We start from the raw sequence: 57009 nt of genomic DNA, 5'->3' as shown, positions 1-57009 counted from the left end.
TCCTGGCTCGCCGCGCATCGCTGCATGGCAAATTTGGAACGAGCCGAATTTTCACGAAACATGGAGTTCAATCAATAATAACGAAGCGTTGCGCCGCCGCCGCTATGGCGAAATTTTGGTCGCTTCGTATAACGCAATTAAGCAAGCCGACCCAACGGCGATTGTGGTGGCTGGCGGGGTCTATGTGTTCGATGGTTTTAGCGATGGGCTTGAGTTTCTGAATGGCAATAATGGCGCGTTTCGCCAAGTGCCTGCGGCCAAAAATAGCTTTGATGTGCTGGGGATTCACCCCTACATGCCAACCATCGCCCCCGATTCGATTGGCACGTTTGCAACCGTCACTCTAGAAGGCCGTTTGCTCAACTCGCGCAATTGGCTAAGTAACGACATTGGCCGTCCCAAAGCTCCAATTTGGATTACTGAGATTGGCTGGTGCACTAGCCCAGGCTCGGCAAGTTGTCCCGTGGTGAGTGCCGAAAATCAAGCCCGCTACTTGATTCGCAGCTTTGTGATTGCCCAACAAATGGGCGTGCAACATATTAATTGGTTGCAGCTTGAAGATGCTTTCAATGGCGGCCATCCCTTCAGCGGCTCAGAAATGCTTGGCAATTTAGCGAATAATGATTACACGCCAAAATCTGCCTATGCAGCCTTTCAAACGATGGCTGGCTTGTTGAATAACGCCACGCCACTGGGACCACGCGCTGGCGTGCATACTCACACCTATGTTGGCAATGGCAATAACACTGGCGGCGTATATGCCTATCGCTATAGCCGTGGCAGCACCGAGATTGATGTGCTGTGGACTCCTGGCGCGAATACCACAATTCAGTTTCCGCTGACTGCGGGCAAACAGTGGATTTTCCGCACCCGCAATAACCAAACATTTACGCCAACGATCAATGGCACAACTGCCAGCATTGTGCTTACCAACGATCCGATTTTTATTGTGCAAAAAACGCCTGCCAGTATCAACATTCAGACTTCGGTGAATTTATTGGCTGAAGTTGGTGGCGGCGAGGCAGCGGCCATTATTCCGCTCAGCAACGGTGATAGCGAAACCGCGCTCAATTGGACAATTAGCAACGTCTCTGCTGGCCTGAGCGTTACGCCAAGTAGCGGCAGTTTGGTTGGCACAACCAATTTGACGATCAGGGCACAAGTTGGTAGCCTAAGCAGCGGAACCTATACCTATCAGTTTCGGGTTAATGGCAATGGTTTGGCTCCCCGCACGGTTCAAGTAACGTTGCGGGTCGTGAATCAACTTGATCCAGTCTATTTGCCGCTCGTTAGAAAATAGCAGCTATGGCGATCGATTACCTTATTCAAACCACCACTTTTGGGCGTTTGCTGCTTGCAGCAGCGCCCGAAGGCTTGTTGTTGGCTAGTTTTGCCGACGACGATAGTGAGTTGTTGGCTGAATTAACCGAAACTCACCCCGATCGTTTGCTGATCTATCGCACAAATCCCATGCTTGAACAGGCCATTGAGCAATATCAAGCTTATTGTGCTGGCCAACGCAGCCAATTTAGCGTGCCGATTGCATGGCAAGGTTCGGCGCAACAGCACGCAATTTGGCACCAGTTAATCCAAATTCCCTATGGCCAACAATGGTCGTATCAACAATTGGCTGAGCTATTGCCACGGCCCTACCATGCTGCCTATGCGATCAATCAAGCGTTGCGCAGCAATCCTTTGGCCTTAATAATTCCCTGTCATCGGCTAAAAAGTTCACCGCATGGGCTTGGCTACTATCGCTGGGGCCGCAGCCGCCAACAACAACTGCTTGCGCGTGAAGCAATTCCGGTTACTGCCAAATATTCTATGGAGATGATGTCATGATTGTTGGACGCTTGCCTGATGTGCCGCTCGATGCCGATTTGCCAATAAGCGCGAGCCTAATCTCCCAAGGATTAGAACATTATCAAGCAGTTGCCCGCTGGATTGCGACCCTGCCCTTTGGCCGCAACACCAACCCGCTCGATTGGCGCTTGGTTGTCAGCGAAAAACGGGGCACGAGCAGCACCAAACATGCCTTCTTGGCCGAGTTGGCCCGCGAATTGGCGCTGCCAATTAATTTGTATTTTGGCATTTATTTGATGGATGGCAAGAATACGCCAGGGGTTGGCCACACCTTGGAATCAAATAGTTTAACTGCGATTCCCGAAGCTCATTGTTTTTTGCGCTATGGCCGCTGGAATATCGATGTAACCCGTTCTGCGAATGCCGAGCCAATTTTGCAATTTTTTGAAGAGCAACAAATTACACCCGATCAAATTGGCGATTACAAACGCACGGTGCATCGCAATTTCCTCTTGAAATGGGCCACTAGCCAAGGCCTGAGCCTCACCAAAGCATGGGCAATTCGCGAGGCATGTATGGCTGCATTAACCAATGAGCGTTGAATTGCCAACGTGGTGTTTACCGCCAGCGCTGGCTTGGCCCCAAACCAGCCAGCAATTTGGCTCGTTGCGTTTGCCAATCCTTGCGCCAAGCCCCGTCCACATGCTGCAACTTGCCGAGCGTTTGCGCGCTAGTGCCACAACCCTGCAGGGCCTGCCAATCGCCAAAATTGTCGCGGCGATTGATCGGGCGGCAGCGCAATGGCTTGCGCCAGATTATGCGCCACGGGTGCAATTACTCAATCAACTGCCCCAGATTAATGGCTACAACCAAGCCATGCTGAGCACTGTGCTTGACCGGATGCTGGCCGATTGGCGTGCGCCGCGGCTTTGGCAACGGCTCAATGAGCAATTCGGCGATCCGTTGCTGCTCGATGGCTGGCGGCCAAGCGTGGTCGGCGAAAGTCGCGTGCTTGGGCCACGCCTAACCTGGCATATTTGCGCTGGCAACGTGCCTGGAGTCGCGATTCAAAGCTTAATTGATGCGCTTTTGGTTAAGTCGCCAAGCTTGCTGAAAGTTGCGCGCGGCGAGCCATTATGGGCCGCGGCATTTGCCAGCAGCCTAATCGAACAACTCCCAGAGCTTGCTGAGAGTATCGCGGTGCTTTGGTGGAGCGGCGGCGATCAGGCGCTCGAAGATCCACTTTTGGCCACAACTGAGGCAATTATTGCCAACGCCAGCGATCAAGCGATTGCGGCAGTGCGGCAGCGTAGCCCAGCGCACATTCGTTGGCTTGATTATGGCTCGCGCTACTCATTTGGCTATCTTAGCCAAAGCATGTTTGCTGCGCCAAATTTGGCTGAAATTGCCGCTCATTTGGCTGCTGATTGTGTGATGCTTGAGCAACAAGGCTGTGTCTCGCCGCAAGCATTGTTTGTCGAAGCACCGAATGCTGCCCAATTAAGCCAGCTTGCAGCGCTATTGAACCAAAGTTTGGCTGCTGTGAGCCAGCGTTATCCGGCGAGTGATTCAATCATTGCTGCGACGCGTCGGAGTGCTGATGAGTATGAGTGGCAAGCGTTGAGCGGCCAACCAATTCAGCTTTTGAGCGCGCCCGATCAGCTGTGGCTGGTAGTGGTTGATCAAGGCGAAAGCGTGCCAACCACAACAGGGCGGCTGATTAAACTTGTGCCAGTGACCAATCTTGATGCGCTTGAGCAGCGATTAAGCCCATTGCGTCAGCATCTGCAAAGTGCTACGCTGGTATGTAGTTCTGAGCAGCGGGCCGAATTGGCTGACGCGCTGGCGACAATCGGCGTAGTGCGAATTTGCCATGCTGGGCAACAGGCGTTTCCGCAGGCAGCGTGGCATCACGATGGGCGCGACCCATTACGCAGTTTAGTCCGCTGGGTCGATGCAGAACGATCGAGCGATCTTCACCTATAATTAAGCAGTAATTCGACACATTTGGAGGAATCAACGTGGATTTCAAGCTCTCGGACGATCAGGAATTTATGCGCAAGGCAGCTCGCGAATTTGCCGAAGGTGAAATTCGGCCAACAGTTGCCGAGCGTGATGAGCATAAAATTTGGCCGACCGACATTGTGCAAAAAATGGGGAAATTGGGCTTTATGGGCGTTGCAATCGATGAAGCCTATGGTGGGGCTGGCCTCGATTACATCTCCTATGCAATTATGATCGAGGAGCTTTCGCGGGTCGATGCCTCAGTTGGGGTCATTGCCTCGGTCAACAATTCCTTGGTGTGTGCTGGGATTGAAAAATTTGGCACGGAAGAACAAAAACGCGACATTCTGACTCCATTGGCAAGCGGCCAGCAGCTTGGTGCGTTCTCGCTCTCGGAGCCTGGCGCTGGCTCGGATGCAGCAGCCCAGAAAACCCGCGCGGTTGAAGATGGCGATCATTATGTGATTACCGGCACCAAAAACTGGGTTACCAATGGTTCGAAAGCCAACACCATTTTGTTGATGGCCATGACTGCGCCAGAAAAAGGTGTAAAAGGCATCAGCGCCTTTTTAGTCGATACCAGCGAGCCTGGGGTTTCGGTGCTCAAGGTTGAAGATAAATTGGGCATTCGTTCGGCGCAATCGGCCCAAATGTCCTATGATGAGCTGCGAGTGCATAAAAGCCGCATGCTTGGTCAACCAGGCGAAGGCTTCAAAATCGCTATGACCATCTTGAATGGTGGGCGGATTGGGATTGCCTCGCAGGCTTTGGGAATTGCCCAAGGAGCCTATGAAGCAGCCTTGGATTATGCCAAAGTCCGCGAGCAATTTGGCCAATCGATTATCAACTTCCAAGCAGTGGGCTTTACCTTGGCCGATATGGCGACGCGAATCAAAGCAGCGCGCATGTTGACCTATCATGCTGCGTGGCTCAAAGATCAGGGTGAAAACTACATTGCGGCGGCGGCGATGGCCAAAGTCAATGCCTCGGAAACGGCCATGTGGACAGCCACCAAAGCCGTGCAAATCTTCGGCTCGAATGGCTACTCGAAAGAATATCCCGTTGAGCGCTACTTCCGCGATGCCAAGATTACCGAAATCTACGAAGGCACGAGCGAAATTCAGCGCTTGGTCATTTCGCGTGAGATTGCCAAATAAGCTTCTAATGATGAACCAGCATTGCCAATGCTGGTTCATTATTTAACCGATCTTTAACAAGTTGGCTAGGTGATCTGATTGCAAAGCTGTGATGAACAGTTGATCGATCGTGTATAATAGCCGCGAACCTCACCATAAAACGGGGGCACGCTTGCCTCACGAGCTCCCAATATTGTTTCGGAGGACGTATTTTTATGCGCCAAAACTCAGCTCTGGGCATGATTATTGCCGTCGTTGTTTTGATAGCAGTGCTTGCTGGTGGTTATGTGTATTTCAGCAAGGAGCGGGCCAACCAACCAAATGATCCTTCATTAATTGAGCCAACTGCTTTGCCAATTCCCAATGTTCGGGTCTTAGAAGCGGCGACGGATATTGACGCTAACAAGCTAATTGGCAGCGATCTTGAGCAATATTTTAATGTTGTTGAAGTTCAACCCACCGAAGTTACCCCCGATGATGTGCTTGAAGCAGAATTTTTCAGTGCAGTGCAAGGCAAGGTAACGACCAGCAGTATTCTTGGTGGCGAGCGGATCAAAAAATCGGCCTTCCGTAACGCTGGGATTGCCGAAAAATTGCCAACCCCAGAACCAGGTGCCGAATCGCCCAAAGCTTATAACTTATTTGTCAGCGATATTGGTGGGATTGTTGCTGAAGGCAACAGCATTGATATTGTTGGCAGCTATAGCCTTGAGCAACCCTACTTGCGCTTTGGGTCAGCCGCCGATGGGGTTGTCAGCCTCGTTGATGAAAAATACTTGGACATTAGCACTCATGTGCTTGCTCAAAACGTCCGGGTATTAAAAGTTGTTGCCCCGCCACTGGTTTCGCCTGATGGTCAACCAACTGGTGCGGCCCCAGCTGCGGCCCAACCAACGATTGAGGTTGTGGTTGATGGCGCTCCGGTTCAGCAACAACCAACCCCAGAACCAGTCTTCAACCAAGGCTCACAATGGCAAATTGTGGTTGCCTTAACGTCGCAACAAGTTGAGATTTTGGAATATACAAAAGCCAAAACTGGTAGTACACTAAATGTAGTCGTGCGGCGCGCTGATGATCAAGATGATCAAATTGTAACAACTGGAGTAACGATGGACTTGTTGATGCGCTTATATGGTGTAGCACAAGTCTATGCCCAACCAAACATGATTGTGAAACTGTTGGATGCTCCTGCACCACCACAGCCACCACAACAACCACCAGTTGTCATTCCATTCCCATTGCCCAACGCACCACAACAACAACCATTGCCAACAGCAGTGCCAACTCAAACGCCTTAATACAACCAAGGAGAATTGCATGGCTGAGTCCGATAAAATTCGCGTACTAATTGTTGACGATATTGCAGATACTCGTGATAACCTCGAAAAATTATTGTTTTTTGAGAAGGATATGCAAGTTGTTGGCAAAGCGGCAACAGGGCGCGAGGCCGTGACGCAGGCCAAGCAAATTCAACCCGATGTTGTCTTGATGGACATTAACATGCCCGATATGGATGGCATTGCAGCAACTGAGGCCATCATGGCGCAGGTGCCCAACACGCAAGTTATTATGATGAGCGTGCAAGGCGAAACCGATTACCTGCGCCGTGCAATGTTGGCTGGGGCACGTCAGTTTCTTACCAAGCCTGTTGGCGGCGATGAACTTGCCGGTAGCATCCGTGAAGTGTATCGTTTACAACAAACCCAACGTCGCTTTGTGGTTGCGGCGCAACAGGTCGAGGAATCTGATCAATCAACCGGCCAAATTATTGCTGTCTATAGCCCCAAAGGTGGCACCGGCAAGAGTGCAATCGCTGCCAACTTAGCAGTTGCGCTCAAGCTGTTGCCTGGTAACCGTAAAATTTGTTTGGTTGACGCAAGTTTGCTGTTTGGCGATATTGCGGTGATGTTCAACATCAATAGCAACAAAACGATCAACGATCTCACCTCACGGATTGATGATCTTGATAAAGATTTGATGAATGATGTTATGACCACTCACGCTTCGCAAATTAAGATTCTGCTGGCTCCTGCCAACCCACAAATGGGCGAGTTGGTGACCGCTGATCATGTGCGAACCGTGCTTGAGGCCTTGCGCCGCGAATACGATTATGTGGTCGTCGACACTCAATCCTCATTTCAAGACCAAACTATGGCGGTGCTTGATGCAGCCCATCGGATTGTCTTGCTGATGACGATGGAACTCTCGTCGATTAAGAATATTCGCCAGTTTCTAGAAGTTGCCGAGTTGCTTGGCTACAACGACGAAAAACTGGTTTTGGTCTTGAACAAAGCCGACGCTAAATTTGGCATTCGGGTTGATCAAGTCGAGGCCAATATTCAACATAAGGTTGCGGCCCAAATTGGCAACGCACCTTTTGAAATGGTTAACGCGATTAACCGCGGCGTACCATTAATTATCGATCAGCCACGCCATCAGATTTCAATTGATGTTGCTAACCTAGCCTATCTCATCTCAGGCACAACCCGCACAAGTCGCGAAGGTGCCCGTCCACAGCAACCGAAAAAAGAAGAACCCAAGGGTCTCTTCGCTCGATTAACCAAACGTTAGACGCATGGAGGGTGGCTTATGTCGCTCCTAAAGCGTATTGCAGGAAATACGTCCCCATCCTCGGCTTCCGAACCTACAGCAGCAGCACAACCAAGTGCTGCTGCCACACGCCCTGATGGAGCTATTCCGCGCTCTGCTGCAGTTTCTTCTCAAGATCGTCTGCTTGACGTTCGCCATCGGGTCCAGCGCCGCTTGACCGAAGAAGTTCGTGATGTCAACAGCACGAATGAAACCAAAATCCGCCAAACAGTCGAAGATCTCTTAAGTGCCGTTCTCGATAGTGAAAATATCGTGCTCAGTCGGGTTGAACGCCTCCAATTAGTCGAATCGCTGATGTCAGACATCGTTGGGTTGGGGCCGCTCGATTCACTGCTCAAAGACGATAGTATTTCGGAAATTATGGTCAACGGGCCAAATAAGATTTACATCGAACAACGGGGCAAGCTGACGCTTTCGGGCACAACCTTCATCGATGATGAACATGCGATGCGGGTGTTGTATCGGATTGTTGCGCCGCTTGGTCGGCGGGTCGACGAAAGCTCGCCCATGGTCGATGCTCGGCTCAAAGATGGCTCGCGGGTTAACGCAGTTATTCGGCCAATTTCCTTGATTGGGCCGGTTATTACCATTCGTAAATTCTCCAAAAAACCGCTTGGGCCTGACGACCTTGTGCGGTTTGGCGCGATTAGCCGCGAGATGATGGACTTTCTTTCGGCAAGTGTCCGCGCTCGGATTAACGTCGTAGTCTCTGGCGGTACTGGTTCGGGCAAAACAACCTTGTTAAATGTGCTTTCTTCGTTTATCCCTGAAGATGAGCGCTTGATTACGGTTGAAAACGCTGCCGAATTGCAACTACAACAAGATCACGTTATTTCGCTCGAATCGCGCACTGCCAATATTGAAGGCAAGGGCGAAATCTCAATCAACGATTTGATTATCAACTGCTTGCGGATGCGGCCTGAGCGGATTATCGTCGGCGAATGTCGCGGTGGTGAGACCTTGGCAATGTTGCAAGCCATGAACACTGGCCACGAAGGTTCCATGACCACCTTGCACGCCAATACGCCCCGTGACGCGATTGCGCGGATCGAAACCATGTGTTTGATGTCGGGGATGGACTTGCCGCTGAAAGCTATTCGCGAACAGGTTGCTTCGGCGATTGAGTTGATTGTGCAACAAGCGCGGCTTAAAGATGGCTCGCGGCGGGTTATGGCCATTTCGGAAGTAACCGGCATGGAAGGCGATCTGGTGGTGTTGCAAGATATTTTTGTCTTTGAGCAAACTGGTCTCGATGAACGTGGTAAGATTGTAGGGTCGTTGCGGCCAACTGGCGTTCGACCACGCTTCCTTGATCGCTTTGAAGCCTTGAATATTTACCTACCACCCAACGTCTTTGGCAATAGTTCAGAGCGCTTTTACTAACCGGCATTACTCGCTAGAAAGGAACTAGGGCCATGGAAAATTTACCACCATGGAGCATTCCCGCCCTAATTGCGATCGTCCTCTTTGTGGCTGGGGCCGTTATCTATCGCAAACTCAGGGAAACCAAAGCCAATTCAGTTGATGGTCGGCTCGCAACCTTTGCCGAGCGCAGCCGCAACCAAAACGATACGAACGAACGCGGCATGAGTGCCTTGGCAAGCAGGGTTGATTCGATGGTCAACCGCGGCCAAAAAGGCTCCGATTTGGCCCGCGATTTAGCTCAAGCCGACCTAAAACTAACCGTGACCGAATTCATTATGATGAAATTCGCCTCGGTAATTTTGTTTGCCTTGTTTGGGGTGTTCCTTGGCCGCGCCAACTTCTTGGCAGTTGTGGCCTGTGGGGTGGTTGGGGCAATTATCGGCTTTATCGTCCCCGATAAAGTTGTGAGCTTTAAACAAGATTCACGGCTCAAAGCCTTTAATAATCAATTAGGCGATACGGTTGGTTTGTTGGCCAACTCGCTGCGCTCTGGCTATAGTCTGCTCCAGTCAATGGATTTGGTCTCGCGCGAAGCACCACCACCAATCTCAGTTGAGTTTCGACGGGTGGTTCAAGAGGTCGGTTTAGGCCTTTCGCTTGAGGATGGCATGAATAACCTCTTGCGGCGGGTTCCCAGCGAAGACCTTGATTTGATGGTTTCGGCCATTAATATTCAAGCGGAAGTTGGGGGCAACTTGGCCGAGATCCTCGATACGATTGCTCACACCATTCGTGAACGGGTGCGGATCAAAGGCCAAATTCGGGTGCTTACCTCGCAGGCTCGCTATTCAGGCTATGTGGTTACGTTGTTGCCAATTTCGATTGCAATTATTATTACCATGCTCAACCCTGATTATATGGCCCCATTGATGACAATTGGGATGCCACCCGATGCATGGTGCTGTATGCCCGTCTGTAGTGCAATGATGATGATTGCAGGCTTCTTTGCAATCAAAAGCATTGTTAATATTGAAGTCTAAAGCGGGAGCTTGCTATGGCCTTACTTATTGGCTTAGTTATTCTGGTAATTATCTGTGCAGTTGGATTTATGGTGCTCAACCAGCGCCGCCAAACTGATACTGTCTCAAACCGCCTTGCTCAATTTACCGAGCGCTCCATGAATCTTGAAGATCTGGAGTTGCAGTTGCCCTTTATGCAACGGATTGTCACGCCAATGCTGAACAGTGTTTTTGTGAAGCTTGGCCAATCTGGCAAGGGTAACGATAAACTGCGGACGAACTTAATGCTCGCAGGCAACCCTGGCAATCTGACCCCAGCAATGTTTACCGGGATGCGGATTTTTCTGGCCCTGGCCTTGTTTGGGATTATCTTTTTGGTCTGTATGTTGGCCGATGCTGAAACGCTCAGCACGCTTCAATGGTCGGGTATCGGTGGCGCATTAGGCTTTTTGCTGCCAGCCATGTGGCTTGGTCGCCAAATTAAAAAGCGTCAAAAAACCATCCTTAAAGCGTTGCCCGATGCGCTCGATTTGCTTTCAATTAGCGTTACCGCTGGTTTGGGCTTCGATGCTGCACTCCAACGGGTGGCTGAAAAATGGGATAACGAGTTGTGCCGCGAGTTCCGCCGTGCACTTTCCGACATTCGCTTAGGCACCCAACGCCACGAAGCCTTCCGTGCTATGACGGTTCGGACTGGGGTTGATGACCTGACCTCGTTTGTTTCGGCGGTCATTCAAGCAGACCAACTTGGGGTCAGCATGGGTAAAATGCTCAAAATTCAATCTGACCAATTGCGTTTGCGCCGTCGCCAACGCGCCGAAGAAGAAGCCCAAAAAGCACCAATCAAAATGCTCTTTCCGTTGGTGTTCTTGATCTTCCCTTCAATGTTTGTGGTTATCTTGGGGCCAGCAATACCACGCTTGCTTGGTGGCGGTCTCTAGTGTCGCAACACGCCATTCGCAATCTAACCCGCAATAGCAACTTGGTGGAATACGCTGAGTTTGCGAATAGCTTTTTGAGCCGTGGCATGGGCTTGATGGGTCGCAAGAATTTGCCAGCTAACACTGGCTTAATTCTGTATCCCAACAACAATATTCATATGTTCTTTATGCGTTTTGCCATCGATGTGATTTTTGTCGATCGTCAACATCAGGTGGTTGGGCTGCGCGAGAACTTCAAGCCTTGGCGACCATTTGCTGGCGCTGCCAAAGCTCGCTATACCCTCGAATTGCCAGTTGGGGTTATTCAACAATCGCAGACCCAACTTGGCGATCAATTAGCAGTTATTCCTGCTATTTTCTAGCGCATAGCCCTAGCATGCTGTTGCTAGGGCTATTCAATTACGACCTCAACCCCATAGGCTTTGCGAAATAAATTGGTCTTGCGGTTTGCATCCCAAATTTCAATCGAGGCATCGCCAACCGCTTGTACGCTAATTCGCACCTGCTGCTTCTCGATTTTGCAAACCACGCCCTGCACGACCTGGCTCTTGGAGCGCTCAAGATATTCGGCAATTCGTAAGAGCGCACTTAATTTGCCCAGTCGCTCAAGATCGCCCTCAGCCAACACGCCAGCCAAGCCAGCATCGGTCACTCCACCTTTGCGATGGTGCCTAGTTAAGAGGCCAATCAGCGCCATTTCGCGATGGGTATAGCCATTCAACATCGAGTTCAAAATCAAATACAGGCCATGTTTATGATGATCGTAAAAATTGACTGCCACGCCAATATCATGAACCATGGTTGTTGCTTCGAGCAATTCGCGCTCCCACGCGCCATAGCCATGCAAACTTTGCAGCTGGTCGAACAACGATAGGCTTAATTCGCGCACTTTGGCCACATGTAGCACGTTATAGCCATAGATCCGGGCTAAATTTGCCACCGAAAATTGGCGCACATCGCTCAGCAGGGGTGGCTGTGAGCCACGCAAAAAATGCTCGTAGAAAATGCCATCACGCAGGCCATGGCCGCAAATCCAGAGGCTATCAGCGCCACAACGCTGCATCAAAGCCCGAATGAGCAGCACGCCAGCGGTAATTACATCGGCGCGATCATTATTTAAGCCTTCGAGTTGTTCGCGCTCGTTGCGATTGAGTTTGCTCAAACGGCTGGCCCATTCATCGACCCGTTGCAGCGACATTGTGTAGCCATGAACAATATCAAGTGGATAACGTTGCGCCCGTTGTTCAAGCTTGGCGAGGTTGCGCACCGTGCCGCCTACGCCGATTAATGGCAATTTGCTGCCTTGCGGGCGAAACCAATCCAGCCCTGCTAAGGCTTCGTCGACGTGGCGATCGAGGGCTTTGAGTTCTGCTTTGCTGGGAGTATCGCTGCGTAAAATTTGCTCGGTGAGGCGCACCGTGCCAAGTGGCAACGATGTGGTGTTGGCTAGCCCACGCCCGCGCACTAAGGCCAATTCGACGCTGCCACCGCCGATGTCAAACATAAAGCCATTGCTCACGCCAAGCGTATTGATCATGCCAAGGTAGCTGTAGTAGGCTTCTTCATCGCCGCTGAGCACGCGTAAATCAAGGCCGGTTTCTTCTTTAACTTGGGCTAAAAAGCTGGTTTGATTAGCGGCATCGCGGACGGCACTAGTTGCCACCGCCACAACGTCACTCACGCCCATGGCGCGGCAGAAATTGCCAAACATGCGCAAAGTTTCAAGCGCCTTGGCAATTGGTTGGGCTTGCAATTGATTATCGGGGCCAACATTATGCGCCAACCGCACATTTTCCTTCACTTCTTCAACCAATTTGAAGGAATGATGCGGCTGATATTGCACCACAATCATGCGAGCGGTGTTGGAGCCAAGGTCAATAATCCCGACGTGTTGGGTCATTACAATTCTCCTCGACAACGCCTAGCATGCTATTTTAGGTTTTGCTAGTAATAAACTTGGACCGTTGTGCCCACGCTTGCCCAATCGTAGAGCCAAGCGGCGGCATCGAGCGGTAAGTTGACACAGCCATGGCTAATCCGAGTGCCACTGCCAAACAAATTGTGCCAATACGTCCCGTGCAGGGCAACGCTGCCATTGAAATACATGGCGTGCGGCACATTCGGCACGACCCAAGTTTCGCCGCCAAGCGAGCCACGCATGGTTTGCAACGGCACTTTGGCATAAATTTCGTAGCTGCCAGTTGGCGTGTTGAAGCCATCTTTTCCGGTTGCGACTGGCGCATCAAACACGACGGTGCCATTTTCGTAGGCATACAGCCATTGCTTGCTAATATCGACTTCGATGCGCTTACCAAGGTTGGGATTGGCGGGCTTGGGCGTGGCGGTTGGCACTGGTTGATTCGTTGGTTGCGCTGGAGCCGCAGTTGGTGGCACTTGGGTTGGCTCAGCAACTGGTTGCGGGGCAGCAGTTTGCACTGGGGCTGGCGCAACGGGATCAAATTCGAACAAATACGGCAGCTCGTAGCTCATGCCTTCGATCAAGCCTCGGGCGGCAGCAACTTCTTGGCCAAGCGGCGCTAGCTCAATTTCATCGGGCGTGCCTGCCAACAACGGATGCTCGATCAGCAAAGCGCGTTCGAAATATTGAACCTTGAAGCGGCCCGTTGGGCGGGCTTCGAATTGGGCTGGACTAATTGGGAGGCCAAAAATTTCGACCCCGCCGTTGGTTTCCCAAAACGTGCGGAAACTGCCAGCGAGATCGTAGTTGGAGCCTTCTGGGCGCAAGCTTGCACCAGCGAGCCGTGGTTGCGGGCCGAAATCGCGCCATTGGGTGCGTTCGCGGCCAACCAAGCCCAAGCCAACGCTATCAGTTTGCGGATTGTACTCAAAGCGCGCGTTTTCAAAATACTGCACAACCAGCGTATCTTGCTCGATGGGATCAGTAATTGGTTGGCCAAAAATCTGCTCGCCGCCGTTAATTTGCCAAAACGAAGCAAACCCATAGGTATCGGTGAGGGCAGGGGTCACTGCTTGGGAAGTGCGAAAGGCCCAAAAACATAAACCAAGAACGAGGCTCAACCAAATGATCCGCCGCATAGCTATATTCTCCGCGTGCTGCCTGAGGCTTAAAAGTACGTTGCGGCTTCATCGTAGCAGTGCAATGAGCCGCTGTCAATTCAGATTGGTGGAATCTTTGGGGTAGTTATTCGGGCACAATATCGGCCAGCGATGTTACGGTAATCGTGCCGCCAGCAATATCAATTGAGCGCACGACCGCACGCACCATTGGCACCAAAATATCTGCTTGGCCCAATTTGCGCACCACTAAAACATCATTTGCGCCAGTTTCAATAATTTCGGCTGCTTGGCCAATGACCTCGCCAGCTTCGGTTTGCACTTGCAAGCCAACCAAATCGTGCAAGAAATATTCATCATTAGCCAACGGCGCTGCATCGCTGCGATGAATATAGACTTCGAGGCCTTGCATTGCTTCGGCAGCCTCGCGGGTATCAACTTCGGTGAGCCGCAACAAATAGAGGCTGCCTTTGTGTTGGTGCAAGCGGCCAATTGTGAACGGCTTTGATAAGTCGCCAACAAACAAGTGTTTAAGCTTTTGAATATGTTCTGGGTGCGATGAGATCATCGAGATTTTTAACTCGCCGCGCACACCAAACGCCGCAGAAATGCGGCCAACTAACAAGAAATCATCAATATTTGGAGCTGTCACGAATTAACCTCTAGGTGGACCCGTTTGTTTTGGCGAGCGCCAACGATGCCCAATACGTCGCGAATGGCTTTGACCACGCGCCCATTGCGCCCGATGACCTTCCCTGCTTCGCTTTGGGGAATGCGCAGATCGAGGGTAATGCTGTGGTGACCAGTGCGTTTGCTAATTTTAATGTCGTCGGTATCGATCAAGCCTTCGACGATATAGTTCAATAAATCTTCCATAGCTGCATCCTTGCGCATAGAAATGGGTGTGAAGCCAGTGCCTCACACCCGATTTGCGAGCTTACTCAGCGCTTTTTTGACCAGGAGCGCGGAAGCCAGCTGCTTCGGCACTTTCCACGGTGTCGAACCACAATTCAGCCACGGTTGAATTGTAGTAGCGGCTACCAGGAACGTGGTACAACATTGAGTTTTGGTTGCCTTTGATGGCGTAGCCTTCTGGGGCGCTACCATTGGCCAATGGGCGCACGCTGCCAGCAAATTCGCCAGCTTCGGCTGCGGCCTTGACTGGAGCAGCAACGGCGGCGGCTGGAGCAGCAGCGGCGGCTTTGGTCACGGCTTTTTTAGCTTTCTTGACTGGAGCTTCAACCTTAGCTGGAGCTTCGCCGATCAATTTGCCTTCAGCATCAACCACACCCAAGTTTTTCAACAAGCGCACTACGGTATCTGATGGTTGGGCACCAACGCTCAGCCAGTAGCGAGCGCGATCTTCCTTGATAAACACAACTTTTGGTTGTGCTTGGGGATTGTAGTGGCCAATCGTTTCAATAAACTTGCCATCGCGTGGCGCATGCGAATCTGCAATAACAACACGATATGCGGGCTTGTGCTTCATGCCCATCCGGCGAAGACGAATACGAACCATTCGAGTGTTTCCTCCAAAAGTGGCGAGTGGCTATAGGCTCAAGGCTATAGGCTAGCCACTAAGTAATAATTAATTAGGTGCTATAGCCTACAAACTGTAGCCTATAGCCTCGGTTTTATTTGAACATGCGCATCAGGTCGCGCGGATTTTGGCCGCCCTTGCCGAAGCGTTTCATCATGCGTTGCATTTCACGGAACTGTTTGACCAAGGCGTTGACATCTTCGATCCGCGTACCGCTACCCGCTGAGATCCGGCGTTTGCGGCTAGGATCTTTCAGCAAGTCGGGGTTGCGGCGCTCTTTGATGGTCATTGATTGAATAATCGCTTCGATGCGTTTCATCTCGCGATCATCAAGCGCTTCGTCAAGGTCTTTCATTTGGCGCAGTTGTTTGCCAATCCCAGGAATCATCCCCAAGATTTGTTGTAATGGGCCAAGTTTACGCATCGAGTTCATTGCGCCAAGGAAATCTTCAAAGTCGAAGGTGCCTTTGCGCATCTTCTTTTGCATTTTCTTGGCTTCGTCTTTGTCGTACACTTGCTCGGCGCGCTCGATCAAGGTCATCACGTCGCCCATGCCCAAAATCCGTTGGGCTAAGCGATCGGGGTGGAATGGTTCGATGGCATCGGTTTTTTCGCCCGTCCCAAGGAACTTAATTGGCACTCCCGTGACTTCGCGCATCGAGAGCGCAGCCCCACCACGGGCATCGCCATCGATTTTGGTCATAATCAAACCAGTCAATGGCACTTTGGCATGGAAGGCCTCAGCAACTTTGACCGATTCTTGCCCAATCATGGCATCGACGACCAACATAATTTCGGTTGGCCCAATCCGCTCGACGACTTGTTGTAACTCGCCCATCAAGCGTTCGTCGATTTGCAAGCGTCCGGCGGTATCGACGATCACAAAGTTGTTGCCATTGATCCGAGCTTGGCGCAAAGCGTGCTCAGCAATATCAGGTGGCGAAACATCGGTGCCTTCGCTAAAGACCGGAATATTCAATTGCTTGCCGAGCGTTTCCAACTGCTTAATTGCGGCTGGTCGGTAGATGTCGGCGGCAACCAACAATGGCGTTTTGCCTTTTTTGCGCATATACAGCGCCAACTTGGCGGCCATGGTTGTTTTACCAGCACCTTGTAACCCGACCAACATCACAATCGTCGGCTGCTCGCGGTTTTTCGATTCATTGATTGGCACATTGGCATCACCAAGCAAGTGCACCAATTCGTCGTGAACGATTTTGATCACTTGTTGACCAGGAGTCAAACTCTTGGTGACTTCTTCGCCAATCGCTTGTTCGCGCACCCGCGCCACAAAATCTTTGACGACTTTGAAGTTAACGTCTGCTTCCAACAAGGCCAAGCGCACTTCGCGCAAGCCCGCATCAACATCAGATTCAGTTAGGCGGCCTTTGCTGCCCAACCGGTTGAAAACATCGGTTAAGCGGTCGGATAGATTCTCAAACATCATACACCTCACCGCAACAGAAAAAACTGGCAGAAACTCGGCACGCCCTAGCGCGGAAAGTTTCCTGTCAGCATTTTGTCGCATTGTAGTTGATTACACACGGCCTGTCAAACTGCTTTCTTTGGGGAGATTTTTGTACTCGCTGCCTCTAGTGTAGCACACAAAAAGCCTATTAGCGTGTATCATAGCGGCATTTACTACGATTTGTCGCAAGGAGTTCGCGATGAAAAGCGCACAGCTGAGTGCTATCGCTTGGACGCTATTACGAGTCGTTGTCGGTGTTGTGTTCGTGGTTCATGGCTGGTCGAAGGTAACAATGATTGGTGATATTGCTGCAACCTTTGGCAACCAATATCAGTTACCAATTCCAGCGGTGCTGGCATGGTTGGTGGCAACAGTTGAATTTTTGGGTGGCTTGGCATTAACTGTCGGGGTGTATAGTCGTTGGGCAGCATTATTGCTTGGTTGTGTCATGCTTGGGGCAATTAAAGTCCATTGGGGCAAATTTTTTTATTATGCAGAAGGCATGGAATACGATTTAGTCTTGCTCACGATTTGTATCGTCATTGGCTTAAATGGTGGCGGCCCGTATTCAGTTGATGAAATGGTTTTGAACAAGCCCCCAGCCAAAAAACCAGCCTAAACTGCTTGCAATGCAACCAACGATCAAAGATAATAGCACATCTGAACTATCCATTCTGCTATTTCTAGGAGCGTTGCCCAATGCCTGATGGTAAAACCCACGATATGCTCACCGTCTTTACAGGCATTGTTGGGATTCCAGTTATTTGGCGGTTGGTGCCAAACAGTGATTTATTGGCGGCGTTTGTTTGGGCCGGAACCCATATGGTTTCCGGTATGGCCTTCTCGCCCGACCTCGATTTGGCCTCCGAACCCTATAATCGCTGGGGGCCACTACGCTTTATTTGGTGGCCCTATCGCGAGTTAGTGCCGCATCGCGCCGGAATTTCGCATAGCCTCGTGTTTGGCCCGCTCTTTCGGCTGGCCTATTTCTTGGTGATGGTCTGGCTCTCGTTTTATCTGGGCATGACATTAATCAATAGCTTCACGCCCGTCGATACTGCCACCATCAGCGCCGCTTTTATTGCCGATCTCAAACAGCTTTGGTATAGCGATCGTCAATTAATTATCTATGGCTTGATTGGCTTTATCACTGGCGGCGCGGTGCATTCAATTGCCGATTGGCTGATTGAGGGCCGCGAGCCATACCACCGATCGTTGTTAATGCCGTGGCGCAAGCGGCGACGCAAACGCCGCCGCGATGATTGGGGCTGGTAATTTAGCCCAACCATGTGCCAATTTTGCCATCGCCGCGACTGCCAAGCAGCAGTTCTGGTGGCGTTGGGCGTTGCTGCCAAAAACGGTTCCAATTGGCGATTGCATTCATTTTATAGGCCCCAATGATCGCAAAGATAATGATCGATGGGATGATAATAAATTGGCTGCTCAAAACCGCCCTTATACCATATTGAAACGCGATAATAAAAGAAAGCGATTGGACTGAGCTAAGGTCAATGTCGCCGATAAGCACCGAAAAAATCACACTAATCGATATTAAAAAGCCAAAGCCACCCACGAGAATTGTCAAAAAGCGGCCTAGGGTATAGCTTGCTCGTAGCCATGCATCAAGCATTGGTACTTGCTGGCCTGCTTTCGGTGGCGTTGGCAAGAGGCCAATTTTGCTGCGCTCAATCGAAAAAAGCGTATTTGTGCCGCGCGGAACGACTGGAACCCAAGCCATCGTTGGTGGCGAATCGGTCAAGGCGAGCAACATGGGCGACCCCATGATATTCAGCCCAACACTATTAACTGGTTGGGTAAAATTATGCGGCAGCACAGGCCAGCCAACGAATGGCACCGCTAACAGCAATTGTTCTGGCACTTCAACCGTTTGAAAATCTTTTTCGCGAATTGCCTTGAGCGCGCCACTAACTGGGCGGCGTAATTGAGGCTGGCCAGTTGGTCCCCAAGCAATCATCCATGGCCCCAAGGTGCGATAGCCATGGACTTTGAGCCACTGTTCTGCTGCGGCCATAACTGGCCCAACATAGCCTGTCGGCAACGGGGCAATCAGCTCTTGGTGGGCTGGCAAAACATGCAATTGGAGCGCCATCGCCTCAGGCAGATGTTGGGCAATTATTTGTTCGATGGGAAAGTCATTGCTCACGCTGTTTCTCCGACTCTAGCTCAATGATCAAAAGGGGTGGTGTTGGGGTCGTTGCCCAAAAACGGTTCCATGCCTGAATTGCACTGCGGCGCTGGCTCCAAATTACCACTCCCAATAGCATGCTTCCAATGATACCAAACCAACGCAGCGCTGTGAAGATCGCAAAGCTTTGCAAAAACAGCACCTGTGGCTCAGCCCCTAGCCACCATTGAAGCAAGGCCCATGGCATGCTCAACAGCAAAATGCTGATGATTGCAGCTAGTTGCAAGCGTAAAAATGGCGGCCATGTGTGCTGCCATTGATCGCGCCATGTCAATTGTTGCCCAAGCTCAGGCACAGGCCTTTGCCAGCCAAGTTTGCGCACCCACCAGCTATGACGTGGCCACAACGCCCGCGTTCCCAGCGGCACCACCGGAATATAGGCCTGCACTCGTGGCTCAACGCCAACCAGCGGCAAGACTGGAATCAACGGTGCACTCAATGGCTCTAAGCCTTGCTCAGCCAATTGATCGTAGATGCCAGCCAGGTTGTAGCGCTGCTGAGCATCAAGCGTCAACCAGATTTCGGCTACCAAGCGGGCCTCGATTTGTTGCACGCTATATTCGGCGCTTAACTTCGGGTCAAACACATGAGCAATCGGTTGATAGAGCATACGCTGGGCTGCTGGATTCCAGGTTTGCAAGGCTGGGCCGAGCGCCGTATAGCCTTGTAAGCGCAAGGCTTGGCGCATGTGGTCTGCTTGTTCCAGCACTTGCGCAAGCTCAGCCCGCCGCAAAACGCTATCGTGTTGTTCGAATAAAAACAGTGCTAGCATTGCGCTCAATTTCTTGGCCTCAACCATTGTTTGCTTGTTCAGCGTAGTATAGCAACGATCTGCTGATCGCTGAGCAGATTAATGAAATATAGCATATTTGTGCTAAAAATATTCGACATTATGGCTATTTCACGGTATAATACAAGCAGATTAAATTTAGGGATTTAGCGCTTACGTAAGGGATAAAATTCATGGAAATAGGGATTGTCAAGCCAGTTGCAATTGTCGATGAGATGCGCACTGCCTATCTCGATTATGCAATGAGTGTGATTGTCTCGCGGGCGTTACCTGATGCTCGCGATGGCCTCAAACCAGTGCAACGGCGGATTTTATATGCAATGTTCCGCGAAGGGCTGTTGCACAACGTTCGCTATTCCAAATGTGCAGGTGTTGTCGGCGAAGTGCTCAAGAAGTATCACCCGCACGGCGATTCTTCGGTGTACGATGCGCTCGTGCGGCTGGCCCAACCATGGAATATGCGTTATCCGCTGGTCGATGGCCAAGGCAACTTCGGTTGTTTTACTGGCGATACCAAAATCAAGCTCCTTGATGGCACTGAAAAAAGCTTTGAAGAACTCGCGCAACTACCATACGACGAGATCTTCTATGTTTATTCAGTTGATCAACAAGGCAAGATTGTCGTTGGTGAAGGCCGCTCATCACGGATTACCCGCCGCCAAGCTCAGTTGATTGAATTGACCTTTGATGATGGTTCAGTAGTTCGCTGTACGCCTGATCATAAGTTTATGCTGCGTGATCAGACATGGAAAGAAGCCCAGCACTTAACAATCGATGATAGTTTAATGGCTGGCTATTTTGATAGCAAGAATCCATCAATGGTTTTACAACCTCAAACTGGCGCATTTGAAACCCTAAATCTCACGGCTATCAGTAATGCTAAACCTTTAGCAACTATCTGGAATAGTGAGAATCAATCAATAGTGCAATACACCTCACGGTTACTTGCCCAATTTGGGTCAACAGATTTGAGTGCTGCACTTTATGATGCTCAACGGACTGAGAAAATTCCTAGCAGTCTAAAGGCAATTCAAACATTTGGTTCATTTGAGCAGTTAGTTCAAGTTGCCTCAACGTACAATCATCGCGTAGTTGGCTTGCGCTGGTTAGATGAAACTGCTGATGTTTATGATATTACGGTTAATGAATATCATAACTTTATGCTAGCAAACGGCTGTGTTGTGCATAACTCTGTCGACGGCGACGCAGCTGCCGCCTACCGATATACTGAGGCGCGGCTCAAGGAAATTGCCGAAGAATTGTTGCGCGACATCGACCGCGACACGGTGAATTTTGGCCCCAACTTTGATGGCGGCTATCAAGAACCACTGGTGTTGCCAGCGCGCTTGCCCAATTTGCTGCTCAATGGCTCCTCGGGGATTGCCGTTGGTATGGCCACGAATATTCCGCCACATAACCTTGGCGAGATTTGCGATGGCATTAGCTACTTAGTCGATAATCCCGATGCGACGGTTGAAGATTTGATTAAGTTCATTCCTGGCCCCGACTTTCCAACCGGCGGCTCGATTTTGGGCACTGAAGGGATTGTTAGTGCCTATACCAGTGGCCGTGGCCGAATTTTGATTCGCGCCAAAGCCCATATCGAAGAAGCAGCTCGCGGTGCGTATCATATCGTCGTGACCGAATTGCCCTATCAGGTCAATAAATCACGTTTGATCGAACGGATTGCCGAGTTGGTCAAGGATAAACGCATCGAAGGCATTCGCGACGTGCGCGACGAATCCGACCGCTCGGGGATTCGCATGGTGATTATTTTGAAACAAGATGCCCAGCCCAAAAAGGTGCTCAATCATCTTTTCAAATACACCAGCATGCAAACGACCTTTGGGGCCAATATGTTGGCCTTGGTCGAAGATGGCAAGCAGCCACGCACGCTTTCGCTCAAAAAAGCCTTGCAAGAATACATCGAGCATCGCCAAATTGTTATTCGCCGGCGCACTGAGTTTGATTTGGCCAAAGCCAAAGCGCGGGCGCACATTCTCGAAGGCTTAAAGATTGCGCTTGATCAGCTTGATGAAGTGATTGCGACGATTCGGGCCAGCCGCACTGCTGAAACCGCACGCAGCAACTTGATGAAAAACTTCAAACTCAGCGAATTGCAATCGCAAGCAATTTTGGAAATGCAATTGCGCCGTTTGGCTGGCCTCGAACGCAAAAAGATCGAGGACGAATACAAAGAAGTGCTGCGCTCAATCGCCGACTTCGAAGATATTTTGTCCAAGCCAGAACGGGTTTTCAGCATTATCAAAGATGATGTGGCTGAGCTGAAGGAAAAATATGGCGATGTGCGTCGCTCGCGGATTATTGCCGATGCAACTGGCGACATCAGCACCGAAGACCTGATTCCCGACATGAATGTGTTGGTAACGGTGACCGATCGCGGCTACATCAAGAAACTGCCTGGCGATACCTATCGGGTGCAAAATCGCGGTGGGCGGGGCATTAAAGGCATGACCACCAAAGAAGACGATGTGGTGGCACACCTTTTGATGTGTAACACCTTGAACGACTTACTGTTCTTTACCAACCGTGGTAAAGTCTATCAGCTCAAAGTACACGAAGTTCCCGATGCCAGCCGCACGGCCAAAGGCCTGCCGTTGGTCAACTTGATCTCGCTCGAGCCAGGCGAATTGGTCACATCATTGATTGCCGTTCCCGATTTCGACGATGGCGAATATTTGGTGATGACCACCGTCAAAGGCCGAATCAAGCGCACAAAACTGAGCGAATATAGCTCGGTGCGTTCGAATGGGCTAATTGCAATTGGGCTTGATGCTGGCGACGAACTGCGCTGGGTCAAAACCAGCAATGGCGATGAAGATATTTTGATGACAACCCAACATGGTCAAACCATCCGCTTCGGCCAAGACGAAGTACGCCCGATGGGTCGACCAGCAAGTGGGGTAATTGGCATCAAAATGTCGGCCAAAGATCAAGTGGTTGGGATGGATTTGGTTCGGCCAAATTCACAACTGCTGGTGATTACCTCACATGGTATGGGCAAGCGTACCGACCTTGAAGAATATCCAGTCAAGGGGCGGGCAACCCAAGGGGTGATTACCATGCGGCTTAAGCCAGGCGATATTATTGCCGCCGCATTAGTGCTGACTGATAGCGACATTGTTACCACAATTACGCGCAATGGCGTAGTGATGCGTACGCGTGCTGATAAGATCTCCAAGTATGGGCGAACAACCCAAGGCGTTAATGTAATCAATCTTGATAAGAAAGATTTAGTTGCCGCTGTCTCGGCTGAACCACCAGTCGACGACAAGAGCGACGATTCGGATGCCAACGATAGCCCCGGCACAGTAACCCTCACTGCTTAAGCTTTTTAAGCAATTCACTTGCGAAAAACCCGTTGCATACCTGATGTGCAACGGGTTTTTGTGGGTTAAACTCAAATTCAGCTATATATCTAGATCACACTTTTTTTACCCTGTTTTAATCTAGCTATTCATGGAAACTGTGATATAATCGGGGAGACATAACATAATACCAGCAATTTTCCACCTCTATATCCCATCTACTTACCACCACCACTGTCCGCTGTCGGCTGACCTATTGACCCAGAAAGCGAAGGAACGGAAGATACACCAACAGGCCGAGGAGCCTGTGAACCGCCATGATAGCGGGGTCTCTTTTCCGCGCAGTCAAAGAGGATTGCAAGGAGGCGAGCATGATCTCTTCAAGCGTTTATATGTTGCTTGAGCAAGCGATCGATACTCCCGAAAAGCTGCATTGTGTCATACTATTTGCACAACGAACAGTCAATCAAGGCACGGCTGCTCACATCGCCCGCCAGCTCGGGCGTGATATATGGAGCATTGAGCGCGCGCTCAAAGAGCTCAGTGAAGCAGGGATTCTTTCCATCGCCGGTGAAGGCAAGTCATCGTGTTATCACTATCAACCGAAAGCATATGTGGTTAATGCCTTAGAGTTGTTAATTCAGACCTATAACGACCCGATTTTGCGCAGCGAAGTATGCGATTATGTGCGTGAGCTAGCCAGCTATGCACCCTATCGCGCCCAATTTTATACCATGCTGACAATCTAAATCTGCGCTGGCTCGTAGCTCCTGAGAAGAGAGAGCGACGCAGGTTTTGATTTATTTCTCCTAGGCTTATTTATTTAATGAGTTAAGATTTACTGATTATACCAATTCAAGCAGATCTGCGACCTCTGTGCTGCTTGACAGGTATAGTTTTTTTTGCTATGCTCGTTTTCGAGAAAGATCATCGATTACCACACTTCACTCCCACCATACTCCATTCCGCATCCTCTTTCTTAGTTCTGCAAAGCACATACTGTTTGGCAATCAACTATTTAATTTCTAGAAGTATGCTATGCAGTATTTATATCTACAATTGAGTTAGATTATTATTTCAGCGAGCTATAAATAAGGAGAAGTGATGAAAAAGCTATGGTTTCTTGCCATCGTTAGCTTAATCTGTGTATTTACTCTACTGAATTCAAGCAATAACGCTTTTTCAGCTGAGCTAGATCTCGAATCAGCGACAAAAATTATTCGTCAATTTACGAATAATCCCACCCTTGAACTAAAAGATGTACCAAATGCAGAACATGCGTTAGGAGTGCATGAACGTACATTTGTTACGCCTGATGGTTCGGCAATATTTACGCTTGATGAAGTGAACAAAATTGTTACAACCGCGATTGTGCAGCCTGATGCGCATGCTCGTTTAGCAACTCCGTTGAGCCTTGACCAAGGCCAAGCATTAGCTGAAACCGTGGTGCAACAACAGCTTGGCTCAACCAATGGATTGAACTTGCACTATCAAGCAAGCAAAGATCATGCTGCTGCAGGAACCCTTCAGCGCTTTGAATGGGTTGAAACACGTGGCTCAGCCAACGCTATTACACCGAATCGGGTGATGCTGACGATCGATCCTGCCACCGGAACGGTCGTAAGTTATTCACGAATTGTTGCTCGCGCGATTGATATTGATCCCGAGCCAAAGATTAACTATCAACAAGCCTTGGAAATTGTTGCAAAACAAAATTCTTTTGCTTTTGTTGAGCGCTCACATCGCTTAGATATTTGGTGGGAGCACAATGATCGCAGCAAGAATTATATCTTGCGCTGGGTCATTAATATTGAAGCCAAGAATTCAGCAAAACATGGCATAACTGAAGTAGCTCAATATGTTATTAATGCCCATAACGGCGATATTATCGAGGTACTACGCTAGATTTTGGGAGATGGAGGTATTGCTTGCTCGCAATACCTCCTTTTTTAATAAGGATGCTGTATGTTTCGTTTGTTCTATCAACGCGGATTGGTATGCTTGTTATTCATTTTGCTCTTTTTTGGCTGTGATTCAACCCAGCTACCTACCAGCACACCCGAAGCAAGCCCATTTGCGTCAGGCGAAGTTGTTGAGCCAGCAACTTTAGAAGAATTTCTGCGCGTGAGCAACTTGCGCGAAGCGCTCGAAATTGAATGGCATAACCCTACCACTAAAAGTTGTATTACGATTCGTGATCAAGCCTTTATTCAGCAGTTTGTCGATATGATGCTTATGCCCCAAAGCACAACTCCGATCAGTGCCAACGAAGCAACCTTGCTTATATTCGAAACCAACAGCCTTGATCAGCCAGCAGATACCCGTCTGATTGCTCTTAATCTTGACCCTGCCCAAGCCACCGCTGCGTTTAACAATCTATCAACGCCCAATTGGCCAATCGATTTGCAGGGTCAATATCAGCTTGGCGATCCACAGGCGTTGCTTGATTTATTGGCAACCATCGAACCGAAATCAACAACCAATGGCCCTGTGTGTGAGTAGCAGATAAACCTAACCCCAAGCTGAATATGCCATAGCATCTCGCACCTACACTCGATTCGCAAGCAGGAACCATTGCTGGCGACTGGTATACTAACGCCGAAAGCGAATTAAGCTAGCGAGGTAGCATTGTGGAACGTTTAGTGCTCAATGGCGAGCAGTTAACTGTCGATGGTTTGGTGGCTGCCGCTCGGAATCCAGCAATTAAGGTTGAATTAGCTCCCGAAGCAATTGAACGAATGCACTATTCGCGCGCCGCTGTCGAGCGTTTTGTGGCCGAAGGTCGGGTGGTCTATGGCATCACCACGGGCTTTGGCCATTTTCAGAATCGCACGATTGATAGCGACCATGTGCGCGAATTGCAACGTAATATTATTATGAGCCACGCTACTGGCACGGGCACGCCGTTGCGCCGCGACCAAGTGCGGGCAATGTTGATTGTGCGGGTCAATACCTTGGCCAAGGGCTTTTCGGGCATTCGGCCATTGGTTGCTCAAGCCCTACTCGATTTGCTCAACGCCGATATTTTGCCAATTATTCCCTGCCAAGGCTCGCTTGGGGCCAGCGGTGATCTTGCGCCACTTGCGCATGCCAGCTTGATTTTGCTTGGTTTGGGCGAGGCGGTTGAGCCTGGCCAATCGCCAGTCCATGGTCAACGCATGAGCGGAGCCGAAGTTTTGGCCCGCTTGAACCAAAAACCTTTGGTTTTAGAGGCCAAAGAAGGCTTGGCGCTTACCAATGGCACAGCCTTGTTGAGCGGGCTTGCAGCCTTGGCAATTTACGATGCCGAGCAATTGTGTCGCACTGCAGAAACTATCGCCGCCTTGTCGATGGAAGCCTTGGCGGCCTTACCCTCGGCCTTTGATCAACGGCTGCATGCGATTCGTCCGCATCCGCGCCAAATCGATAGCGCGCGCAGTATTCGCCACCTGTTGCAGGGCAGCAGCTTTGTCTACCCCAACGGCGAAGCTGATCCGGCGCTGTATGGGCCACATAAAGTGCAAGATGCCTACTCGTTGCGTTGCGTGCCGCAAGTGCATGGCGCAATTCGCGATGCTGCCTGTTATGGGCGCTGGGCAACCGAAATTGAACTCAACAGCGCCACCGATAATCCCTTGATTGTTCCCGTTGATCCTGAGCAGCTTGCTGGCGAATACGAGGCGATTTCGGGTGGTAATTTCCATGGCGAGCCATTGGCCTTGGCGATGGATTTTCTTAAAGTGGCCTTGAGCGAGCTGGGCAACATTAGCGAACGCCGCACGGCGCGCTTGGTTGATGCTGGCTTAAATGGCAATTTGCTGCCGCCATTCTTAACCGAGCAAGGCGGCTTGCACTCGGGAATGATGTTGATTCAATATACGGCTGTGGCGTTGGCGAGTGAAAATAAAGTGCTGGTGCATCCCGCTGCTGCCGATACGATTCCCACCTCGGGCAATCAAGAAGATCACGTCAGCATGGGGCCGACCGCCGCCCGCCAAGCGGTTGAGATGCACGATAACGTGGTGGGCATTTTGGCTTGCGAAGCGTTGTGTGCTGCCCAAGCGATTGATTTACGCTGGCAAAAGCATCAACGCTTGCAGCTTGGCCAAGGCACGGCTGTGGCCCAGCAGGCAATTCGGCAGGTTGTGCCATTTTTGGCCGAGGATACTGTGATGTATCCGCATATTGAGCGCTTGAAGCAATTGATTTTCGCTGGCAACTTGGCCTTGGTGGAGTAAGCTCAAATATTGGTTGAGAAGTATCCCCTCACCCCAACCCCTCTCCCATCCACTGGGCGAGGGGCTTTAACTTCGTGGCTCTTGCGCAATTCGTTGGTGAACCACGGAAGCTCCCCCTCGCCCACTCAACGTGGGCGAGGGGGCTGGGGGTGAGGGAACGCTACCAGCCCTAATCTTCAAGTATTACAAGCGCTCTAGGTCTTTGGCTCCGCGTCGCCAATCGCTGGCAGCCATTGGGCGTTTGCCTGCTGGCTGAACTTCGAGCAATTCGAGCGCGCCGCTGCCAGTGGCGACCAAAATTTGGCCTTGTTGCTCGATTAGCGTGCCTGGCTGAGCGTTGCCGCTCCAACTGCTATGCGCTTTGGATCGCAGAATTTTAAACGGCTGATCGTTGAGTTTTACCGCAGTTCCAGGCCATGGATCGTAGGCGCGAGTCATACGTTCGAGCACAATTGCTGGCAAACTCCAATCGATCAAGCCATCGTTTTTGCTGATCATTTGGGAGTAAGTCGCTTGGCTATCATCCTGAATTTGGGCTTGAATTTGACCCGCAGCATAGGCTGGCAAGAGCTGTGCTAGCAACTCGCCGCCTTGGCGCATCAATTGGGCCGTCCATTCCCCAGCCCGCGCATCTTTGGCCAAAGGCATGACCACTTGACCCAAGATTGGCCCAGCATCCATTTTGGCTGTCAGCTTGATGATCGACACGCCGACTAAATCATCGCCTGCCAAAATTGCCCCCGTAATTGGCGCTGGACCACGGTAGAGCGGCAAAATCGATGGGTGAATATTCAAATAGCCCAAGGCTGGAATTTGCAAAACATTTTTACGCAAAATCTCGCCATAGGCTGCGACAACCCCAACTTCTGGTGCAAAAGCCCGCAAGCGTTCGACCGCAGCGGGATCTTTGAGGGTTTCTGGCTGAAACACCGGAATGCCAAGCCGTTCGGCGGCAAGTTTGACTGGCGGCGCGGTGAGCACATTTTTGCGGCCAGCAGGCCGATCTGGTTGGGTCACGACACCGACAATCTCATGGCCGCTGGCGTGCAATAACTCAAGCGGCGCAACCGCAATTTCAGGCGTGCCTAAATATAAAATTCGCATTTGATGATACCTCCGACTGGGAGCGTTTTCCAGCACGCATGATACCGTGCTTGCTGGAAAATCGAAAGCAGCTAGACGCGCTCTAAACGGGCACAGGTGCAAGGATAGCCAGCATTATCGCTCTCAAAGGTTTTGCTAATCGCGAAGCCAGCCCGCTGATAGAGTTCAACGGCTCGGCGGTTTTCGGCGAGGGCAATCGTCCAAGCGCCAGCCCCAATTTGTTCTAGGGCAAAATTGAGTAATTGGCGGCCTAAGCCACGGCCATAATGGCTTGGCGCGATATACAACCAGCCAAGATATTTGCCATTAATCCCAACAAAGCCCACCACCTGATCATCAATGCTGATGACAAATTTTTGTGATTGCTCAAAATCGCTGAGCGAGGCTTGATCGTCTGCAAGCGGGATAAATGCTCGTGGGTCGCACGCGCCGCGCAGTTCGTCGGGGCGGGCTGCATCGTGAATTTGGCTGACCACAGCCCAATCGGCTGCGGTATAAGGGCGAATCTGCCCAAGGGTTGTATCGTGCATGATTGAAACTCCTGCAATGGTAAAGATGCCGAGCATACCAACTTGTGGCTCAGCCCACATCCGCCCTGAGAGGGAATATAATCGAGTTAATGCCTGATCGCAGCAAACTGAAACTGTGTTAAGATAACGCGCAGTTCAGCGGCAACAGCAGGTGGAAACAGCACGTTATGCTTGGATGGTTCCAGCAACAATCCAAAATGCTTACATGGCGCACACTTTTTGGTTGGGCAATGGTTGTTCAGCTGGCTTTGGTGTGTCCATTGGGCTGTGTGATTCACTGTTTGCTGCAACACCAACCAATGCTGATGCAAGCAGAAACGCAGCCAGCCAGCATGTTTGTCTGTTCCCTGATGAGCCAAACCGATTCAATGCCAAATGGCTCGTCCAGCGGCATAACTTCAACCAGCATGGGCAGTGGTTTGGTGGCAATGTTTGCGCTGCTTGGTTTTTGGCCCAGTTTTGGGTTTGGTTTGCGCAGCCTGCGCCGTGTGAATTGGCTTATTCAACACCCCTTAGTTTCGTTTCAACAGCGATTAACGACTCCCCCTCCTCGTTAAACCCAACTCAATCCACAATCAATGGTTTGTGATCTTAGCGTGGCTGCACGCTGAGAATGTTTGAGTTTGGGAGTTTTCTCCAATGCCAATCGTTTTACGTTTGCGCTCTGCCGTTGCTGGCCTAGCGCTTGTGGGCTTGGCCGCCTGTGGTTCTGCCTCAACCGATAGCAATGTCGGGCGCTTTACTGGGGTTTCAACAACCGTTCCTAGAGCTGGCAATACTGCTGCGAGCACTGGCGACGCTGCTGCTGGCAAGGCAATTTTCGATGGCACGACCGCGCTTGCTGGTGCGCCGCCCTGCCTGAGTTGCCATGTGGTCGATGCCGCTAAACCGCAAACCGTCGGGCCAAATCTGGCCGGAATTGGTGCGCATGCCGCGACGCGGGTTGCAGGCCAAAGCGCCAACGCCTATTTACACAGCTCAATTGTCGATCCCAATAGTTATGTGGTCGATGGCTTTGCCCAAGGCTTGATGTTTGCGGGCTATGGCGATGCACTCACTCCCCAGCAGATCGATGATGTTGTGGCCTATTTATTAAGTTTGCAGTAAATCCGAGCTGGTTGCTGCGGTTATCTCACGTTGCTCGCCACGGCTTTGGCCCAGCAGGAACGTGGGCGAGCGCAGCAGCCAAATTCTTCTACCAAAACGAGGTTTTTTAAAATGATGACGACAACCACCAACGCTGGCGCAACCAGCGACGACCAGCGGGCGCAATCGGTTTTTTATCGCGCAATTTGGCGCTGGCACTTTTACGCAGGCCTGTTTGTTGTGCCCTTGATGATTGTGTTGGCCGTAACTGGCAGCATTTATCTGTTCAAGCCGCAACTTGATCGTTTGATGTATGGCGATTTGATGAACGTGGTGCATACCAGCGGCTCGGCCCAAAGCTACACTAGCCAAGTTGCTGCCGCCCAAACTGTCTATCCGGCGGCCAGTGTTGGCAAAATTCGCCCAAGCGATGCCCATGATCGCAGCACTGAAATTAGCATGAGCACCAGCGATGGACGCAATCTGACGGTTTTTGTCAATCCCTATACCAACCAAGTGCTTGGTGAGCGCGACGAAGATTGGAACTTACAAACAGTTGCTTTGAAATTGCACGGCGAGTTGCTCATTGGCACAGTTGGCGATCGAATTATTGAATTGGCTGCCTGCTGGGCGATTTTGCTCACGCTTTCGGGCATTTATCTGTGGTGGCCACGCTCGAAAAGCGGCATCTGGGGCACATGGTTGCCGCGTTTGCGCAGCAAAAACAAACGTATTTTCTGGCGCGATTTGCACGCTGTGCCAGGCATGTATGCTTCGTTGATTGTGCTGTTTTTGCTAATTACGGGCTTGCCTTGGACGGGCTATTGGGGCGAAAACTTTGCCAATATTTCAAGCAAATATCCCAATCAGCTGTGGAGCAATATTCCCGAATCGACGGCCTTAACTGGCAGCCTCAACACCACCACCGATAAAGTTGTGCCTTGGGCGGTTGAGCAAGCGCCATTGCCGCAATCGGATCCTGATCATGCTGAGCATCGTGGCAACGGAGCCAGTGCGCCAGTGCCAAGCAGCGCCACCGAAGGCCCGCAAGCTGCCACGCCAGTTACGCTCGATTCAGTGATTGCGGTGGCCAAAGCGCGCGGCGTGATTGCCAGCTTTACGGTTACGCCACCAAGCAGCGCAAAAGGCGTGTACACAATCGCAGCGGTTGCCAACGATCCTGCTGATGAAGCCACGATTCACGTCGATCAATACAGCGGCGCAATTTTGGCCGATATTCGTTGGCGCGATTATGCCTTGGTTCCTAAGGCTGTCAGTATGGGGATTTCGCTGCACGAAGGCAAATATTTTGGCTTGCCCAATCAACTTTTGGCCTTATTTGGCGCAATGACGGTGTTGCTGCTTTCGGTTTCGGGCGTGGTGTTGTGGTGGAAACGCCGCCCTGCTGGGCGCTTGGGTGCGCCAAATTTACCAGCCAACTTCCCACATTGGAAGCCTGTGCTGTTGCTGGTGGCGTTGGCGAGTTTGGCCTTCCCGTTGGTTGGCGCATCGCTATTGTTTATGCTAGTGTTGGATCTGACGCTGTTTCGCTTTGCGCCACGCTTGAAGCAGCGCTTTGCCTAATTGCACGCATGGTTAGGGCAGTTGTGGCTCGTTGCTTTGGTTGCGGGCAAAGCGATCGAGTACGCGCCGCAACACGCGCAAAGCCAATTCCATTTGCGGCACAGAAAGCAAGCGGGTTTCGTCATCTGGCTGGCGGAAGCCCGCTGCCGTGCCATCAGATTTAAGCCCAACGACGCTGATTGCGTGATAGCCCAAGGCCAAAAGTCGGGCGCTATCAAGCCGTTCGCCACGATAGGCCGAGCGAATCAGTGGTGCGCTAGCAGATTGCAGTTCGTGGAACATTTTGGCCAGTTGCTGATCGGGCTTACGTTCGTGCCACAAGCCTTCGCCAGCCACAATCGTCAAATTGCCGCGCCCAAGCCATGGCAAATTGATAAACCACGTTTCGTCTTTGGGGAAGGGATAGCTGTTGAGCAAGGCTTGAATACCTGAGCCTGCGGCGGCTCCTGCACCGAGGGCCACGACCCACAACTCAACATCATCACGTTGTGGCCAATCGGCGGCGAGGGCAATTGCGGTTCCAACAGCGGCGGCATCAACCGCGCCAACTGTCCATTCGGCTCGTGATTCACGGCGTAGCACAACCAGCAAACATACCAAGAGCAACAAAGCGGGAATTAATAGCACACTATGCCAAGCAGGCAGAAAAATAGCAATCCCAAGCGCGACTAAGCCCAAACTAAAGCCAAAAGGAATGCTGAGCAGCCAGACGCGCAGCCAACTAGCTCGGCGTGGCGTGAGCATGCGTGGCGAATCAAGATGACATAACAGCACAATTCGCGCGCGTGGAGTGCGGGTAGCGGCCCGAGTGCCAATTACATTTTGGCTAGGGCGTTGGCGCAATAAACTCGCCAAAATTGGCGGCCCATGCAATTCGCGCACAGCCAGTAATAGCAACAGCACCAGCAAGGCGATTGAAGGATAGGGCAACCACCAGCCCAAGCCAAGCGCCAGCAAACCAATGCCAGCCAGCAAGCCTAAGCCTGCGCTGGGCGCAGCCGCAGCCGAGAAAGTTTGGACCCCAACTTCGAGGCCAACTTGGCGCATTTGGGCCGCAATCACCGCAGCGGCGCGCGCCTCGGCAGTTGAAGTTGCAGGCCGCTCGCCAATTTCGTCGGCAAGCGTGCCGGTAATTCGTTGTTGCACAGATTGTTCGCTCATTTTAACTAAGGCTATTTGAGCCCGTGAAGCGAGCAATTTTTTCTGAGTTGCCATCGCAACCCCCACAGGCAAAATCGTCAATGATTGATCGCAGCCTTCGCTTCTCTGGTCAACCCACAGGCTGGGGGCCATGCTCTATTCTACACATAATCGTACTATTCGTGAAATTTAGCAAGCGCCAATGCTCCTATCTTTGAGGATTTGGCTAACGGAAAGGATGAAGGATGAGGGATGAGGGATGAAGGGCTAAAATCAAAAGGCAGAAGGCAGAAGGCAAAAGGCAAAAGGCAAAAGGCAAAAGGCAAAATGGGGTCGCGGTCTAGGGGCCAGGGGTCGGAGGTTCAGTGGCTAAACATTAACTACATCGCAGCAGAGGATGGGTGGCTATGGACTGATGGCTATGGGAACAATCATCTGAGTCAATCTGAGTCAATCTGTGGCCAACACGAAACCTTCGCGTTCTTCGTGCTCTTCGCGGTTTCCGTCCTTCGTGCCCTTCGTGTCCTTCGTGGATCAAATTAACAAGCGCGTTGGTACGCCAACTGCCTTAGCATGGCTTGGCAGATCGCGAATAACCACGGCTCCTGCTCCTATCACCGTCCACGCGCCAATGCTGCGGCCTTGGATGACATTTGCACCCATGCCGAGCGCCACACCTTCGCCAAGCTGACAATTGCCAGCGACATGCGAGCCTGGGTTGAGGTTGGAAAATGCGCCAACAGTGCTATCGTGGCTGATGCTGGCCCCAACATTCACAATGCTATGTGGGCCAATGCTGGCTAAAGGGCCAACAACCGCGTTGGGAAAAAGCATTGCACCTGCGCCAATTGTGGCGTGGGGCGAGATGATGGCATGGGGGGAGATTGCGTTGGCTGCGTGTAGCTCTGAGCCAAATTGGTGGGCAATTCGCTGGCGGGTGGTATTATCGCCAATCGCGATAATCACGCTAAATTGGGCCAAACGGGTTGCTAGCCAAGCGATTGGGCCTAAAATTTGAATGCCGAGGCTGGTTGTTCCATGTTGGCTTTGATCATCGGTGAGCATGCCATGCAGTGGGCCGCCTTGACCCGCCGCATGTTGGGACTGCACAATTTCGCCAACTTCGCGGGCATGGCCACCAGTGCCCACAATAATCACTGGGCGCACTATTTGCCTCGCAAATCTTTGGCCACGCCATCGCGTCCATAAATGCCAACGGGCCGCACGATTGCGCCGATTGTGCGCCAAAGAATCAGCAAATCGAGCCGCCAACTCCAATGCGCAATATACCAACAATCAAGCTGAATTCTGGCTTCCCAATCGATGTCGTTGCGGCCATTGACTTGCGCCCAACCAGTGATCCCAGGCCGAACCGCTAAACGTTGGCGCTGTGCGGGTGTATAGCGCGCTACTTGTTCGGGCAAGCTGGGGCGGGGGCCGATTAAGCTCATCTCACCACGCAGCACATTCAATAATTGCGGCAATTCGTCGCAGCTCCAACGCCGCAGCCATTGGCCAACGCGGGTAATGCGCTGATCGTTGTAGGCGATTTCGAGGCCTAAGCCTTGGCGTTCTGCATTAACGACCATGGTGCGAAATTTATAGAAGGGAAATTCTCGGCCAGCCAGCCCGACCCGTGGGCGATTGTAGAAAATCGGGCCACGCGAGGTTAATTTAATTGCGACAGCAATCAGCAGCAACAATGGGCTAAGCAGTACGAGTGCCAATCCAGCCACAATCAAATCAAAGCAGCGTTTACTTGAAGCGAGCGGCGATGGTTGCATAGCTATCCTTTAGCTTAATGCCAAGCGTTCGATGCGGCGCAAGGCTTGCTCTAGCTCGCGAGTAATTTCGCTTTTGACCATGCTGAGCGGCACAACTTTGGCGGCTGGGCCTAATATTGGCTTGAGATCGAAGCTTAGGCTGGCATGAACTTTGGTGCTATTGGCTTGGGGTTGGAGTTGCCAATGGGCCACAATCGGCAAGGGTTGTTCGGCTTCAAAGCGAATCGATTGTTGCTCGATCGTGCTAAATGTGCCTTGGGCCGCCTGCGTGCCAAGGTGTGCGCCAAAATCGAAATAGGCGGTTAGTGGCTGCGCAGCGCTGGTTGGTTCGCTGACTTCAACTCGGGCAATCTGCGGCAAAATGCGCGGCAAATTGTGCGGATTGGCCAAGAGTTGCCATAATTCGCTGATTGGGCGGCGTAGCTGGCGTTCACGGGTCACGGTGATCATCGGCGCTCCTTAGCTTTTATGGCGGCCTTGGATCGCCGCTAGCTCTAATGAAAAGGCTTGAATTGGGGCGTTTGGTCGCCATTGCGGCCAATTGCGGCCATAGCGTTCGGCCAAGGCTACTAGCGCAATGCTGCTATCGGTTAAGGGCTGGGCGCTGGCTTCGGCCACGACTGAGCGAAACGTCCAATCGGGGTTGATTTGATCAGCTTCTATGCACCAACCAGTGGGTTGCTGCTGTAACAGTTGCGCCAAGCGGCCTGCTGCCCGCAAGGCAATCAACAAAGTTTGATCGCGGCGCACAAAGGCCAAAGGCACTGCATAACTAGCCTCGCGTGCTTGATCAAAGCCAGCGATGCGTAGCACTTGCAGCTCATCGAGCAAGGCCAAAGCTTCTGCTGGCGCTAAAATACGCATCATAGGCCATGCTCCCAGTGCCGCCCACCGATGCGTTCGATCTGGATGCAGCCAGTGGTTGCTTGGCTAATCGTGTTGATGATAGCGCGTGGCCCAGCTTTCAAGGCTTTGCTTGCTTGATCGAGAATTTGTTGCCAAAAGCCAGTGCCATATTTGAAGGCCAGCAAGCGGGTGGCATGGGCGTATTCTGCGCCAAGCGGCACATCGCGGTAACGGCCCCACACAAAAACGCTGGTTGAGCCAGTTGGCTCAAAGGCATCTGCTTGCAAACCAACGCCTTGCGGATAGCGGCGCAACAAACTAAGCTTATGGCCTGGTTGGGTTGCAAAATAAATATGCGGCGCTTCGCAGACAAAAAACAGCGGCGCAAGGTTGCTTTGATTGCGGGCATGATCGTGTGTCGCCAAGCGCCCAACCGAGGCTTTGGCTAAAAATGCCCAAATCTGGGCCGCATTGAGGCGTTGCCCATCGCTTAATTGTTCGGTTTGGTGTTGCATAATGTCAATTATACGAGCAATTTGATTAAATGAGTATCTATGAAGCCTGCAACCATAGTTCGAACCTCACTGATGTTGATCGCCGCCACAGCTGCTTATAAAGTGCTGGGTTTTGCTGAAAAGCTTGCTTTAGCCCACTTTTTTGGCACCAGCACCACCGCTGATGCCTATTTGGCGGGGGCGGCGGTTGTTTTGCTGATGGGCTTTTTATTGGGCGATATTGCTGGCCCAAGCTTAGTGCCGATGATTTTGCATGATCGTGCTGCTAGCCCACGCACGCTGCGCGCCAGTTTGGGCTTGGTTGGTTTGGCGGCAGTGCCATTAACCTGCTTGGGCTGGCTTTACGCCGTGCAATTAGCGCGTTTATTTGGGCCTGGCTTCGACCAACCAACCTTGCTGATGACTGCCAAAATTATTCGCATTGGCTTGTTGGCCTTTCCGGTAATGTGTTTTTCGGCGGTGCTCGGCGCTTGGTATCAAGCCTTTGAGCAATTTACGCGCCCAGCTTTGGCCGATTTGATGTTGAAATTGGTGCCAGTAATTGCCTTGTTGTCAACAGGCAGCGTCTATGGCTTGGCCTGGGGCTTGGTGGTTGGCGCGGTGTTGCGATTAATTCCCTTGTTGCAAGCCGATGTGCCGTGGTTGCCAAGCTGGCGCTGGCGGGGAGCGCAACTGCCCACGGTGTTGCGCCATGCTTATCCATTATTATTAACCTCGCTAGTTTCGGTGCATTTGATTAGCGTGATTGAGAATGCCATTGCTTCGACGGTTGGCGCTGGCTCAGTTGCGGCCCAAACGTATGCGCGGCGAATTGTCGAAGTACCGATTATTTTGTTGCCGCAAGTGCTTGGGCGGGTGCTGTTTCCTATTTTGACGGGCTTGGTATTGGAGCGCAATTATCAGGCTTTGCAAGCTTGGTTGGCCCGTTGTTGGCGTTGGTCGCTGTTATTAACCTTGCCGCTGATGGTCTTGGGCATGGTCTTGTGTCAACAGATTGTGGCCTTGTTGCTGCAACGTGGCGCATTCGATCAACAATCAGTGCAGATGACCAGCACAGCGCTTTGGGCAGCATTGCCCGGCTTGCCAGCCTTGGCCCTCAGCACCTTGTTAATTCGCTTCAGCTATGCGATGGGCGATACGCGCTGGCCCAGCGTGATGCGGGTGCTGGGCGCGTTGCTGCAAATTGGCTTGGCCTTGTGGTGGCGGCGTTGGGGCTTGGCTGGGCTTGGTTGGGCCACGACCGTTTCGTTATGGGCTGAAACTTTGGCCTTGGCATGGCTAGCCCAAAAAACTGTGCAGCAACCAATGCAGCTGAATTGGCGTTTTACTTGGCAGGTTGGTTTTGCCAGTAGCGTAGCTGGCGTGGCGGCGTGGCTGATGATGCGGGCATGGCAACCAATCAGCACTGCTAGCTTATTACTGAGTTTATCGAGTGCCTCGCTGGTCGGTTTGCTTGGCTATATGCTGATTTTGGCGCTAGGCCGCAATGCGGAAATTGGCTTGCTCTGGCAGCGGTGGCAACAAGGAAAAATACAATGATTTGGCTCTATTTAAGTTTATTTGGGGTTAGTTTTTTGGCGGCAACAGTCTTGCCTCTTGGTTCAGAGGCGGCGTTGGCCGCAATGGTCGTGCATGCTGAATCGTTGTGGTTGCCGTTGTTGGTTGCCACACTGGGCAATGTGCTTGGCTCGGCTACGACGTTTTGGCTTGGGCAACGAGCACGGACAGTCATCGATCAGCGCAATCACAAAATGGCTGAACGAATGCAACGAGCTGAGCGTTGGCTTGGGCGTTGGGGCACGCCAGCCTTAATTTTGGCATGGTTGCCAATCATTGGCGATGTGCTGGTGGCCGTGGCTGGAGCCTTGGAACTACCGTGGGTTCCAAGTTTGGCCTGGATTACGCTTGGCAAGGCGTTGCGGTATGGAGTAATTGGCGCGGCGGTGCTGGCGGTTTAATCAAAAAAACCTCGGCAAGCCGATTTGCGTAGCAACGATATGCGATAATAAATACAGGCTGCAACTACCCAGTTGACCATAACGTCCAATGTAGCAGTGCAGCGAGCGATTCATGTATTCTCGCAATGCAGCGAAAGGAACATACAATGCGTTTGATTTTATATCTTGGCAAGGGTGGCGTTGGTAAAACCACAACCGCAGCGGCAACCGCCGTGCGGGCAGCGCGCATGGGCTACCGAACGTTGGTCGTCAGCACCGATGTGGCCCACTCCTTGGCCGATGCACTTGATTGCCAAGTTGGTGCTAGCCCAACCCAACTGAGCGATAACCTCTGGGCGCAAGAAATTAATGTGCTCGAAGAAGTGCGTCAACACTGGGGCGAGTTGCAAGGCTTTGTTTCCAATTTGCTCAAGCGCAAGGGCGTAAACGAAGTTGCCGCCGAAGAATTAGCCGTGATTCCAGGCATGGAAGAAGTTGTCAGCTTGTTGCATATTCGCAAGCAGGCCAAAGAAGGCAACTACGATGCGGTGATTGTTGATGCAGCGCCAACTGGCGAAACCGTGCGCTTGTTGACTATGCCCGAAACCTTCACCTGGTATGCTTCGCGGGTGATGCAATGGGAAACCAGCACCATGAAAGTGGCCAAGCCCTTGATTCGGGCCTTGGTGCCAGCCTCGGATATGTTCGATACCTTGCCACGCTTTGTTGAGCAGGTCGAAGCCCTCCGCGCAACGTTGGCCGATCCCAAGATCAGCTCCTATCGCTTGGTGGTCAACCCTGAACGCATGGTTATCAAAGAGGCGCAGCGGGCAGCTACCTACTTGGCCTTGTATGGCTATCCGGTCGATGGTGTGGTGCTCAATCGGGTGATGCCAAGCGATGTGCGCGGCCATAGCTTTATTGAGCAAATGCAAGAAGTGCAGGCCAGCTATCGCGCTCAAGTGCACGATATTTTCACGCCGCTGCCAATTTGGGAAGCGCCAATGTACTCGCGTGAAATCAAAGGCCTTGATGATTTGGCCGATGTGGGCGCGGCGTTGTTTGGCGATCGCAATCCGCTTGATGTGTTTTACGTCGGCAAAACCATGGACATTACCAAGCAAGGCGATCAATATGAATTACGCTTGCCCTTGCCGCATGTTGAAGTTAACAAAGTCAATATGACCAAACGTGGCGATCAGCTGTTTATTGAAATTGGCAATTTCCGCCGCGAAATGATTTTGCCGACAATGTTGGCTGATCGGCCAGCCTTGCGCGCGGTGTTTCGCAATGGCGAGTTGGTGGTGCAATTTGGTGCGCCAGCGCCACTTGAAACTGCTTAGCGGTAAGTGATTGCTTAAAATTTAAAAGGGTGGTTTTTTCACATAATTGGGTGTGATCACCACCCTTCCGTCCCGCCTCAAGGCGGGAGACGCAGGGGTTTTCAGCCCCTGCACCCCAAATATTTATGCGGTGGAATGTTCCTATGTTTCTATTCCCCCTTCGTGCGCTTCGTGGATCAAACCTTCGTGTTCTTCGCGGTTCCCGAATCCCTGAACCCTAACTACTAGCCCCTCATTCACCACCCTTCCGTCCCGCCTCAAGGCGGGAGACGCAGGGGTTTTCAGCCCCTGCACCCCAATATTTATGCGGTGGAATGTTAGGCTTGATTCTGTAGCCCCAATTGCGACGCGAGGGGTCGGAAGTCAGCAGGATTCCACCTGTGCCAACCGCCTCTTGCCTGCCCACGTATGCTTCTGTATAGCCCAAAGCCAATAGCCCAAAGCCAATAGCCTCATCTTCTAACTACTGACCTCTGATCCCTCGTGTGCTATTCAGCTTGCAACAAAATTCGCGTAATTTGCTCCAAGTGAATCAAATCGTGGCCAGTTACCTGCATCAAGGCATCGGCCAACGAAAATGCTCCGAGCTTGGCGTGGGTTCCTTGGCGTTGCCATTGATCAGGGTTGAGGCTTTGGAAAAACTCCACATAACGGGTGCGCGAAACACATAATTCAGCATAGACAGCATGTAAATCGCTGGAGTTATAGTTGCGCTCGCGAGCCAATTCATCGGGGCTATAGCTTTGAAACAGCGGATTATCTTGCTCAATGATACTCGTCGCGCGCTCTTGGAAAATCTGGTCGTAATCGCGCAAGTGGCAAACAACTTCGAGCACCGTCCAGCCATCAGCGCCATCGCGCAGGGTTGTGGCTTGTTGCTGGCTGACGCGGGCTAAAATATGGCCCAAAGTTTCGAGCGTGCGGCTCATCAGTGGCACATGCCAGCGCAACATCGAATTAATTAAACTGGAATCAGACATGGCTATTGCCCCTTTGCTTGCAATAAAATCCGGCTGATTTGCTCAAGGTGAATCACATCGTGAATGCCGACTTGCATGGCTGCATCGGTCAGCGAAAAGTAGCCGCGTTCGGGGTGCGTGCCAGCTTTTTCCCATTGTTCAGAGGTGAGCGCTTGGAAAAAGGCAATAAAGCGGGGGCGTGATTCCTGCAAGGCTGCGTAGACGGTACCGAGATCGTTGCTGTTGTAGTTGCGCTCGATCGCCATGGCTTCGTGGTCGTAGCTTGGCAGCAACGGAAAATCCTGGTCGCGCATCATCAGCGCTCGTTCGAGAAAAATCTGGTCGTAATCGCGTAAATGGCACAGCACTTCGACAACAGTCCAGCCGTCGGGGCCATCGCGCAAGCTGGTGGCTTGATCTTGGCTGACGTTGCTGAGCACATGGCCCAGCGTATCGAGGGTCAATCGCATCAGTTCGATATGCTTTTGGCGCACTAATGCTAATTGATCGTGATTGCTCATAGGGGTTTCCTCGTAACACACCAATCAATACCTCTAAGCATAGCAAACTCTGCCAGTTTTGGGGCTAGATAATTTGGCTGAAATAGACTGGAAGTGTTTGGCGTGAGCACGGGCGAAATTGAGTATAATGGTGCGCGAATCCCCGGTACCAAAGGAGGTTCTATGCGCGTAGTCGCGATGATTATGGCTGGCGGTGAGGGGACACGCTTAAGCGTGCTATCCGAAAAACGCGCCAAGCCCTCGGTTCCATTTGCTGGCAAGTATCGCATTATCGACTTTACGCTTTCCAACTGTGTTAACTCCAATATTTTCGATGTTGCGGTGCTCACTCAATATCGGCCTCATTCGCTCAACGACCATATCGGCATTGGCAAGCCCTGGGATCTCGACCGCAATCGCGGCGGGGTGCGCTTGCTGCAACCCTATCAAGGTCGCGATGATCAGAGTTGGTATAGCGGCACTGCCGATGCCATTCTGCAAAATATCAATTACATCCGTGAACAACGTGCCGATCTGGTGCTGATTCTCTCCGGTGACCATATTTATAAGATGGATTACCGTGAGTTGATCGCCACCCACTTGGCCAAAAACGCCGATCTGACGGTGGCGGTGATGCACGTTTCGCTCGACGAAACCGATCGTTTTGGGATTATGACGGTTAACGATAGCGATCAGGTTGTCGAGTTTACCGAAAAGCCCAAAGCCCGCGATAAGGGCACGTTGGCTTCGATGGGCATTTATGTGTTTGATGCCAAACGCTTGGTCGAACGGTTGCGCGAAACCAGCAGCCAATATCCAAATCTTGATTTTGGCAAGCACGTCATCCCGACCATGATCGCCAACGACAATGTGTATGCTCACCCCTTCTCAGGCTATTGGGTCGATGTGGGCACGGTGCAATCGTATTGGGAAACCAGCATGGAATTGCTCGATCCCGATTGCACACTCGATTTGTTTGATGCAGAGTGGCGGATTCACACTCGCTCCGAGGAACGCCCGCCAGCCAAATTTGGCCCCCAAAGCAAAGTCGAAGGCTCGATGATTTGTAATGGCTGCGTGGTACGCGGCACGGTTGAGCATTCGGTGCTTTCGCCTGGGGTGTACGTTTCGCCCGGGGCGGTGGTGCGCGATTCAATCGTCATGACCGACACCTGGATTGGCCCCGGCGCGGTGCTTGATCGGGTGATTGTTGATAAAGATGTGGTGATTGGTGCGAATGTGCAACTTGGGGTTGGCACTGAGAACGTTCCCAACCGTTTACAGCCCGATAAACTGACCACGGGCATTAGCATTGTTGGCAAGGGTGCGCATATTCCCGCAGGCATTAGCATTGGCCGCAATGTTGTGATTCCATCCGATTGCGATGAAGACCGCTTCAACGGCGATGTCGCCAGCGGCGAATCGATCTAGTGCTTGGGAGTATAGTATGCGTGTTTTAGCTTTGATTATGGCTGGTGGTGCAAGCCCTTCGTTAAGTGTGCTCACCGCTGGCCGAGCAGCAGCAGCAACGCCGTTTGCTGGCAAATATCGAATTATCGATTTTACGCTTTCGAATTGTGTTAATTCGGGCATTTACGATGTTGGCGTGCTTTCGCAGCATCAGCCGCGTTCGTTGCACGAGCATATTGGCGTGGGCAAGCCATGGGATCTCGACCGCTTACAAGGTGGCGTGCGGGTTTTGCACCCCTTTCCAACGCCTGATGGCGGCGGTTGGCAACGTGGTACCGCCGATGCAATTCGCTATCATCTCGATGTGATCGAAGAACGGCCAGTTGATTATGTCATGGTTTTGGCTGGCGATCACGTCTATAAGATGGATTATCGGCCTTTGCTCGATTTGCATATGCAGCGCGGCGCTGATGTTACCTTGGCGGTGCATAGCGTGCCGCCGCACGAAGCCTATCGTTATGGCATGGTCACGGTTGATGGCGAAGGTCGGGTGACGAACTTCGAAGAAAAGCCGCGCCGTACTAGTAGCGCCTTGGCCTCGATGGGCGTATACGCCTTCCGCAAAGAATATCTGGTCGATCTGCTGTATCGCGATCAATCGGTTGATTTTGGTAGCGAAATGTTGCCGCGGATCGTCAGCGAAGCCAATGTTAGCGCCTATACCTTCAATGGCTATTGGGCTGATGTTGGCACGGTGCAAGCCTATTACGAATCGAACATTGCCTTGCTGGCCGAAACGCCAGCGCTCGATTTGTATGACCCAGAGTGGGTGGTGCGCACGCGCTCGTTTGAACGCCCAGCCGCCCAGCTTGGCGCTTCAGCGCGGATCGAACGCAGCTTGCTTTGCGATGGTTGTCGGGTCGATGGTCATGTTTCAGGCTCGGTGATTGGCACCGGAGTTGTAGTTGGCGCTGGTGCAATTATCCGCGATTCGGTGATTATGCCCGATAGCGTGATTGAGCCAGGCGTGGTGCTCGATAACTGTGTCGTTGACAAGCAGGTAGTGATTGGCCGCGATTGTAAAGTGGGCGAAGGCCCAATTGGCACGCCCAATGCTGCCCAACCGCAATTGTTGAATACCGGCTTAACCGTAATTGGCAAGGCAGCGCGAGTTAGCGCCGGCCATACGATTGGCCGCAATGTTGTGGTAAACGCCCGCAGCTTCGTTGATCAAGATCTAGCCAGCGGCGAAACCTTCTAAGCCTACACTACGCTGAAACCACGAAGGACGCGAAGGCGATGAAGGGGAACGGAACCGCGAAGAACACGAAGAACACGAAGATGATAATGGGCGATAGGCTGTTGGCCCAGAACGAGCACCCGATCCCCAGACCCTGACCCCCGATCCCTCGTCCAAAACCCCCTGCGTCTCCCGCCGGTGGCGGGACGGAAGGGTGGCGAACGAGGGGCCAGCGGTCAGGGACGAGGGATCAAGACCCAAACAAATCAATATTGACCAGTAGCTTAACCACCAAGAGCACAAAGTTGTGAATGTGGGGAAATCGATACATCAAAACAATCCACCAAACAAATATTAGGGGGTGCAGGGGGATGAAAACCCCCTGCGTCTCCCGCCGGTGGCGGGACGGAAGGGTGGCGAACGAGGGGCCAGCGGTCAGTAATTAGGGATCAGTACAACCAAACCACGAATAACGCGAAGATCGCGAAATAAGAAATTTACGCTTGTAAATATTTTTGCAAAAAAGCCACCATGTTGGCTAGCGCAGCGCTGGTATCAGCTGAAGCTTTGTAGGTAAACCCATGGGGAGCCTCAGGGTAGCTGTAACATTCGGTGGCAACCCCCGCTTGTTTGAGCAGCGCCTCGTAGCGCAAACCCTCATCGTGTAGCGAATCGCGCCCTGCCAGAATAAACAAGGCTGGCGGCAAACCCACCAAATCAGCAAGCTCCGCATACACTGGCGAAACATAGGGATCTTTGGCTTGATGCTCCTCGCGATAGCTCGCATCAAACATCGCCGCCATCTGCGGTGGAATTGCCCCTTTTGGATTCGGCTTGGCAAACGGACTGGTCGCAAGATCCAGCGGTGGGTAATCGAGCACTTGGCAGACAAATTGAAATTGGCCTGCATGCTTGGCTTTGAGGCAAGTTACGGCGCTTAAATTGCCGCCAGCGCTATGCCCACCAATCGCCATTTTAGTGCGATCAATTGCATAACGCTCTGCATTGGCATAGAAATACTTGACCACTGCATAAACCTGATTAACCGCCATGGGATAGGGATATTTGGGCGCTTTGGCATAATCGATGCTGATAACTTTGCAGCCAAGTTGCTGTTGAAACTGCACATTCATGGCTTCGTCCATATCGGCGCTGCCCAGAATAAACCCACCACCATGCAAATCGAACAGAATTGGCGTAGTTTTGGGATTATCCAAGCCATAGCCCAACACCCGCACTGTGCCAAATTCCGTCTCGATCATCAACTCTTGGCGGCCAACTGAGCGCTTAAATCGATAGAAAAAGCCTTGGATGTTGCTTGCAAAGCGTTGAATAGTGGCAAGGCGTTGCGCTTTTTTGATCTGTTGTTCGCGGCTTGGTTCAGTTGCCATTGCAGGCCCACCTTCCAGCTAAATTGCTTGGTTTGGCGCTATTTTAGCATTGGAAGATGAGTTTTGTTGTTCCCTCACCCCCAACCCCTCTCCCACGAAAACGCGGGCGAGGGGGTGCACCTGTTTTCACTACAAATCATGCAAAACCACGCCATTAAAGCCCCTCGCGCGCGCCACGGGAGAGAGGATCTTAACAACCTGCTCTTGGAAGCCGTTCAACTTGACAATTAGCTAGCTTGGCCGTATTCTACACAGCGATAGATTCGACTCCGTAGCTCAGTGGATAGAGCGTTTGCCTCCGGAGCAAAAGGTCGCGCGTTCGAGTCGCGCCGGAGTCGCCAAAAAAAGCCGTGATCAGCATTCCTGATCACGGCTTCTACTTTTTAGAATTTAGGGCTGTTTGCGGCTGATATTCCAGCGGCTGGGTTTGACTGGCTTGGGTTGCGGGTTGGCTGCTTGTTCTGTGCGCCACACGTGATAAATGCGCTGAATGGCGGTGACATTGGTGAAGATTGCCAGAATCCACAAAGCTGCCATCAACCAGCCAAAAATCAAACATGTACTGAGAATGGTAATGCGTTCTGGCCGACCAAGCCAACCAGTTTCGCACGGAATCCCCAAGCCTTCGGCGCGGGCACGCGCATAACTGACCATGATCGAGCCGATAATTGAGGCGTAGACCAAGCCGAGGGCCAAGGTTGTGTTGCCGATCATGGTGGTGTGAATAAACATCAATAAGCCGAAGAAAACAACCGCCTCGCTATAGCGATCCATAATTGAATCGAAGAACGCGCCAAAGCGGCTACTCTGATTGGTGGCTCGCGCTAAGGCACCATCAAAGAGATCAAAAATACTGGCCAAAATCAGCAACACGCCGCCGACCTGCAAATTGCCATTGGCCAACACAGCCGCGACTCCTGCGGTCAGCAAAACGCCAATTAAGGTCACCATATTGGGCGTGATGCCCAATCGACCAAGCACTGGAGCTACAAAGTCTTCCATCAAGCGACGGGCCCAGCGTTTAATGCCGGTGCTGTACATAGAGCCTCCTGAACATCCTAACCAGAGAGAATGCCACGGTAGAAGGCAATCACACGTTGGGCAACTCGCTCCCAAGCATAGAGTTGCGCTTTGATTGTACCCGCTTCTGCCATTGCAGCCCGTAAGGATTGATCCTCGATCAGTTGCAAGATCGCAACCGCCAATGCTTGGGCATTGCGCGCTGGCACCAGCAACCCTTGTACGCGATGATCTAAAACATCACGATAGCCCGGGTTATCAGCAGCTACCACTGCTGCCCCAGCGGCCATGGCTTCAAGCAAGACGATGCCAAAGCTTTCACCACCAGTCGAAGGTGCACAAAAGAGGGTGGTTTGTTGGTAAAGAGCAGCAAGTTGAGCCTTGCTCACATAGCCCAGCCATTCAACATTGCGAATTTGCCATTGGCGAATGGCGGCCAGAAATGGCGTGGGATCGCCGCTGCCAGCAACAATTAAACGAGCATCAGGCCTTGTTCGTTGCACATAGCTCATGGCTTCAAGCAAATAGCGAAAGCCTTTGCGCTCTTCATTGAAGCGCCCAACAAACAAAATTGTTGGGCTGGTGGTGCTCAGGCCATAGCTTGGTTGCTGCGTGCCATAAGTGGCAACATCAACCCCATTGGGAATAATTGTATACTCTGCTGGAAAATAGCGATGGGCAAATTCTTGGGCCGCTGCCGAAACTGCAATCCGTCCATGCAATTTTGGTTCCAAGCGTCGTAGCAGGGCTTGAATGGTGGTGTAGCCAAGCGAGCGCGTGCCCGCAGCGTGAAACGTGCCCACGTTTGGCACGCTCGAACGGCTGAGGAAGGTCGTTGGGAGGGTTGGCGAAAATGGCTCGTGAATATGCGCCAGATCAAAATGCTGCTTTTGCAGAATCTGGCGAATTTTGGGGCCAAGCGTCAGCGAGAGGCTAACCCGCGCCACCGAGCCATTAACCGCGACTGGCGTGACATGGCCCAGCGGAATAAAATCGGGATCAGCGGGCTTGCCCTTGGAATAGGGGGCGATCAGACTGACCCGATGGCCCCAAGCCCGAAAATAGTGGGTTAGTTGATTGACATGCTCGGTAACGCCGCCAGCGTAGGCAGCATCATATGGCCACACGAGGGCAATATGCAATGAATCGCTGGCCATAGGTCGCTCCTCACAAGCTTTCTCCATTGAGCAATGAGTCAACCAAGGCAATGAGTTGCTCGTCGGAGTAGAATTCGATGCGCACATAGCCGCCGTCGCCTTGGCGTTTAACCTCAACTTTGGTCCCAAGCTGCCGCCTCAGTTGCTCAACCGCATCATTATCGTCAACACTGGGCACAACTGGCTCGGCTGGCGCAACATTGCGCGTGCTCGGGGTTGGCGTTGGCACACCATTGCGCCGCGATGCTCGGGGAGCCGCCCCACGTTGCTGAATCGCGATTCGTGCTTGAGCTGGCGTTTGATCTTCGTGCTTGATCAACTGGGCCATTTTTTCGGCTTCACGCACCGAAAGCCGAAACTCCAAAATTTGCTCCATCGCCAAAATTTGGGTACGCTCATCGTCAATTGTGATCAGCTGCTTGAGATGGCCCGCAGTCAGTTGCTGCTCCATCACTGCTTGTTGCAAGGCCGAAGGCATTTTGAGCAAACGCAAAGCATTGGTAATCGCAGGCCGACTTTTGCCCACTCGTTCGGCAATCGCTTGCTGGGTCAGGCCAAACTCATCGTGCAAGAGTTGGTAGGCTTGAGCTTCTTCCAAGGGGTTCAAATCGGCGCGTTGGATATTTTCGACCAAGGCCAATTCAAGCCGCTCTTGGGGTGTAACCTCTTTGATAATAACCGGAACTTCGCTTAGCCCAGCTTGTTGCGCTGCTCGCCAGCGGCGTTCGCCAGCGATCAGCTCGTAGCCAGTGGCGGTGCGGGTCACGACCAACGGCTGCAAAATGCCATGGGTCGCAATAGAAGCGCTCAATTCCTCAAGCGCTTCGGGAGTGAAAATTTGGCGGGGCTGATGCGGATTGGCTTCGATTGATTCAATCGGCACGGTCTGCAATGCGCCCACAATTGGAGCCTGTGTGCTTGGATCAGGGCGAATTAACGCACCTAAGCCTTGACCCAAACCGCGTTTTTTGGGGTTCATGCTGCCTCCAGCCTGCGACTTAGTTCATCGACCAACATGCTATAGGCCAGCGCGCCTTTGCTTGCTGGGTCGTACTCGCGAATCGTTTGGCCATGGCTGGGGGCTTCGCTCAAGCGAATCGAACGCGGAACTAAGGTATTAAAAATGCGTTGCGGGAAATATTGGCGCACTTCGGCCACGACCTGTTGCGCCAAATTCGTCCGCCCATCGTACATCGTCATCACCACCCCTAAAATATTCAAATCGGGATTGAGCGATGTGCGCACCAAATCGATGGTGTTTTTGAGCTGCGCCAAGCCTTCCAAGGCCAAATATTCGCATTGCAATGGGATAATAACTCCATGCGCTGCACATAAGGCGTTCAAGGTCAGCAAGCCCAACGAGGGCGGGCAATCGATTATAATCGTGTCGAAGGATGATCCAATCGGAGCCAAGGCATCACGCAAACGATGCTCACGCCGATGCTCATCGACTAATTCAACTTCTGCGCCAGCCAGTTCAACCGTTGCTGGTAACATCTGCAATTGCTCACGCCCAGTTGCGGTGACAACAATTTCGGTTGGTGCATTGCCCAAAAGCACATCGTAGACCGTGGCTTTAAGCGCTTTTTTATTAATTCCCAAACTGGTCGTGGCATTGCCCTGGGGATCAAGATCGATCACCAACACCCGTTGGCCGCGGGCTACAAGCTCCGCAGCGATATTCACGGTCGAGGTGGTTTTGCCAACGCCGCCTTTTTGATTTGCTACTGCAATAATTCGTGGTTTCATACACTTATTTCACAACATATATCTCGCGCCGAATTGTACCATACCATCAGCGTTTGGTCTTGTTTATCACAAGCGGATTTTGGCTAAATTGGGGTTAATTGGAAGCCAGCAACCGCTTTTTGGTTGCTGGCACTACGATTTGGCTTAGCAAAGCCAATATTCTATTATTGCCGAAATTGCTCGATTTGCTGCATTGTTGGTAGCCCGGGAATCGCGCCGCGCACCAAGGTGGCTAAGGCTCCGGCAATCGATGACCGCTGTAACGCATGTTCAAAATCTGCTTGATCATGGGCCAAGGCTGGTTGCTGAATCAATTGCGCTAGCAAACAGGCCACAAAACTATCGCCCGCGCCAGTTGCATCAATCGCCTGCACCGTGGGCGCGGCAATCCGTCCTGATCCAGTTGCTGTCTGATACCAACAGCCTGCGCTGCCATCGGTTACCACAATCACTTGGCTACGTTCATGCCACAAACTTTGCGCCGCCGCCAACGGGTCGGCCAACGCGGTCAAAAATTCGGCTTCTTCGCGGCTAAGTTTGATGATGTGAGCATACGGCAGCAGTTTCAGCATGATGCTGCGCGCTGCTTCCAACGAGGGCCAGAGCGCTGCCCGCAAATTGGGATCAAACGAAAGCAGCATGTCATTGGCTTGCGCCAACTCAATTGCCCGCAACGTTGTTTGATAGCCCAACTCGTTGCTGGCGCTCAGCGAGCCAAAGTGCAGCAACTTGGCCGTAGCAAATTGGCGTGGATCAAGATCGCTTGGCGCAAAAAACATATCGGCGCTTGGATGGCGATAGAACATAAAATCACGCTCGCCATCTGCTTGTAAAGCCACAAACGCCAAAGCAGTGCGGGCCTGCTCGATGCGCCGCAACCCTTGGATGTCAACTTGGTGGGCAGTCAAGGTCTCAGCCAGAAAATCGCCAAAGCTATCGGCTCCGATCATACCCAAAAAACCACTGCTCACGCCCAAGCGAGCCAAGCCTACCGCAACATTGGCCGGTGCACCACCAGCTGCTCGTTGCCATAATCGTGTATTTGCCACGCCCAAGCCAGCTTCAGTTGGCACAAAATCAACCAATAATTCACCAAGACATAACGCCTGTGTCATACGATCTCCTCTTAGGCCTTGCTTGGCTTGACGCTGCTGGCGCGTTCAATTAAGTTGACCGGCAAGGTGTGCAAGGTTGGGCGGCGCGTGCCTTCGTTGAGCGCTGCGAGCAGCACCTCTGCTCCTTTGCGCCCCATCTGCTCCATTGGCTGATGAATCGTGGTCAAACCAATTAGCTGAGCCATTTCAAGATCATCATAGCCAACCACTGCTAGATCGTCGCCAGCTTTCAAGCCACGTTCGCGCAGGGCATCAATGATCCCAAACGCCAGATCGTCGTTGGCAGCAAAGATTGCGCTTGGCGGTTCGGCCAAATCGAGCAATTCAAGCGCTGCCTGATGGCCCCAATCGCGGCGGTCAAAGCCAGCTCGCAGATATTTGGCCTGCACTGGCAGATGATGGGCGGTTAAGGCAGCCTCGTAGCCACGCTGTCGATCACGGTTGACCGTAAAGCCCAAATCTGGCTCCAACTGCCCTGAGACAAAGCCAATTCGTTGATGGCCTTTGCTAATCAGATGTTCGACCGCCTTGAATGCGCCGCCTACGTTATCGACGACCACCGAAGGCAAATTGCCAGCTTGGGTATCGATCATCACGGCGGGTAAGTTGGCAGCTTGCAGGCGTTTAATTTCGGGCGGTGCTAAGGGTAGCGAAACAATCAACAAGCCATCGGTGCGGCCCAAAAATGGCAGCGTATTGAAGTAGCGCGTGCGTTGCTCAGGCGAATCAACATTGAAAATAATCAGCTGATATTCGGAATTGGCTACAACCGATTCAATGCCGCGCAGAACTTCAATAAAAAATGGCCGCGTGAGGAAGGGCAGAATAATTGCAATTGCGTTGGTTTTGGCAGTTACTAATTGCCGCGCAGCATGATTTGGCCGATAGCCAAGCTCGTCAATGACCGCCAAAACTCTGGCCCGAGTTTCCGGCAGGACGTTCGGCGATTCGTTGAGCACCCGCGAAACTGTCGCGATGCCAACCCCCGCCCGTTTTGCCACATCTTTAATCGTATATGCCATGGGGGTGTCCTCTCGAATGAGCCATGGAAACGTTTTCAGAGCATCTTAGCCTGAATGTAGTAGGCTTGTCAAGCGATCATACCATGGGCATGCAAAAGGGCAATGATTTAGGGTTGGCTATAGACAACGACCCAATAATGGCCGTAGGTTGCTTGGGCATTTTGGGCATGACCAATGCCAAATTCGCTAATGTTGGGGCTGAGCAAATCGGCCTGCAAGCCTGGGTCGTTGATCAGCGCATCGAAGGCGGCTTGGGCGTTGCTATGGCCAGCGCTAATATGCACATTCCAGAAGCTGCTAATGTGATTGGCTTGGCGCAGCAAATCGCCAATTGTTTGGCCAGCAGGGGTACTGTTGCTAAAATAGTTGTTGTTGGCCATATCGTCGCTATGGGCTTGGGCCACGCTTTGCACTTGCGGTTGCAGCAGTAAGGGTGGTAGCCCATTTTGGCTGCGAAATTGATTGATCAAATCTGCCAATTGGCTAATTTCTGGGGCTAAGACTTGGGTTGGCTCGATCGTTGGTTCAGCGGTTGGTGGCACTTGGCTTGGCTCGATCGTCGGTTCAATGGTTGGCGGCACTTGACTTGGCTCGACAGTTGGTTCAATGGTTGGCTCACTCGTAGTGGGAACCATGTTGGCAGTTGGTTCAGTCGATGGCAAATTAATAATTGCAATAACCTGAGCCGTGGCGGTCGAATCGGCTGCACCAGCCGAGCGCATGCTCAACATAACTTGGGTGCCAATTAAGCCAACCACAACCAACAAGCCAAGAATGCCGATATACCAACGGGCTTTGCTTTTGGCTGCTGGCGCTTCGGCGAGGCTTGGTGTGTTGAGCGCAATCGTCGCTTTGCCTGCACTCGAAACCAGTTGTGGCCCGCGAATTGTATTGTTTTCGTTGATAGTTTGGCTGGTTTTGCTCGGGTTTTTGAGCAATTGCAAGGCTTTTTCGGCTGTATCAGGCCGTTTATTCGGATCAAGCTCCAGCAATTGCAACATAAGTGCATCTAACCCTGCTGGCACATTATCGGCCAACTCGCTCGGGCGACGCAGCCGAATATGGCCGGAAATGCGTGATTCTGCTGGAACTGGCGAATGGCCGGTTAGCATGTGGTAGGCGGTTGCGCCAAGGCTATACAAGTCGGAGCGGGCATCGGTGGCACGTCCGCGCGATTGCTCAGGTGAGGCATAAAAAAGCGAAAACGCTTTGGCGGCGGTTTCAGTGCTTTGGCTGCGTTTGGCAATGCCAAAATCGAGCAACACAAGGCGATCATCGGCGGTGCGCTTAATATTTTCGGGCTTAATATCGCGATGAATAATATTGAGCGCATGCAATTGCGCTAATTGGCTCAGCATCACGGTTAAAAAATGCTCGACCATGGTTGCCGCCAAGCGCTCGTGAGTCTCGATTAATGAACCAACCGTTGTGCCGCTGACAAACTCCATCACCAAGGCAATGACGTTGCCCTCGCTCCAAATATCATAAACTTCGGGAATGAAGGGCAAATGGCGGGCATGTTGGGCCAGAATTTGGGCCTCGACTGTGACCTGTTCGCGCATGGCTGGCGAATTGGCGGTAATCAGTTTAATCGCATAATGGCGGGCTAAATCGACATCGAATGCTTCGTAAACCACGCCAAAACCGCCTTGGCCGAGCAGGCTTTTGACCCGATAGCGATTGCGCAGCAGCAAGGGTTGATGGCATTGTGGGCAACGAACATCCGTTGCAGCCACAACGGTTTGACATGCATAGCAGTTGATCGACATAGAGCCACCTGTCGTAAACCAAGTGAACCAATAGCCCTAGCCTACACCAAGCAACTGGCGCAATCAATGGATAATCAGGCCTATATTGCGACCCACGACCCTCGGCCATTTGGCTGTTAAAGCAGGTCTAAATGCTGCCGCTGGGTGTGAATTCTGCTACAATAGAACTATGATAAAACTACTGATGAGTTGGAATATAGCAGAAGGGCGCGAGCAAGCTCATCTTGAGTATGTTACGAGTGAGTTTGTTCCTGCTCTGATGAAGCATGGCGCAATTAGCGATGCTTGGCTTTCGCTGGGCGGAACGCCTGAGGCTCCAGAGATGATTTTGGGGATTACCTCGGATGAAGAGATTGAACTACGCTCATTTTTACAAAGCAACGAATGGCAAGAATTGAGCGCCAAGCTCAGCCGCCATGTTGCTGATTTTCGCTACTGGTTTACCAACAAAATTCAGAACCCTGGTGGGTTTCAGATGTAGCCTAAAATGCATCAAGGCGATCGAGCATCAGCCCAATCGCCTTGATTAATGGTGCCAACAGCAATTGCTCGGCATGCAACCGCCTCAACCTGCTTTAGCCTTTTTTGATCAACAAGCGAATTGCCGTGCGTTCCTCTTCATCGATGGCAACATCAATAAACGAGGGGACGCAAACAATATCGATGCCTTCTTCTTGAAGGTATGAACGTGCGATTGCAACCGCTTTAATCGCTTGATTGGTTGCGCCAGCGCCAATTGATTGAACTTCGGCATGGCCAGCTTCGCGAATAACTCCGGCAATGGCCCCGGCTACTGCCGATGGGCGTGAACGGGTTGAGACCTTTAAAACTTCTGCATCGTTGTGTACTGCGCCAGCATTGCTGGGCGCATCGGCTGAAGTGGTCCGTTGGTCGTCGTTGCTAAAGCGATCAAGTTGATACGCCATTGCTGCCTCCTTGAAAAGGAACGGTAGAGATTGCTGTCATGCACGCATCGCGCCTTCTCAGGTTGAGGGGAAGGGCGCTGGTTTTGGGCCAGCGTTGCCCGCTCCCTCAGACACAGAGCTTCGCCTACTTACCGTGCATAATCAACCGCACGGGTTTCGCGGATGACGGTAACTTTGATTTGACCTGGATATTGCAGGGTACTCTCGATCTTTTTGGCCACTTCGCGGGCCAAATGGATACTTTCGAGATCGTCAAGCGCATCGGGTTGCACCATCACCCGAACTTCCCGACCTGCTTGAATTGCGAATGCCCGTTGAACACCAGGAAACGATGTGGCGACATGTTCAAGAGCTTCGAGCCGCTTGATGTAGAGATCGATGGTCTCGCGGCGGGCACCTGGGCGACCACCAGAGATGGCATCGGCGGCTTGAACAAGAAAGGCCTCAACAGTTTGAGGTTCCTCATCGTTATGATGGGCAGCAATTGCATGAACTACCGCCGCGTTGCGGCCAAGCCGTCGGGCAATATCAGCGCCGATTAACGCGTGCGGCCCTTGTACATCGTGGTCAATGGCTTTTCCAATATCATGGAGCAGGGCTGCGGTCTTGGCAACCTGCACATTCGCGCCCAGTTCTGCTGCCATCGCTCCTGCCAAAAAGGCACATTCTAACGAATGTTGCAACACATTTTGGCCGTAGCTGGTACGATATTTCAACCGCCCCAGAATCTTCATAAGATCTGGATGAAGGCCTTGGACGTTGGCTTCGTAGGCCACGCGTTCGCCTTCTTCGCGGATTATTTGCTCAAGGTCTTGGCGGGTTTTATCAGCGACTTCCTCAATGCGGGCGGGGTGAATCCGACCGTCTTTCAACAGGCGGTTCAGGGTTAGGCGAGCCACTTCACGACGTACTGGGTCGTGACATGAGAGCGTGACCGCTTCGGGCGTATCGTCGACGATAATATCGACACCGGTAATTTGTTCGAAGGCCCGAATATTGCGGCCTTCGCGCCCGATAATCCGTCCTTTGAGTTCCTCGCTGGGCAGTTGTACCGTGCTTACAGTAATTTCGGCGACATAATCCGATGCACAGCGTTGGATCGCCAACCCAACGATTTTGCGTGCAATGCGGTCACCATCGAGCTTTGCTGCCGCTTCGATTTCGTGGATGCGGCGAGCAGCCTCGGCACGGGTTTCTTGTTCAACACGAGTCAGAATGATTTCACGTGCTTGTTCGTTAGTGAGACCTGCGACCCGCTCCAGCTCAGCTTGTTGGGCTGTGCGGAGGCGTTCGGCTTCGCTGTGTAAGTTTTCGACCGCTCGCTCGCGCTGGCCTAACTGCCGATCGCGCTTTTCGGTTTGGTCGAGCTTACGTTCGAGGGTTTCTTCTTTGCGATTGACCCGTTCTTCTTGTTTTTGCAAGCGTAAACGGGCTTCGCGGAGTTCGTTTTCACCAACTTCCCGCAGTTGTTGTTGTTCTTCGCGGGCTTTTAATTGCAATTGTTTGTACTCAGTCTTGGCTTGTTCTAATTGTAGTTGTGCTGCTGCTTCAGCTTGGGCGAGTGCTACACCAGATTTTTTTGTTAACCAAACATAGGCACCGCCTGCGCCTGCAGCTAGGCCAATGAGTAAAGCCAGAGCTGGAAGGATAAAGTCCACAGGGTTTCCTCCTGGCTCAATTGTTAAGGTTCACCGACGAAATGGCACGATGATAAGCTGTGTTAAGAGATTGCTAAGAATTCCGTTTCCTGCCGTATCATAGACGTTTTGCTAGGTAGTGTCAAGCTGATACGTGATACAGATTAATCCCTTGGTGTTATCCCTCTGATCCTACACCATAAGCAGTTTCGTATCCCCTTTATGTGGGATGATTAATGGGGGATATTTTCTCCAAGTTTCTCTATATTCTCTCCATTTAGGCGCATTTTTCTCTAAACTTGGCTCAGTTGTGAGGAGAATTATGATCATTATGCTAAATTGAACATAGCCTTACAAGTAAAATATTTCCTAACATTCCTATACACTCATCAGGATGAATGCTCGTTGCTGGGCATTGGTTGGTCCTAGTTTGGCATAGCAAACCGCAGCATGATCGCCCGCCAGCACCACATTTGTTCGTAGCGCTGGCAGTTTTAATCTAAAATTGTTACAAAAGCTTAATAAAAGCTGGATTGGATGCCGAATACTGGGGATTTCGAAGCCAAGCGTATCCAAACTATCTGGCCGATGCGCCCGCAGCGGGAGCCACCAACCCTTGAGGATGCTGCCCTCGACTTTTTTGTGCTTTTCCCGCAGGATGCATATTTTCGAGGGAATGCTTCCCATATCTCAAACAAGCTTTTCCAACTCCAGGAGCATCGCTTTGTTGACATAGCTCTGCACCCTCAAATGCCTACAATACTCATCCAGCCAATCAACAAAGCTCTGCCAGAGCAGCGCCCGCTTCACGGGGTCGCCAACGAGCGCGTCAAACCGCTGCTTTTTGGTTCGCTTGGCGTGCGAGAGACCCCCATAGATCCACAGATCAAACACCTGCCGCTGGGTTAGCGGCTTGTCGATACTGCCGATCACGTTCCCATCGGTATCAACGGCCTTCTCTCGATCAACCAGTTCCGTAACTCCATCCAATGCAATAGCGAATATGTATCGATTCGAGAGATAGCGGCTGGCATGCTCGGTACCAATTGTTGCACTGGTGTAGAGTTGCGCGAGGTTTTCCAGCGAATATTCTTCGCTATCGTCGAGGAAGCAGCGCATGCTCAGCACAAAGGCAGCGGTTGCTTCGGAGCTTGGTCCTTTCGCTATCGCAGTGGACAGATACTGGTCGTTGGCTGCCCGCGCTGCCCGTATTTTGGCTTTGTTCCGACGGTTTACTAGAAAATGGACAAAGGTTAATTTCCATTGAGATCGCTTCCGGAGGTGGTAGGCGCGATCTTCACATAGTTTGGCTTCGTTCTCGTGCTCCCTGATGTGTTGGACAAAGGATAAGCCCAACAGTGTATCCACCTTCTCATTAAAGAGTCGCAGGACAGCTATAAAGTGCTCAATGTTCGATGGCATAGCGCGCCGTAACACCGCACCGTAGGTCACGAACCGCTCTCCAACCGCCGTGATACGCTGAAACTGAAGATCCTCGTCATGGGCTTCCAGCGATTGCTTGAACGCGAGAACTTCCTTTCGTACGTCGCCCTCAATCCGAATCCTCACCATGGCTTCTATGACTCTCCGATACTGTTCGTCGTCCGGAGATGATTCTGTGGTGGCGCGCACGAGCATCGCCCCCTTGGTGAGGAGATCGCCGTAATTATCTTGAAGGGTTAACATGGTGGTATAACGAAAGTGGTGCAAAATTAACGAGAGCCAGGTGGACTATACTTGGAAATGCAACAGACCAAGGAAAGGACCACCATGACTCCCAG

The 57009-nt window shown here is 51.8% G+C and carries 56 protein-coding genes, 1 tRNA gene and 1 pseudogene (1 of these 58 only partly in view); 28 read left to right on the top strand and 30 right to left on the bottom strand.

The features are described 5' to 3' along the window. From JOD20_RS26920 to JOD20_RS21435, 11 genes are all read left to right on the top strand, one after another. Positions 1-1300: the 3' portion of a BACON domain-containing protein gene (locus JOD20_RS26920; protein ID WP_204757245.1), read on the top strand. It extends 476 nt beyond the left edge of the window; 1300 of the gene's 1776 nt are visible here — the last part of the coding sequence; the start codon falls outside the window, past its left edge; its stop codon occupies positions 1298-1300. A 5-nt stretch (positions 1301-1305) separates the two neighbouring features. Next, a complete protein-coding gene (locus JOD20_RS21480) occupies positions 1306-1842 on the top strand; it encodes a methylated-DNA--[protein]-cysteine S-methyltransferase (protein WP_204757244.1) in 537 nt (178 codons plus the stop codon). Further along, positions 1839-2405, top strand: a complete 567-nt coding sequence (locus tag JOD20_RS21475) for a hypothetical protein (protein WP_204757243.1) — start codon at positions 1839-1841, stop codon at positions 2403-2405. Before JOD20_RS21480 ends, JOD20_RS21475 begins: the two co-directional genes overlap by 4 nt. Next, entirely contained in the window at positions 2395-3789 is a 1395-nt protein-coding gene (locus tag JOD20_RS21470) for an acyl-CoA reductase (protein WP_204757242.1), read from the top strand. The genes JOD20_RS21475 and JOD20_RS21470 overlap by 11 nt, the downstream gene beginning before the upstream one ends. Positions 3790-3824: 35 nt before the next feature. Beyond that, positions 3825-4964 (top strand): acyl-CoA dehydrogenase family protein, encoded by a 1140-nt coding sequence (locus JOD20_RS26915; protein ID WP_204757241.1) that lies wholly within the window; start codon positions 3825-3827, stop codon positions 4962-4964. Positions 4965-5158: 194 nt separating this feature from the next. After that, a complete protein-coding gene (locus JOD20_RS21460) occupies positions 5159-6241 on the top strand; it encodes a CpaB family protein (RefSeq protein WP_204757240.1) in 1083 nt (360 codons plus the stop codon). A 19-nt stretch (positions 6242-6260) separates the two neighbouring features. Then, positions 6261-7514, top strand: a complete 1254-nt coding sequence (locus tag JOD20_RS21455; protein ID WP_054535583.1) for a CpaE/TadZ family protein — start codon at positions 6261-6263, stop codon at positions 7512-7514. An 18-nt stretch (positions 7515-7532) separates the two neighbouring features. Then, a complete protein-coding gene (locus tag JOD20_RS21450) occupies positions 7533-8936 on the top strand; it encodes a TadA family conjugal transfer-associated ATPase (protein ID WP_204757239.1) in 1404 nt (467 codons plus the stop codon). A 32-nt stretch (positions 8937-8968) separates the two neighbouring features. After that, on the top strand, positions 8969-9958 hold the full coding sequence (locus tag JOD20_RS21445; RefSeq protein WP_204757238.1) for a type II secretion system F family protein: 990 nt from the start codon (positions 8969-8971) through the stop codon (positions 9956-9958). 14 nt (positions 9959-9972) lie between these two features. Next, on the top strand, positions 9973-10878 hold the full coding sequence (locus JOD20_RS21440) for a type II secretion system F family protein (RefSeq protein WP_204757237.1): 906 nt from the start codon (positions 9973-9975) through the stop codon (positions 10876-10878). Next, positions 10878-11240, top strand: coding sequence for a DUF192 domain-containing protein (locus JOD20_RS21435; protein WP_054535579.1), 363 nt, complete (start codon positions 10878-10880; stop codon positions 11238-11240). Before JOD20_RS21440 ends, JOD20_RS21435 begins: the two co-directional genes overlap by 1 nt. A 29-nt stretch (positions 11241-11269) precedes the next feature. Here JOD20_RS21435 and JOD20_RS21430 read toward each other — a convergent pair whose 3' ends face one another. The 7 genes and pseudogenes from JOD20_RS21430 to ffh all read right to left on the bottom strand — a co-directional run bounded on the left by JOD20_RS21430 (position 11270) and on the right by ffh (position 16898). Next, a complete protein-coding gene (locus tag JOD20_RS21430) occupies positions 11270-12778 on the bottom strand; it encodes a Ppx/GppA phosphatase family protein (protein WP_204757236.1) in 1509 nt (502 codons plus the stop codon). A gap of 44 nt (positions 12779-12822) precedes the next feature. Then, complete coding sequence (locus JOD20_RS21425) at positions 12823-13935, bottom strand: L,D-transpeptidase family protein (protein ID WP_204757235.1); 1113 nt, start codon at positions 13933-13935, stop codon at positions 12823-12825. A 106-nt stretch (positions 13936-14041) separates the two neighbouring features. After that, entirely contained in the window at positions 14042-14566 is a 525-nt protein-coding gene (gene rimM / locus JOD20_RS21420) for a ribosome maturation factor RimM (RefSeq protein ID WP_204757234.1), read from the bottom strand. Further along, the gene (locus tag JOD20_RS21415) at positions 14563-14790 is read right to left on the bottom strand and encodes a KH domain-containing protein (RefSeq protein ID WP_054535575.1); all 228 of its coding nucleotides are present in this window, start codon (positions 14788-14790) and stop codon (positions 14563-14565) included. The genes rimM and JOD20_RS21415 overlap by 4 nt, the downstream gene beginning before the upstream one ends. Positions 14791-14851: 61 nt before the next feature. Then, on the bottom strand, positions 14852-15037 hold the full coding sequence (locus JOD20_RS27090) for a sunset domain-containing protein (protein WP_476702823.1): 186 nt from the start codon (positions 15035-15037) through the stop codon (positions 14852-14854). Between the two features lie 129 nt (positions 15038-15166). Next, positions 15167-15433 (bottom strand): annotated as a pseudogene (gene rpsP / locus JOD20_RS27035) (30S ribosomal protein S16); the annotation flags it as partial. A gap of 115 nt (positions 15434-15548) precedes the next feature. Further along, positions 15549-16898, bottom strand: a complete 1350-nt coding sequence (ffh, locus tag JOD20_RS21405) for a signal recognition particle protein (RefSeq protein ID WP_204757255.1) — start codon at positions 16896-16898, stop codon at positions 15549-15551. Between the two features lie 223 nt (positions 16899-17121). Between ffh and JOD20_RS21400 the strand changes: the two genes are divergently transcribed. Together JOD20_RS21400 and JOD20_RS21395 are read left to right on the top strand one after the other, a co-directional pair. Beyond that, positions 17122-17541 (top strand): DoxX family protein, encoded by a 420-nt coding sequence (locus JOD20_RS21400; protein ID WP_204757232.1) that lies wholly within the window; start codon positions 17122-17124, stop codon positions 17539-17541. Between the two features lie 80 nt (positions 17542-17621). Then, on the top strand, positions 17622-18197 hold the full coding sequence (locus tag JOD20_RS21395; protein ID WP_204757231.1) for a metal-binding protein: 576 nt from the start codon (positions 17622-17624) through the stop codon (positions 18195-18197). Position 18198: 1 nt separating this feature from the next. Here JOD20_RS21395 and JOD20_RS21390 read toward each other — a convergent pair whose 3' ends face one another. Both JOD20_RS21390 and JOD20_RS21385 read right to left on the bottom strand, forming a co-directional pair. Further along, a complete protein-coding gene (locus JOD20_RS21390) occupies positions 18199-19086 on the bottom strand; it encodes a hypothetical protein (protein ID WP_204757230.1) in 888 nt (295 codons plus the stop codon). Continuing rightward, positions 19076-19900 carry a hypothetical protein gene (locus JOD20_RS21385; RefSeq protein ID WP_204757229.1) on the bottom strand — a complete coding sequence of 275 codons (825 nt, stop codon included), beginning with the start codon at positions 19898-19900 and terminating at the stop codon, positions 19076-19078. The genes JOD20_RS21390 and JOD20_RS21385 overlap by 11 nt, the downstream gene beginning before the upstream one ends. A 191-nt stretch (positions 19901-20091) precedes the next feature. On the opposite strand from JOD20_RS21385, the gene gyrA reads away from it, so the two are divergent. The 5 genes from gyrA to hutH all read left to right on the top strand — a co-directional run bounded on the left by gyrA (position 20092) and on the right by hutH (position 27464). After that, a complete protein-coding gene (gene gyrA, locus JOD20_RS21380; RefSeq protein WP_204757228.1) occupies positions 20092-23268 on the top strand; it encodes a DNA gyrase subunit A in 3177 nt (1058 codons plus the stop codon). Between the two features lie 350 nt (positions 23269-23618). Continuing rightward, entirely contained in the window at positions 23619-23996 is a 378-nt protein-coding gene (locus tag JOD20_RS21375) for a hypothetical protein (RefSeq protein WP_204757227.1), read from the top strand. A 355-nt stretch (positions 23997-24351) separates the two neighbouring features. After that, on the top strand, positions 24352-25152 hold the full coding sequence (locus JOD20_RS21370; protein ID WP_204757226.1) for a hypothetical protein: 801 nt from the start codon (positions 24352-24354) through the stop codon (positions 25150-25152). A 60-nt stretch (positions 25153-25212) separates the two neighbouring features. Further along, a complete protein-coding gene (locus tag JOD20_RS21365) occupies positions 25213-25749 on the top strand; it encodes a hypothetical protein (protein ID WP_204757225.1) in 537 nt (178 codons plus the stop codon). 128 nt (positions 25750-25877) lie between these two features. Further along, on the top strand, positions 25878-27464 hold the full coding sequence (hutH, locus tag JOD20_RS21360; protein ID WP_204757224.1) for a histidine ammonia-lyase: 1587 nt from the start codon (positions 25878-25880) through the stop codon (positions 27462-27464). 183 nt (positions 27465-27647) lie between these two features. On the opposite strand, the gene fmt is transcribed toward hutH, so the two are convergent. Both fmt and JOD20_RS21350 read right to left on the bottom strand, forming a co-directional pair. Continuing rightward, a complete protein-coding gene (fmt, locus tag JOD20_RS21355; protein WP_204757223.1) occupies positions 27648-28568 on the bottom strand; it encodes a methionyl-tRNA formyltransferase in 921 nt (306 codons plus the stop codon). A 71-nt stretch (positions 28569-28639) separates the two neighbouring features. Next, positions 28640-29098 (bottom strand): GNAT family N-acetyltransferase, encoded by a 459-nt coding sequence (locus tag JOD20_RS21350; RefSeq protein WP_204757222.1) that lies wholly within the window; start codon positions 29096-29098, stop codon positions 28640-28642. Positions 29099-29265: 167 nt separating this feature from the next. On the opposite strand from JOD20_RS21350, the gene JOD20_RS21345 reads away from it, so the two are divergent. The 3 genes from JOD20_RS21345 (at position 29266) to JOD20_RS21335 (ending at position 31768) form a co-directional block, all read left to right on the top strand. Then, a complete protein-coding gene (locus tag JOD20_RS21345) occupies positions 29266-29655 on the top strand; it encodes a hypothetical protein (protein WP_204757221.1) in 390 nt (129 codons plus the stop codon). An 82-nt stretch (positions 29656-29737) separates the two neighbouring features. Next, positions 29738-30205, top strand: a complete 468-nt coding sequence (locus tag JOD20_RS21340) for a c-type cytochrome (RefSeq protein ID WP_204757220.1) — start codon at positions 29738-29740, stop codon at positions 30203-30205. A 111-nt stretch (positions 30206-30316) separates the two neighbouring features. Further along, on the top strand, positions 30317-31768 hold the full coding sequence (locus JOD20_RS21335) for a PepSY-associated TM helix domain-containing protein (protein ID WP_204757219.1): 1452 nt from the start codon (positions 30317-30319) through the stop codon (positions 31766-31768). A gap of 12 nt (positions 31769-31780) precedes the next feature. Here JOD20_RS21335 and JOD20_RS21330 read toward each other — a convergent pair whose 3' ends face one another. The 6 genes from JOD20_RS21330 to JOD20_RS21305 form a co-directional block, all read right to left on the bottom strand. Continuing rightward, entirely contained in the window at positions 31781-32914 is a 1134-nt protein-coding gene (locus JOD20_RS21330; protein WP_204757218.1) for a hypothetical protein, read from the bottom strand. Positions 32915-33442: 528 nt separating this feature from the next. Further along, positions 33443-34075 carry a NeuD/PglB/VioB family sugar acetyltransferase gene (locus tag JOD20_RS21325; RefSeq protein WP_204757217.1) on the bottom strand — a complete coding sequence of 211 codons (633 nt, stop codon included), beginning with the start codon at positions 34073-34075 and terminating at the stop codon, positions 33443-33445. Continuing rightward, the gene (locus JOD20_RS21320; RefSeq protein WP_204757216.1) at positions 34075-34692 is read right to left on the bottom strand and encodes a sugar transferase; all 618 of its coding nucleotides are present in this window, start codon (positions 34690-34692) and stop codon (positions 34075-34077) included. Before JOD20_RS21320 ends, JOD20_RS21325 begins: the two co-directional genes overlap by 1 nt. 9 nt (positions 34693-34701) lie before the next feature. After that, positions 34702-35142 carry an SRPBCC family protein gene (locus JOD20_RS21315; protein ID WP_204757215.1) on the bottom strand — a complete coding sequence of 147 codons (441 nt, stop codon included), beginning with the start codon at positions 35140-35142 and terminating at the stop codon, positions 34702-34704. Between the two features lie 9 nt (positions 35143-35151). Continuing rightward, positions 35152-35559 (bottom strand): pyridoxamine 5'-phosphate oxidase family protein, encoded by a 408-nt coding sequence (locus JOD20_RS21310; protein ID WP_204757214.1) that lies wholly within the window; start codon positions 35557-35559, stop codon positions 35152-35154. Next, entirely contained in the window at positions 35556-36053 is a 498-nt protein-coding gene (locus tag JOD20_RS21305; RefSeq protein WP_204757213.1) for a pyridoxamine 5'-phosphate oxidase family protein, read from the bottom strand. The genes JOD20_RS21310 and JOD20_RS21305 overlap by 4 nt, the downstream gene beginning before the upstream one ends. Before the next feature lie 39 nt (positions 36054-36092). On the opposite strand from JOD20_RS21305, the gene murJ reads away from it, so the two are divergent. The 3 genes from murJ to JOD20_RS21290 all read left to right on the top strand — a co-directional run bounded on the left by murJ (position 36093) and on the right by JOD20_RS21290 (position 39333). After that, positions 36093-37592: a murein biosynthesis integral membrane protein MurJ gene (gene murJ / locus JOD20_RS21300; protein ID WP_204757212.1), complete on the top strand. Its 1500-nt coding sequence runs from the start codon at positions 36093-36095 to the stop codon at positions 37590-37592. Then, positions 37589-38011 carry a YqaA family protein gene (locus tag JOD20_RS21295; RefSeq protein ID WP_204757211.1) on the top strand — a complete coding sequence of 141 codons (423 nt, stop codon included), beginning with the start codon at positions 37589-37591 and terminating at the stop codon, positions 38009-38011. Before murJ ends, JOD20_RS21295 begins: the two co-directional genes overlap by 4 nt. Positions 38012-38157: 146 nt before the next feature. Next, the gene (locus tag JOD20_RS21290; protein ID WP_204757210.1) at positions 38158-39333 is read left to right on the top strand and encodes an ArsA family ATPase; all 1176 of its coding nucleotides are present in this window, start codon (positions 38158-38160) and stop codon (positions 39331-39333) included. 488 nt (positions 39334-39821) lie between these two features. Here JOD20_RS21290 and JOD20_RS21285 read toward each other — a convergent pair whose 3' ends face one another. Beyond that, complete coding sequence (locus tag JOD20_RS21285) at positions 39822-40313, bottom strand: DinB family protein (protein ID WP_204757209.1); 492 nt, start codon at positions 40311-40313, stop codon at positions 39822-39824. 2 nt (positions 40314-40315) lie between these two features. After that, the gene (locus JOD20_RS21280; protein ID WP_204757208.1) at positions 40316-40813 is read right to left on the bottom strand and encodes a DinB family protein; all 498 of its coding nucleotides are present in this window, start codon (positions 40811-40813) and stop codon (positions 40316-40318) included. A gap of 162 nt (positions 40814-40975) precedes the next feature. Here JOD20_RS21280 and JOD20_RS21275 point away from each other — a divergent pair, with 162 nt between their 5' ends. Continuing rightward, on the top strand, positions 40976-42223 hold the full coding sequence (locus tag JOD20_RS21275) for a glucose-1-phosphate adenylyltransferase (RefSeq protein WP_204757207.1): 1248 nt from the start codon (positions 40976-40978) through the stop codon (positions 42221-42223). Between the two features lie 16 nt (positions 42224-42239). Then, positions 42240-43463 carry a glucose-1-phosphate adenylyltransferase family protein gene (locus JOD20_RS21270; protein WP_204757206.1) on the top strand — a complete coding sequence of 408 codons (1224 nt, stop codon included), beginning with the start codon at positions 42240-42242 and terminating at the stop codon, positions 43461-43463. 476 nt (positions 43464-43939) lie between these two features. Here JOD20_RS21270 and JOD20_RS21265 read toward each other — a convergent pair whose 3' ends face one another. Continuing rightward, on the bottom strand, positions 43940-44833 hold the full coding sequence (locus JOD20_RS21265; RefSeq protein WP_204757205.1) for an alpha/beta hydrolase: 894 nt from the start codon (positions 44831-44833) through the stop codon (positions 43940-43942). A gap of 265 nt (positions 44834-45098) precedes the next feature. Here JOD20_RS21265 and JOD20_RS21260 point away from each other — a divergent pair. Continuing rightward, positions 45099-45174: transfer RNA gene (locus tag JOD20_RS21260), tRNA-Arg, on the top strand. A 49-nt stretch (positions 45175-45223) separates the two neighbouring features. Here JOD20_RS21260 and JOD20_RS21255 read toward each other — a convergent pair. The 7 genes from JOD20_RS21255 to JOD20_RS21225 all read right to left on the bottom strand — a co-directional run bounded on the left by JOD20_RS21255 (position 45224) and on the right by JOD20_RS21225 (position 52665). Beyond that, the gene (locus JOD20_RS21255; protein ID WP_204757204.1) at positions 45224-45874 is read right to left on the bottom strand and encodes a CDP-alcohol phosphatidyltransferase family protein; all 651 of its coding nucleotides are present in this window, start codon (positions 45872-45874) and stop codon (positions 45224-45226) included. Positions 45875-45891: 17 nt separating this feature from the next. Continuing rightward, the gene (locus tag JOD20_RS21250; RefSeq protein ID WP_204757203.1) at positions 45892-47010 is read right to left on the bottom strand and encodes a glycosyltransferase family 4 protein; all 1119 of its coding nucleotides are present in this window, start codon (positions 47008-47010) and stop codon (positions 45892-45894) included. A gap of 10 nt (positions 47011-47020) precedes the next feature. After that, positions 47021-47989 (bottom strand): ParB/RepB/Spo0J family partition protein, encoded by a 969-nt coding sequence (locus JOD20_RS21245; RefSeq protein ID WP_204757202.1) that lies wholly within the window; start codon positions 47987-47989, stop codon positions 47021-47023. Continuing rightward, positions 47986-48759, bottom strand: coding sequence for a ParA family protein (locus JOD20_RS21240; protein WP_204757201.1), 774 nt, complete (start codon positions 48757-48759; stop codon positions 47986-47988). The genes JOD20_RS21245 and JOD20_RS21240 overlap by 4 nt, the downstream gene beginning before the upstream one ends. A gap of 164 nt (positions 48760-48923) precedes the next feature. Beyond that, on the bottom strand, positions 48924-49874 hold the full coding sequence (locus tag JOD20_RS21235; protein WP_204757200.1) for a PfkB family carbohydrate kinase: 951 nt from the start codon (positions 49872-49874) through the stop codon (positions 48924-48926). A gap of 11 nt (positions 49875-49885) precedes the next feature. Next, a complete protein-coding gene (locus JOD20_RS21230) occupies positions 49886-50896 on the bottom strand; it encodes a LacI family DNA-binding transcriptional regulator (RefSeq protein WP_204757199.1) in 1011 nt (336 codons plus the stop codon). A gap of 107 nt (positions 50897-51003) precedes the next feature. Continuing rightward, positions 51004-52665, bottom strand: coding sequence for a protein kinase domain-containing protein (locus tag JOD20_RS21225; RefSeq protein WP_204757198.1), 1662 nt, complete (start codon positions 52663-52665; stop codon positions 51004-51006). A gap of 184 nt (positions 52666-52849) precedes the next feature. Here JOD20_RS21225 and JOD20_RS21220 point away from each other — a divergent pair, with 184 nt between their 5' ends. Continuing rightward, the gene (locus tag JOD20_RS21220) at positions 52850-53146 is read left to right on the top strand and encodes a hypothetical protein (protein ID WP_054535539.1); all 297 of its coding nucleotides are present in this window, start codon (positions 52850-52852) and stop codon (positions 53144-53146) included. 94 nt (positions 53147-53240) lie between these two features. Here the strand turns inward: JOD20_RS21220 and JOD20_RS21215 are convergent, their stop codons facing one another. From JOD20_RS21215 to JOD20_RS21205, 3 genes are all read right to left on the bottom strand, one after another. Then, positions 53241-53591, bottom strand: a complete 351-nt coding sequence (locus JOD20_RS21215; RefSeq protein ID WP_012192314.1) for a stage V sporulation protein S — start codon at positions 53589-53591, stop codon at positions 53241-53243. A gap of 128 nt (positions 53592-53719) precedes the next feature. Continuing rightward, positions 53720-55270: a ribonuclease Y gene (rny, locus tag JOD20_RS21210; protein WP_054535540.1), complete on the bottom strand. Its 1551-nt coding sequence runs from the start codon at positions 55268-55270 to the stop codon at positions 53720-53722. A gap of 648 nt (positions 55271-55918) precedes the next feature. Then, positions 55919-56914 (bottom strand): hypothetical protein, encoded by a 996-nt coding sequence (locus JOD20_RS21205; RefSeq protein ID WP_204757197.1) that lies wholly within the window; start codon positions 56912-56914, stop codon positions 55919-55921. Positions 56915-57009: the final 95 nt, after the last annotated feature.

This window comes from Herpetosiphon giganteus (assembly GCF_016907925.1).
Taxonomy (GTDB): domain Bacteria; phylum Chloroflexota; class Chloroflexia; order Chloroflexales; family Herpetosiphonaceae; genus Herpetosiphon; species Herpetosiphon giganteus.
The sequence above is the reverse complement of the archived record's forward strand: the minus strand, read 5'-3'. Positions and strand labels throughout refer to the sequence as shown.

What these genes read in the sequence shown, in the direction of transcription:
- JOD20_RS21385 (WP_204757229.1), bottom strand. Translation starts at nt 19,900, where the DNA reads ATGCTAGCACTGTTTTTATTCGAACAACACGATAGCGTTTTGCGGCGG.
- JOD20_RS21205 (WP_204757197.1), bottom strand. Translation starts at nt 56,914, where the DNA reads ATGTTAACCCTTCAAGATAATTACGGCGATCTCCTCACCAAGGGGGCG.
- JOD20_RS21400 (WP_204757232.1), top strand. Translation starts at nt 17,122, where the DNA reads ATGAAAAGCGCACAGCTGAGTGCTATCGCTTGGACGCTATTACGAGTC.
- JOD20_RS21250 (WP_204757203.1), bottom strand. Translation starts at nt 47,010, where the DNA reads ATGGCCAGCGATTCATTGCATATTGCCCTCGTGTGGCCATATGATGCT.
- JOD20_RS21310 (WP_204757214.1), bottom strand. Translation starts at nt 35,559, where the DNA reads ATGATGCGTATTTTAGCGCCAGCAGAAGCTTTGGCCTTGCTCGATGAG.
- JOD20_RS21445 (WP_204757238.1), top strand. Translation starts at nt 8,969, where the DNA reads ATGGAAAATTTACCACCATGGAGCATTCCCGCCCTAATTGCGATCGTC.
- JOD20_RS21220 (WP_054535539.1), top strand. Translation starts at nt 52,850, where the DNA reads ATGAGTTGGAATATAGCAGAAGGGCGCGAGCAAGCTCATCTTGAGTAT.
- JOD20_RS21470 (WP_204757242.1), top strand. Translation starts at nt 2,395, where the DNA reads ATGAGCGTTGAATTGCCAACGTGGTGTTTACCGCCAGCGCTGGCTTGG.
- JOD20_RS21395 (WP_204757231.1), top strand. Translation starts at nt 17,622, where the DNA reads ATGCCTGATGGTAAAACCCACGATATGCTCACCGTCTTTACAGGCATT.
- JOD20_RS21290 (WP_204757210.1), top strand. Translation starts at nt 38,158, where the DNA reads ATGCGTTTGATTTTATATCTTGGCAAGGGTGGCGTTGGTAAAACCACA.
- ffh (WP_204757255.1), bottom strand. Translation starts at nt 16,898, where the DNA reads ATGTTTGAGAATCTATCCGACCGCTTAACCGATGTTTTCAACCGGTTG.
- JOD20_RS21225 (WP_204757198.1), bottom strand. Translation starts at nt 52,665, where the DNA reads ATGTCGATCAACTGCTATGCATGTCAAACCGTTGTGGCTGCAACGGAT.
- JOD20_RS21415 (WP_054535575.1), bottom strand. Translation starts at nt 14,790, where the DNA reads ATGGAAGATTTATTGAACTATATCGTCGAAGGCTTGATCGATACCGAC.
- JOD20_RS21375 (WP_204757227.1), top strand. Translation starts at nt 23,619, where the DNA reads ATGATCTCTTCAAGCGTTTATATGTTGCTTGAGCAAGCGATCGATACT.
- JOD20_RS21230 (WP_204757199.1), bottom strand. Translation starts at nt 50,896, where the DNA reads ATGGCATATACGATTAAAGATGTGGCAAAACGGGCGGGGGTTGGCATC.
- JOD20_RS21280 (WP_204757208.1), bottom strand. Translation starts at nt 40,813, where the DNA reads ATGAGCAATCACGATCAATTAGCATTAGTGCGCCAAAAGCATATCGAA.
- JOD20_RS21370 (WP_204757226.1), top strand. Translation starts at nt 24,352, where the DNA reads ATGAAAAAGCTATGGTTTCTTGCCATCGTTAGCTTAATCTGTGTATTT.
- JOD20_RS21240 (WP_204757201.1), bottom strand. Translation starts at nt 48,759, where the DNA reads ATGAAACCACGAATTATTGCAGTAGCAAATCAAAAAGGCGGCGTTGGC.
- JOD20_RS21315 (WP_204757215.1), bottom strand. Translation starts at nt 35,142, where the DNA reads ATGATCACCGTGACCCGTGAACGCCAGCTACGCCGCCCAATCAGCGAA.
- JOD20_RS21235 (WP_204757200.1), bottom strand. Translation starts at nt 49,874, where the DNA reads ATGACACAGGCGTTATGTCTTGGTGAATTATTGGTTGATTTTGTGCCA.
- JOD20_RS21345 (WP_204757221.1), top strand. Translation starts at nt 29,266, where the DNA reads ATGCTTGGATGGTTCCAGCAACAATCCAAAATGCTTACATGGCGCACA.
- JOD20_RS21425 (WP_204757235.1), bottom strand. Translation starts at nt 13,935, where the DNA reads ATGCGGCGGATCATTTGGTTGAGCCTCGTTCTTGGTTTATGTTTTTGG.
- murJ (WP_204757212.1), top strand. Translation starts at nt 36,093, where the DNA reads ATGAAGCCTGCAACCATAGTTCGAACCTCACTGATGTTGATCGCCGCC.
- JOD20_RS21295 (WP_204757211.1), top strand. Translation starts at nt 37,589, where the DNA reads ATGATTTGGCTCTATTTAAGTTTATTTGGGGTTAGTTTTTTGGCGGCA.
- JOD20_RS21365 (WP_204757225.1), top strand. Translation starts at nt 25,213, where the DNA reads ATGTTTCGTTTGTTCTATCAACGCGGATTGGTATGCTTGTTATTCATT.
- JOD20_RS21335 (WP_204757219.1), top strand. Translation starts at nt 30,317, where the DNA reads ATGATGACGACAACCACCAACGCTGGCGCAACCAGCGACGACCAGCGG.
- JOD20_RS21430 (WP_204757236.1), bottom strand. Translation starts at nt 12,778, where the DNA reads ATGACCCAACACGTCGGGATTATTGACCTTGGCTCCAACACCGCTCGC.
- JOD20_RS21480 (WP_204757244.1), top strand. Translation starts at nt 1,306, where the DNA reads ATGGCGATCGATTACCTTATTCAAACCACCACTTTTGGGCGTTTGCTG.
- fmt (WP_204757223.1), bottom strand. Translation starts at nt 28,568, where the DNA reads ATGCGAATTTTATATTTAGGCACGCCTGAAATTGCGGTTGCGCCGCTT.
- JOD20_RS21305 (WP_204757213.1), bottom strand. Translation starts at nt 36,053, where the DNA reads ATGCAACACCAAACCGAACAATTAAGCGATGGGCAACGCCTCAATGCG.
- gyrA (WP_204757228.1), top strand. Translation starts at nt 20,092, where the DNA reads ATGGAAATAGGGATTGTCAAGCCAGTTGCAATTGTCGATGAGATGCGC.
- JOD20_RS21450 (WP_204757239.1), top strand. Translation starts at nt 7,533, where the DNA reads ATGTCGCTCCTAAAGCGTATTGCAGGAAATACGTCCCCATCCTCGGCT.
- JOD20_RS21275 (WP_204757207.1), top strand. Translation starts at nt 40,976, where the DNA reads ATGCGCGTAGTCGCGATGATTATGGCTGGCGGTGAGGGGACACGCTTA.
- JOD20_RS21455 (WP_054535583.1), top strand. Translation starts at nt 6,261, where the DNA reads ATGGCTGAGTCCGATAAAATTCGCGTACTAATTGTTGACGATATTGCA.
- JOD20_RS21340 (WP_204757220.1), top strand. Translation starts at nt 29,738, where the DNA reads ATGCCAATCGTTTTACGTTTGCGCTCTGCCGTTGCTGGCCTAGCGCTT.
- JOD20_RS21255 (WP_204757204.1), bottom strand. Translation starts at nt 45,874, where the DNA reads ATGTACAGCACCGGCATTAAACGCTGGGCCCGTCGCTTGATGGAAGAC.
- JOD20_RS21270 (WP_204757206.1), top strand. Translation starts at nt 42,240, where the DNA reads ATGCGTGTTTTAGCTTTGATTATGGCTGGTGGTGCAAGCCCTTCGTTA.
- JOD20_RS21460 (WP_204757240.1), top strand. Translation starts at nt 5,159, where the DNA reads ATGCGCCAAAACTCAGCTCTGGGCATGATTATTGCCGTCGTTGTTTTG.
- JOD20_RS21285 (WP_204757209.1), bottom strand. Translation starts at nt 40,313, where the DNA reads ATGTCTGATTCCAGTTTAATTAATTCGATGTTGCGCTGGCATGTGCCA.
- JOD20_RS21440 (WP_204757237.1), top strand. Translation starts at nt 9,973, where the DNA reads ATGGCCTTACTTATTGGCTTAGTTATTCTGGTAATTATCTGTGCAGTT.
- JOD20_RS21350 (WP_204757222.1), bottom strand. Translation starts at nt 29,098, where the DNA reads ATGCACGATACAACCCTTGGGCAGATTCGCCCTTATACCGCAGCCGAT.
- JOD20_RS21215 (WP_012192314.1), bottom strand. Translation starts at nt 53,591, where the DNA reads ATGGCGTATCAACTTGATCGCTTTAGCAACGACGACCAACGGACCACT.
- JOD20_RS21245 (WP_204757202.1), bottom strand. Translation starts at nt 47,989, where the DNA reads ATGAACCCCAAAAAACGCGGTTTGGGTCAAGGCTTAGGTGCGTTAATT.
- JOD20_RS21320 (WP_204757216.1), bottom strand. Translation starts at nt 34,692, where the DNA reads ATGCAACCATCGCCGCTCGCTTCAAGTAAACGCTGCTTTGATTTGATT.
- JOD20_RS21265 (WP_204757205.1), bottom strand. Translation starts at nt 44,833, where the DNA reads ATGGCAACTGAACCAAGCCGCGAACAACAGATCAAAAAAGCGCAACGC.
- JOD20_RS21475 (WP_204757243.1), top strand. Translation starts at nt 1,839, where the DNA reads ATGATTGTTGGACGCTTGCCTGATGTGCCGCTCGATGCCGATTTGCCA.